At 64.7% G+C, this 51170-nt stretch carries 46 protein-coding genes, 1 other RNA gene and 1 pseudogene (1 of these 48 running past the window's edge); 24 read left to right on the top strand and 24 right to left on the bottom strand.

All coding sequences use genetic code 11. The features are described from left to right. From ASF34_RS15135 to ASF34_RS15160, 6 genes are all read left to right on the top strand, one after another. Nucleotides 1-99 carry the final stretch of a molecular chaperone TorD family protein gene (locus ASF34_RS15135; RefSeq protein WP_018044803.1) on the top strand. 549 nt of this gene lie to the left of the window's left edge, so the window shows 99 of its 648 coding nt (coding positions 550-648); its start codon lies beyond the left edge, outside the window; it ends in the stop codon at nt 97-99. Between the two features lie 43 nt (nt 100-142). Beyond that, the gene (locus ASF34_RS15140) at nt 143-367 is read left to right on the top strand and encodes a hypothetical protein (protein WP_018044802.1); all 225 of its coding nucleotides are present in this window, start codon (nt 143-145) and stop codon (nt 365-367) included. A gap of 7 nt (nt 368-374) precedes the next feature. Beyond that, nucleotides 375-3317 carry a formate dehydrogenase subunit alpha gene (locus tag ASF34_RS15145; RefSeq protein WP_056161957.1) on the top strand — a complete coding sequence of 981 codons (2943 nt, stop codon included), beginning with the start codon at nt 375-377 and terminating at the stop codon, nt 3315-3317. Between the two features lie 12 nt (nt 3318-3329). Beyond that, nucleotides 3330-3926 (top strand): formate dehydrogenase FDH3 subunit beta, encoded by a 597-nt coding sequence (gene fdh3B, locus ASF34_RS15150; RefSeq protein WP_056161958.1) that lies wholly within the window; start codon nt 3330-3332, stop codon nt 3924-3926. A 47-nt stretch (nt 3927-3973) separates the two neighbouring features. Beyond that, a complete protein-coding gene (locus ASF34_RS15155; RefSeq protein ID WP_056161960.1) occupies nt 3974-5005 on the top strand; it encodes a formate dehydrogenase subunit gamma in 1032 nt (343 codons plus the stop codon). A gap of 63 nt (nt 5006-5068) precedes the next feature. Next, nucleotides 5069-5272: a hypothetical protein gene (locus tag ASF34_RS15160; protein WP_056161962.1), complete on the top strand. Its 204-nt coding sequence runs from the start codon at nt 5069-5071 to the stop codon at nt 5270-5272. 3 nt (nt 5273-5275) lie between these two features. On the opposite strand, the gene ASF34_RS15165 is transcribed toward ASF34_RS15160, so the two are convergent. Further along, nucleotides 5276-6052, bottom strand: coding sequence for a HesA/MoeB/ThiF family protein (locus ASF34_RS15165; RefSeq protein WP_056161964.1), 777 nt, complete (start codon nt 6050-6052; stop codon nt 5276-5278). A 112-nt stretch (nt 6053-6164) separates the two neighbouring features. On the opposite strand from ASF34_RS15165, the gene dapE reads away from it, so the two are divergent. Next, nucleotides 6165-7367, top strand: a complete 1203-nt coding sequence (gene dapE, locus ASF34_RS15170) for a succinyl-diaminopimelate desuccinylase (protein ID WP_056162137.1) — start codon at nt 6165-6167, stop codon at nt 7365-7367. Here dapE and truA read toward each other — a convergent pair. The 4 genes from truA to recR all read right to left on the bottom strand — a co-directional run bounded on the left by truA (nt 7334) and on the right by recR (nt 10339). Next, nucleotides 7334-8110: a tRNA pseudouridine(38-40) synthase TruA gene (truA, locus tag ASF34_RS15175; RefSeq protein WP_056161966.1), complete on the bottom strand. Its 777-nt coding sequence runs from the start codon at nt 8108-8110 to the stop codon at nt 7334-7336. The two genes, dapE and truA, sit on opposite strands and share 34 nt — an antisense overlap. A 25-nt stretch (nt 8111-8135) precedes the next feature. Beyond that, nucleotides 8136-9065, bottom strand: a complete 930-nt coding sequence (fmt, locus tag ASF34_RS15180) for a methionyl-tRNA formyltransferase (RefSeq protein ID WP_056161968.1) — start codon at nt 9063-9065, stop codon at nt 8136-8138. Nucleotides 9066-9093: 28 nt separating this feature from the next. Beyond that, complete coding sequence (locus ASF34_RS15185; protein ID WP_056161971.1) at nt 9094-9612, bottom strand: peptide deformylase; 519 nt, start codon at nt 9610-9612, stop codon at nt 9094-9096. 121 nt (nt 9613-9733) lie between these two features. Continuing rightward, nucleotides 9734-10339, bottom strand: coding sequence for a recombination mediator RecR (recR, locus tag ASF34_RS15190; protein WP_018044792.1), 606 nt, complete (start codon nt 10337-10339; stop codon nt 9734-9736). 336 nt (nt 10340-10675) lie between these two features. Between recR and ASF34_RS15195 the strand changes: the two genes are divergently transcribed. Next, nucleotides 10676-12292 (top strand): phosphoenolpyruvate carboxykinase, encoded by a 1617-nt coding sequence (locus ASF34_RS15195; RefSeq protein ID WP_056161973.1) that lies wholly within the window; start codon nt 10676-10678, stop codon nt 12290-12292. A 64-nt stretch (nt 12293-12356) separates the two neighbouring features. On the opposite strand, the gene ASF34_RS15200 is transcribed toward ASF34_RS15195, so the two are convergent. The 4 genes from ASF34_RS15200 to ASF34_RS15210 all read right to left on the bottom strand — a co-directional run bounded on the left by ASF34_RS15200 (nt 12357) and on the right by ASF34_RS15210 (nt 15107). Then, nucleotides 12357-12677, bottom strand: coding sequence for a YbaB/EbfC family nucleoid-associated protein (locus tag ASF34_RS15200; protein ID WP_056161975.1), 321 nt, complete (start codon nt 12675-12677; stop codon nt 12357-12359). A gap of 60 nt (nt 12678-12737) precedes the next feature. Then, nucleotides 12738-14603 (bottom strand): DNA polymerase III subunit gamma/tau, encoded by a 1866-nt coding sequence (locus ASF34_RS15205; protein WP_056161976.1) that lies wholly within the window; start codon nt 14601-14603, stop codon nt 12738-12740. A gap of 87 nt (nt 14604-14690) precedes the next feature. Continuing rightward, nucleotides 14691-14787, bottom strand: an RNA gene (ffs, locus tag ASF34_RS22365) — signal recognition particle sRNA small type. Between the two features lie 56 nt (nt 14788-14843). Then, on the bottom strand, nt 14844-15107 hold the full coding sequence (locus ASF34_RS15210) for a PepSY domain-containing protein (RefSeq protein ID WP_027172369.1): 264 nt from the start codon (nt 15105-15107) through the stop codon (nt 14844-14846). Nucleotides 15108-15252: 145 nt separating this feature from the next. On the opposite strand from ASF34_RS15210, the gene ASF34_RS15215 reads away from it, so the two are divergent. Beyond that, nucleotides 15253-16788, top strand: coding sequence for a YifB family Mg chelatase-like AAA ATPase (locus tag ASF34_RS15215; protein WP_056161978.1), 1536 nt, complete (start codon nt 15253-15255; stop codon nt 16786-16788). A gap of 15 nt (nt 16789-16803) precedes the next feature. Here ASF34_RS15215 and ASF34_RS15220 read toward each other — a convergent pair whose 3' ends face one another. From ASF34_RS15220 to ASF34_RS15230, 3 genes are all read right to left on the bottom strand, one after another. Beyond that, complete coding sequence (locus tag ASF34_RS15220) at nt 16804-18237, bottom strand: mannose-1-phosphate guanylyltransferase/mannose-6-phosphate isomerase (protein WP_056161979.1); 1434 nt, start codon at nt 18235-18237, stop codon at nt 16804-16806. Between the two features lie 176 nt (nt 18238-18413). Next, on the bottom strand, nt 18414-20579 hold the full coding sequence (scpA, locus tag ASF34_RS15225; RefSeq protein WP_056148835.1) for a methylmalonyl-CoA mutase: 2166 nt from the start codon (nt 20577-20579) through the stop codon (nt 18414-18416). A 139-nt stretch (nt 20580-20718) separates the two neighbouring features. Then, nucleotides 20719-21141: a hypothetical protein gene (locus ASF34_RS15230; protein ID WP_244479006.1), complete on the bottom strand. Its 423-nt coding sequence runs from the start codon at nt 21139-21141 to the stop codon at nt 20719-20721. A gap of 113 nt (nt 21142-21254) precedes the next feature. Here ASF34_RS15230 and ASF34_RS15235 point away from each other — a divergent pair, with 113 nt between their 5' ends. Both ASF34_RS15235 and ASF34_RS15240 read left to right on the top strand, forming a co-directional pair. Continuing rightward, nucleotides 21255-22163: a DUF817 domain-containing protein gene (locus ASF34_RS15235; RefSeq protein ID WP_056161983.1), complete on the top strand. Its 909-nt coding sequence runs from the start codon at nt 21255-21257 to the stop codon at nt 22161-22163. Nucleotides 22164-22234: 71 nt separating this feature from the next. After that, complete coding sequence (locus ASF34_RS15240; protein WP_027172373.1) at nt 22235-22435, top strand: hypothetical protein; 201 nt, start codon at nt 22235-22237, stop codon at nt 22433-22435. A 219-nt stretch (nt 22436-22654) separates the two neighbouring features. Here ASF34_RS15240 and ASF34_RS15245 read toward each other — a convergent pair whose 3' ends face one another. Beyond that, nucleotides 22655-22870 (bottom strand): hypothetical protein, encoded by a 216-nt coding sequence (locus ASF34_RS15245; protein ID WP_018044781.1) that lies wholly within the window; start codon nt 22868-22870, stop codon nt 22655-22657. Between the two features lie 424 nt (nt 22871-23294). Between ASF34_RS15245 and ASF34_RS15250 the strand changes: the two genes are divergently transcribed. The 3 genes from ASF34_RS15250 to ASF34_RS15260 all read left to right on the top strand — a co-directional run bounded on the left by ASF34_RS15250 (nt 23295) and on the right by ASF34_RS15260 (nt 25483). Continuing rightward, nucleotides 23295-24428, top strand: a complete 1134-nt coding sequence (locus ASF34_RS15250) for a S1C family serine protease (protein WP_056161985.1) — start codon at nt 23295-23297, stop codon at nt 24426-24428. Nucleotides 24429-24515: 87 nt separating this feature from the next. Next, nucleotides 24516-24773 (top strand): hypothetical protein, encoded by a 258-nt coding sequence (locus tag ASF34_RS15255; RefSeq protein WP_056161987.1) that lies wholly within the window; start codon nt 24516-24518, stop codon nt 24771-24773. Next, on the top strand, nt 24770-25483 hold the full coding sequence (locus ASF34_RS15260; protein ID WP_056161989.1) for a J domain-containing protein: 714 nt from the start codon (nt 24770-24772) through the stop codon (nt 25481-25483). The genes ASF34_RS15255 and ASF34_RS15260 overlap by 4 nt, the downstream gene beginning before the upstream one ends. 146 nt (nt 25484-25629) lie before the next feature. On the opposite strand, the gene ASF34_RS15265 is transcribed toward ASF34_RS15260, so the two are convergent. After that, the gene (locus ASF34_RS15265) at nt 25630-27120 is read right to left on the bottom strand and encodes an SPOR domain-containing protein (protein WP_018044777.1); all 1491 of its coding nucleotides are present in this window, start codon (nt 27118-27120) and stop codon (nt 25630-25632) included. Between the two features lie 300 nt (nt 27121-27420). On the opposite strand from ASF34_RS15265, the gene ASF34_RS15270 reads away from it, so the two are divergent. The 4 genes from ASF34_RS15270 to ASF34_RS15285 all read left to right on the top strand — a co-directional run bounded on the left by ASF34_RS15270 (nt 27421) and on the right by ASF34_RS15285 (nt 31581). Next, a complete protein-coding gene (locus ASF34_RS15270; RefSeq protein WP_051074421.1) occupies nt 27421-27765 on the top strand; it encodes a phasin family protein in 345 nt (114 codons plus the stop codon). A 312-nt stretch (nt 27766-28077) separates the two neighbouring features. Then, complete coding sequence (clpS, locus tag ASF34_RS15275; protein ID WP_018044775.1) at nt 28078-28524, top strand: ATP-dependent Clp protease adapter ClpS; 447 nt, start codon at nt 28078-28080, stop codon at nt 28522-28524. A gap of 23 nt (nt 28525-28547) precedes the next feature. Beyond that, the gene (clpA, locus tag ASF34_RS15280) at nt 28548-31025 is read left to right on the top strand and encodes an ATP-dependent Clp protease ATP-binding subunit ClpA (protein WP_056161991.1); all 2478 of its coding nucleotides are present in this window, start codon (nt 28548-28550) and stop codon (nt 31023-31025) included. A gap of 280 nt (nt 31026-31305) precedes the next feature. After that, the gene (locus ASF34_RS15285) at nt 31306-31581 is read left to right on the top strand and encodes a hypothetical protein (protein ID WP_018044773.1); all 276 of its coding nucleotides are present in this window, start codon (nt 31306-31308) and stop codon (nt 31579-31581) included. A 3-nt stretch (nt 31582-31584) separates the two neighbouring features. Here ASF34_RS15285 and egtD read toward each other — a convergent pair whose 3' ends face one another. Together egtD and egtB are read right to left on the bottom strand one after the other, a co-directional pair. After that, on the bottom strand, nt 31585-32556 hold the full coding sequence (egtD, locus tag ASF34_RS15290) for an L-histidine N(alpha)-methyltransferase (RefSeq protein WP_056161994.1): 972 nt from the start codon (nt 32554-32556) through the stop codon (nt 31585-31587). Between the two features lie 59 nt (nt 32557-32615). After that, entirely contained in the window at nt 32616-33890 is a 1275-nt protein-coding gene (gene egtB / locus ASF34_RS15295) for an ergothioneine biosynthesis protein EgtB (protein WP_056162142.1), read from the bottom strand. Between the two features lie 195 nt (nt 33891-34085). Here egtB and murI point away from each other — a divergent pair, with 195 nt between their 5' ends. Then, nucleotides 34086-34964: a glutamate racemase gene (gene murI, locus ASF34_RS15300; RefSeq protein ID WP_056161996.1), complete on the top strand. Its 879-nt coding sequence runs from the start codon at nt 34086-34088 to the stop codon at nt 34962-34964. A 204-nt stretch (nt 34965-35168) separates the two neighbouring features. Then, nucleotides 35169-35786, top strand: a complete 618-nt coding sequence (rpsD, locus tag ASF34_RS15305; RefSeq protein WP_018044769.1) for a 30S ribosomal protein S4 — start codon at nt 35169-35171, stop codon at nt 35784-35786. Nucleotides 35787-36039: 253 nt separating this feature from the next. Here the strand turns inward: rpsD and gltA are convergent, their stop codons facing one another. Then, complete coding sequence (gene gltA, locus ASF34_RS15310) at nt 36040-37329, bottom strand: citrate synthase (protein ID WP_027172387.1); 1290 nt, start codon at nt 37327-37329, stop codon at nt 36040-36042. A 229-nt stretch (nt 37330-37558) separates the two neighbouring features. Then, a complete protein-coding gene (gene gltX / locus ASF34_RS15315) occupies nt 37559-38986 on the bottom strand; it encodes a glutamate--tRNA ligase (RefSeq protein WP_056161998.1) in 1428 nt (475 codons plus the stop codon). A 178-nt stretch (nt 38987-39164) separates the two neighbouring features. Here gltX and ASF34_RS15320 point away from each other — a divergent pair, with 178 nt between their 5' ends. After that, nucleotides 39165-41426, top strand: coding sequence for a ComEC/Rec2 family competence protein (locus ASF34_RS15320; RefSeq protein WP_056161999.1), 2262 nt, complete (start codon nt 39165-39167; stop codon nt 41424-41426). Here the strand turns inward: ASF34_RS15320 and lexA are convergent. Continuing rightward, nucleotides 41420-42157: a transcriptional repressor LexA gene (gene lexA, locus ASF34_RS15325; RefSeq protein WP_056162001.1), complete on the bottom strand. Its 738-nt coding sequence runs from the start codon at nt 42155-42157 to the stop codon at nt 41420-41422. The genes ASF34_RS15320 and lexA overlap by 7 nt on opposite strands. A 416-nt stretch (nt 42158-42573) precedes the next feature. Further along, a complete protein-coding gene (locus ASF34_RS15330; protein ID WP_026176100.1) occupies nt 42574-43266 on the bottom strand; it encodes a GntR family transcriptional regulator in 693 nt (230 codons plus the stop codon). A 659-nt stretch (nt 43267-43925) separates the two neighbouring features. Between ASF34_RS15330 and oxc the strand changes: the two genes are divergently transcribed. Both oxc and frc read left to right on the top strand, forming a co-directional pair. Continuing rightward, the gene (gene oxc / locus ASF34_RS15335; protein ID WP_056162003.1) at nt 43926-45665 is read left to right on the top strand and encodes an oxalyl-CoA decarboxylase; all 1740 of its coding nucleotides are present in this window, start codon (nt 43926-43928) and stop codon (nt 45663-45665) included. A 91-nt stretch (nt 45666-45756) separates the two neighbouring features. Further along, nucleotides 45757-47031: a formyl-CoA transferase gene (gene frc, locus ASF34_RS15340; RefSeq protein WP_056162005.1), complete on the top strand. Its 1275-nt coding sequence runs from the start codon at nt 45757-45759 to the stop codon at nt 47029-47031. Nucleotides 47032-47163: 132 nt separating this feature from the next. On the opposite strand, the gene ASF34_RS23155 is transcribed toward frc, so the two are convergent. From ASF34_RS23155 to ASF34_RS15355, 4 genes are all read right to left on the bottom strand, one after another. Then, a complete protein-coding gene (locus ASF34_RS23155; protein WP_018044761.1) occupies nt 47164-47325 on the bottom strand; it encodes a hypothetical protein in 162 nt (53 codons plus the stop codon). Between the two features lie 194 nt (nt 47326-47519). Then, nucleotides 47520-49346, bottom strand: a complete 1827-nt coding sequence (locus ASF34_RS15345; RefSeq protein ID WP_056162007.1) for a hypothetical protein — start codon at nt 49344-49346, stop codon at nt 47520-47522. Between the two features lie 74 nt (nt 49347-49420). Beyond that, the gene (locus ASF34_RS23490) at nt 49421-49576 is read right to left on the bottom strand and encodes a hypothetical protein (protein ID WP_244474580.1); all 156 of its coding nucleotides are present in this window, start codon (nt 49574-49576) and stop codon (nt 49421-49423) included. 446 nt (nt 49577-50022) lie between these two features. Then, complete coding sequence (locus ASF34_RS15355) at nt 50023-50445, bottom strand: CBS domain-containing protein (protein WP_056162009.1); 423 nt, start codon at nt 50443-50445, stop codon at nt 50023-50025. Nucleotides 50446-51026: 581 nt separating this feature from the next. On the opposite strand from ASF34_RS15355, the pseudogene ASF34_RS23495 reads away from it, so the two are divergent. Continuing rightward, nucleotides 51027-51170, top strand: a pseudogene (locus ASF34_RS23495) (oxalate/formate MFS antiporter); the annotation flags it as partial.

Raw genomic sequence — 51170 nt, forward strand, 5'->3', positions numbered from 1 at the left:
GTGGCCGCAAATCCCCGTTCGTCTTTCTACCGCGCCGCGGGCGACCTCGGCCGGACATTCATCGATATCGAGGCCCAGGCCTACGCGCTCGACGCGTGAGGCGGGGACCATGAGACATCGGTCGCATTCAGGAGTGACGAGCATGCGGGACGATCGAAAGGACGAGATGGGACGGCGCCATTTCTTCCGCGCCCTCGGCGGCGGATCGGTGGCGGCCGCCGCCGCGATTACGGCCCAGCCAATGATCGCGACGCCCGCGCAGGCCTACGATCCCGGCGAGGATGAGACGAAGGCCCGCTATCGCGAGTCTGACCACGTGAAAGCGTTCTACCGGACCAACGGCTACGAGACCCTGAAGAAGAATTGAGGGCGCCATGCTGATCAAGCGCAAGACCGGCGGCCCGGGCCGCACCTTCCATCCGGCCGTGGCCATCGGCGACACGCCAAGGGCCATCGACCGTCGCGCCTTCCTGCGCAATTCCGGCCTCGTCGCCGGAGGGCTCGCGGCCGCCGGCTCGATCCAACTCGGCTCCGTACGTAAGGCGCAGGCGGCGGGGTCGTCCGCGATCGGTCCCGACGTGACGATCAAGAAGAACATCTGCACCCACTGCTCGGTGGGCTGCACAGTGACGGCCGAGGTCGTGAACGGCGTTTGGGTCGGCCAGGAGCCGTCCTTCAGTAGCCCAATTAACCGGGGTACGCATTGCGCCAAGGGCGCTGCGATCCGCGAACTCGTCTCCAGCGACCGCCGCCTGAAATACCCGATGAAGATGGTCGACGGGCAATGGACCCGCATCTCATGGGACCAGGCGATCGACGAGATCGGCGACAAGATTACCGGCCTCCGCGATAAGTACGGCCCGGATTCCGTATACTGGCTCGGCTCGGCCAAGTTCACCAACGAGGCGGCCTACATCTTCCGCAAGTTCGGCGCCTTCTGGGGCACCAACTCGGTCGATCATCAGGCGCGCATCTGTCATTCCACCACGGTGGCCGGCGTCGCCAACACCTGGGGCTACGGCGCACAGACCAATTCCTACAACGACATCCGGAATGCCAAGACCATGATCATTCTCGGCGGCAACCCTGCCGAGGCGCATCCGGTCTCCCTCCAGCATCTGCTCTCCGGCAAGGAGATCAACCGCGCGAACATGATCGTCATCGATCCGCGCTTCACGCGGACGGCGGCCCACGCGACGGAATATGTCCGAATCCGCTCCGGCACCGATATCCCGGTGGTCTGGGGCATTCTCTGGCACATCTTCCAGAATGGCTGGGAGGACAAGGAGTTCATCAGCCAGCGCGTCTACGCCATGGACGACGTCCGCAAGGAAGTCGCCAAGTGGAACCCGGAGGAGGTCGAGCGCGTCTCGGGCGTGCCCGGCGAGCAATTGCGGCGCGTGGCCGAGACCTTCGCCAAGGAGAAGCCCGCGACCCTGATCTGGTGCATGGGGGCGACGCAGCACACCGTGGGCACCGCCAACGTTCGCGCGCTCTGCATCCTGTGTCTGGCAACCGGCAATGTCGGCAAGCCGGGCACGGGCGCCAACATCTTCCGCGGCCATACCAACGTGCAGGGGGCCACAGATATGGGCCTCGATGTAACGTCGTTGCCGCTCTATTACGGCCTCGTCGAAGGGGCCTGGAAGCATTGGGCTCGCGTCTGGGACGTGGAGTACGACTGGCTGCAGTCGCGCTTCGACGAGGTGCCGGCCAAGGCCGGCCGCAAGGCCCGCACGCGCAAGGAGAGCATGGAATCGCCAGGCATCACCTCGACGCGGTGGTTCGATGGCGTGAACCTTCCAGAGGAGCAGGTCGACCAGCGCACGGGCATCAAGGCGATGATGGTGTTCGGGCATGGCGGCAACACCGTCACCCGGCTGCCCGAGGCGGTGAAGGGGCTGACCAAGCTCGACCTGCTCGTGGTCGCCGACCCGCACCCCACCACCTTCGCCGCTCTCGATGCGCGGCGCGACAACACCTATCTCCTGCCAATCTGCACCTCCCTGGAGATGGACGGCAGCCGCACGGCCTCGAACCGTTCGCTGCAATGGGGTGAGCAGATCGTGAAGCCGGCCTTCGAGTCGAAGAACGATTACGAGGTGGTCTACCGCCTCGCCGCCAAGCTCGGCCTTGCCGACAAGATGTTTAAGAACATCAAGGTCGTGAACAGTGTCCCCGAGGCCGAGGACATCCTGCGGGAAATCAACCGCGGCGGCTGGTCAACGGGCTATTGCGGCCAGAGCCCGGAGCGCCTGAAGGCGCATATGCGCAACCAGGCGAAGTTCGATCTGGTGACGCTGCGGGCGCCAAAGGACGACCCTGAAGTAGGCGGCGATTACTATGGCCTGCCCTGGCCATGCTGGGGCAAGCCCGAGCTCAAGCACCCGGGAACGCACATCCTTTACAACACCAACCTCCACATCAAGGAGGGCGGCGGCACGTTCCGGGCGCGGTTCGGCACCGAGCGCAACGGCGTAACCCTGCTCGCCGAGGATTCCTTCGCCAAGGGTTCGGAACTGACCGACGGCTACCCCGAATTCACCATGGCGGTTTTCAAGAAGCTGGGCTGGGACAAGGACCTCACGGCCGACGAAATGGCGAGCATCACCAAGACCGGTGGGGCCAACATCGATGCGGTGAGCTGGGCGACCGACCTGTCGGGCGGCATCCAGCGCGTCTGCCTCGACCGTGGCGTCACGCCCTACGGCAACGGCAAGGCCCGGGCGAATGCCTGGAACCTGCCCGACCCGGTTCCGGTGCACCGCGAGCCGATCTACACGCCGCGTCCCGACCTAGTGGCGAAATACCCGACGCGCCCCGACGAGCGTCAGTTGCGCATGCCCAACATCGGCTTCTCGGTGCAGAAGGCGGCGGTGGATCGCGGCATCGCCAAGGATTTCCCGATCATCCTCACGTCCGGCCGTCTCGTGGAATACGAGGGCGGCGGCGAGGAAACGCGGTCGAACCCGTGGCTTGCCGAGCTGCAGCAGGACATGTTTGTCGAGATCAACACCGGTGACGCCACCGACCGGGGCATCAAGGACGGTCAGTTCGTCTGGGTCTCCGGCCCTGAGAACAATGCAAAGGCCAAGGTGAAGGCGCTGGTGACGGACCGGGTCGGCAAGGGCGTCGCGTTCATGCCGTTCCACTTCTCAGGCTGGTACCAGGGCGACGACATGCGGAAATTCTATCCGCACGGCACCGACCCCGTCGTACTGGGCGAGAGCTCCAACAATACGACCACCTACGGCTTCGATCCTGTGACGGGCATGCAGGAGACGAAGTGCACCCTGTGTCAGATCCGGGCCGTTTGAGGAACAATCGCCATGGCTCGCATGAAATTCCTCTGCGACGCGGACCGCTGCATCGAGTGCAACGCCTGCGTCACCGCCTGCAAGAACGAACACGAGGTGCCGTGGGGCATCAACCGCCGGCGCGTTGTCACGCTCAATGACGGCAAGCCTGGCGAGCGCTCGGTTTCCATGGCCTGCATGCACTGCACCGATGCTCCCTGCGCGGCGGTGTGCCCGGTGAACTGCTTCTACACCACGGTCGACGCGGTAGTGTTGCATTCCAAGGACATCTGCATCGGCTGCGGCTACTGCTTCTACGCCTGTCCCTTCGGCGCGCCGCAATATCCGAAGGTCGGCAATTTCGGCTCGCGCGGCAAGATGGACAAGTGCACCTACTGCGCGGGTGGCCCCGAATCTGATTTCTCCACCATCGAATACGAGAAATACGGTTCGAACCGTCTCGCCGAAGGCAAGCTGCCGCTCTGCGCCGAGATGTGCTCCACCAAGGCGTTGCTGGCGGGCGACGGTGAGATGATCGCTCAGATCTACAAGCAGCGCGTCATCAAGCGTGGCTACGGCTCCGGCGCCTGGGGCTGGAAGACCGCCTATCGCGAAACCGTCGCCATCTAGGCGGCGGACTGGACTGCCGGGGCCGAGACTTCAGGAAGGAAACGCCGATGCGGCGGACACTGACGACTTTCAGGACGCTGGTCGCAGCGACCATCCTCACGGCGGCTGTCGGGGCCTCGTCGACCTCCTTCGCGCAGCAGACGCGCGACGGACTGAACCCGACCGGGCAGAACCCGACAGCGGAATCCGTCAACGAGGAGTTCCTGTTCAAGCAGGACCCGAAGATCACCGGCCGCATCAGCATCCCGGATGGCAAGGCGGCGCATCTGATTCAGCCCGCCGGCCGCGACTATCGCGATTTCCGGGAACGTTGGCTGCCCTGGCTCAGTGCGCTGGCCGTCCTCGGCGCCGTCGCGCTTCTCGGCCTGTTCTACTTCTTTCGGGGTCGTATCTTGATGGAGCGCGGGCCCGATACCGGCCGCAAGATCCTGCGCTTCAACGGGTTCGAGCGCTTCGCGCATTGGATGACGTCGAGCTGCTTCATCATCCTGGCCCTGTCCGGTCTCAACTACATCTTCGGCAAGCGCCTACTAATGCCGCTCATAGGCGCGGACGCGTTCGGTGTCGTGGCGCAATACGCGAAGTTCAGCCATATCTACCTGGCTTGGCCATTCATGATCGGCGTCGCCCTGATGCTGGTGCTCTGGCTGAAGGACAACATCCCGAACAAGATCGATATCGACTGGATCAAGGCCTTCGGCGGTTTCGTCGGCGACAAGCATCCCAGCGCCGGCCGCTTCAACGCAGGCCAGAAGATGGTGTTCTGGATGGTGATCGGCTTCGGCTCGGCCATGAGCGTCACCGGCCTGATGATGATCTTCCCCTTCGCCCTCACCGACATCACCGGAATGCAGCTGATGCAGGTGATTCACGCTCTCATCGGCATCGCGTTCATCGCCGGCATCCTTGCCCATATCTACATCGGTACCCTCGGCATGGAGGGTGCTTACGACGCCATGGGCAGTGGCAAGGTCGATCTCGGCTGGGCCAAAGTCCACCATGATCTCTGGGTCGAGGAAGAACAGGCCAAGACCGCGAGCGGCCCGCAGCTCGGGCGCCATCAGGTGCCTGCCGAGTAACCTATTGAACCTATACAGGCGTTCGGCGAACGGAGCCGGCATGTCGAGGATCGGACAACGTCCATGAAAGCCTTCATCATCGCTCTCGTCGTCGCCGTCGCCCTCGGCACGCTGGCCGCCATGCTCCTCAACCAGCAGCAGCGCTTCGCGTATCAGGCTTTCTCGACTTCCGGCGCGCGGGTCTCCGACCCGGCGGGCCACAGCAACCTCGTCGGACCGAACTGGAACGGGATCACGCCCGATCCGGAGAAGCCTTCGAAATCCTGAACCTTACGTCGCCGATCCACTCAACGGATTGCCCTCGTCCCAGCCATAGCCGAGCGTCTCGAACCGCATGGATCGGGCATCGACCATGAGCAACCGACCAACCAGCGGCTCGCCGAAATCCGCCACCGCGCGGATCACCTCCATCGCCATCAGAGATCCCATCACCCCGGCAAGGGCACCCAGCACGCCGGCTTCCGCACAGGCGGGTACGCTGCCGGGCGGTGGTGGGTTCGGAAACAAGCAGCGATAGGTCGGATTGGGGCGGCCGTCCGACCTAGTCTCATGGGCACGGATCGTCGTCAGTGTGCCATCGAATTGCCCCAGGGCGGCCGTGACGAGAGGACGCCTCGCGTGGAAACAGGCATCGGAGACGGCGTAGCGGGTCGCGAAATTGTCCGACCCGTCGGCGACGACGTCGTACTCGCGAATGAGGTCGACGGCATTGTCCCGGTCGATCCGCATGTGATGCGGTTCGATCCGCACATACGGGTTGAGACGCGCCACGGCGTCGGTTGCGCTGTCGATTTTCGTGCGGCCGATATCGGGGGTGCCGTGGATCACCTGCCGCTGCAGGTTCGAGAGCGAGACCGTGTCGTCGTCGGCGATGCCGATCGTGCCGATGCCGGCCGCTGCCAGATACTGGATCAGTGGCGCGCCGAGCCCGCCGGCGCCGATGACGAGCACCCGCGCCGCCTGCAAACGCGCTTGTCCCGGTCCTCCGACCTCGCGCAGGACGAGGTGGCGGGCGTAGCGTTCGACTTCGTCGCTGGAGAAGGCCATCCCGGTGAGATAACCCCTGCGGCGAGGCGCTGAAAGGCCATCGGGACGGTATTTGCGTCTCGGTACCGTGCCGCTTATTCGCGACAGCGGAATGTCCCATCTCGACGAGACGATGCCCGTGTCCTCTCCCGTTATCGCCGATCACTCGCCGCTGGCCCTCGCCCAGGCCCTCATCCGCTGCCCGTCGGTGACGCCGGAGGAGGGCGGTGCCCTGCAATGGCTCGGCCACGTCTTGGAGGAGGCGGGTTTCACCGTCGAGCGCCCGCGCTTCTCGGAACCGGGAACGCCCGACATCGACAATCTCTACGCGCGGATCGGGACAGGCAGCCCCTATCTCCTTTTCGCGGGCCATACCGACGTCGTCCCGCCCGGTGCCGTTGATGCGTGGCGCCACGGGCCGTTCGACGGCGCGGTATCGGACGGCATGCTCTACGGCCGCGGCGCGGTCGACATGAAGGGCGGCATCGCCTGCATGCTCTCGGCAGCGCTCGCTTTCGTCGCCGAGCGGGGAGGGGCGTTCAACGGCTCCATCGGGTTCCTCATCACCGGCGACGAGGAGGGGCCAGCCATCAACGGCACGGTGAAGCTCCTCGAATGGGCGAAGGCGCGGGGCGAGCGTTTCGATCATTGCCTTCTCGGCGAGCCCACCAACCCGGCGCACCTCGGCGAGATGATCAAGATCGGTCGGCGCGGGTCTCTCACCGGCAAGCTCGTCGTCCATGGCCGCCAGGGCCACGTGGCCTATCCCCACAAGGCCGAAAACCCCATCCCCGGCCTGCTGCGTCTCGCCTCTGCCCTTCTCGCCGAGCCCCTCGATGGCGGCACCGCGCATTTCGATGCGTCGAACCTCGAATTCACCACCGTCGATGTGGGCAATCCAGCCACCAACGTCATCCCGGCCGATGCCCGCGCCACGTTCAACATTCGCTTCAACGAGGGTTGGACGGCGGAAACCCTGGGTGCCGAGATCCAACGGCGGCTGGAGGCGGCCGCCGGCAACACCGTCCGGTTCACCCTGGACCTTCAGCCTTCGAACTCGCCAGCCTTCCTCACCGCGCCGGACGCGTTCACGGACCTCGTGGTCGAAGCCATCGAGACCGAGACCGGGCTGCGGCCGGTCCTGTCCACCACCGGAGGCACGTCGGATGCCCGTTTCATCAAGGATGCCTGCCCGGTCATCGAGTTCGGCCTCGTGGGCGAGACCATGCACCAGACCGACGAATGCGTAGCTATCGCCGATCTCGATCGGCTGACCGCGATCTACAGGCGGGTGGTGTCGGCTTACTTTTCGGGGCGTTCGCCGTCAGGCCCGTAATCCACCCCCACGAAGGTCAGTCCCTTGGCGGGCGCCATGGGGCCGCAGCGGGCGCGGTCACGGCTCGCCAGGATGTCGGCGACCTCGGCGATGCCGAAACGGCCGCAGCCGGCCATCATCAGCGTTCCGACCATGGCGCGGACCTGATGGTGCAGGAACGAGCGCGCCGAGGTCGAGATCACGATCTCCTCGAACAGGCCCATCGTCACCGTAGCTACGTCGAGCTGTTCGAGGGTGCGGATCGGGCTGTTCGCCTGACATTCGGCGGCACGAAAGGCGGTGAAGTCGTGGCGACCGAGGAGACCTTGCGCGGCCCTGTGCATCACCTCGGCATCGAGTGGCCACGGCACGTGCCAGACATGGTCGCGCGTCATGGCGGGGGGGCTGCGCCGGTTGAAGATACGATAGCGGTAATGCCGGCGGATCGCGGACTGCCGCGCATCGAAACCCGCTCCGACCCGCTCGGCGCTGACGATGGCGACCGGAAGCGGTCGGAGATGGGCGTTCAGGGCGTCGCGCACCGTATCCGTGCGCCATTCCTTGCTCAGGTCGAGATGAGCGACTTGATGGATGGCGTGAACGCCGGCATCCGTCCGACCGGCGCAGGTCAGGCGCAGATCCTCCCCCGTGAAGCGTTTCACGGCATCCTCGATGGCGCCCTGAACGGTGACGTCTTCGGCCTGCCGCTGCCATCCGCAGAATGGAGCGCCGTCATACTCGATAACGAGTTTGTAGCGGGGCATCAGCGACGGCCCCCGGTCTCTGAGTTCACGGGAAGCGCGTTCCCGGCGCGAGATGCGCACCACGCACGAAGTCCGCACCCGTGACGATGCCGCCCTTGCCGGCCCGGCGCAACTCGGTGAGCTGTACCGCGTCCTTAGCGCAGGCAATGACTCCGGCTGCATCGAGCAGAGTGCCGGGCGCGCTCTGTCCCTCCGTTGGCATAGCGCGCAGTACCTTTACGCGTTCCGGCCCCTTGCCGAGATCGGCCTCGAAGAAGGCGCCGGGGAAGGGCGAGAGCCCGTTGATGTGGTTCGCCACCTCGCGCGCCGGCTTGGACCAGTCGATGCGCGCCTCCTCGTTGGTGATCTTGCGCGCGTAGACGAGCCCCTCTTCGGACTGGCGCGTGAGGGGGAGGGGCTCGTGTTCCAGTTGGCTGAGGGCTCGGCTCATGAGCGCCGCGCCAATGGGCATCAGCGCATCGTGCAGGTCTCCCGCGCTCATACCGGGGGCGATGGCGACCCGCTCTTCCAGGGCTACGGGGCCGGTGTCGAGGCCCGCCTCCATGCGCATGATGCCCACGCCACTCTCCGTATCCCCCGCCATGATAGCGCGCTGGATCGGTGCAGCCCCACGCCAGCGTGGCAGCAGGGAGGCGTGAAGGTTCAGGCACCCGTGGCGCGGCACGTCGAGGATCGCCTGCGGCAGCAGCATCCCATAGGCGACCACGACGGCGACATCGCATCCGTGTGACCGGAAGAGCGTGAGCGCGTCCGGCGATTTCAGGGTGGCGGGGGTGTGAACCGGCAGGCCGAGCCCGTCCGCCAGCGCATGGACGGGGGACGGTCGTAACGCCATGCCTCGCCCGGACCTTGCCGGCGCGCGGGTATAGACTGCGGCGATATCGTGACCGTCTTCCGCCAGGCGCGCCAGGGTCGCCACGGCGAAATCGGGCGTCCCCATGAAGACGAGCTTCATCGCGCGCGCTCTCTGCTGAAGGATGGGATCAGACGTCCTCGCCGCGCTTGGCCGCCTTAACGAACTTCTTGATGACGCGGTCGCGCTTCAGCTTCGACAGGTGATCGATGAAGAGCACGCCGTCGAGATGATCGATCTCGTGCTGGATGCAGGTGGCAAGGAGCCCGTCCGCCTCGATCTCGCGGGATTCCCCCGAAAGGTCGCGAAAGCGCACGCGCACGCGGTCGGGCCGTTCCACTTCCCCGTAATATTCGGGGATCGACAGGCAGCCCTCGTCGTAGACGCGCTTCTCCTCCGAAGCCCAGACGATCTCCGGGTCGATGAAGATCTGCGGCTGCCGCGCGTTCTCGTCCTTAGAGGTGTCAATCGTGACGACACGCTTGGTCACGCCGACCTGGATGGCGGCGAGGCCGACGCCCGGGGCATCGTACATCGTCTCCAGCATGTCGGCGGCGAGGGTGCGGATCTCGTCGTCGATGGCACCGACGGGGGTCGACACCTGACGCAGGCGCACGTCTGGCAGGATGACGAGGGGGCGGATGGTCATGACTCGGCCGGATCTGTCGATGAGAAGCGCCCGGCTCCCCGTCTCCCGGGTCTGCCGTGCCGGACCCGCAGATAAGGTTTGGCGGATGGCCGGTCAAATCGACCGGGGGTAGCGATGCTGTTCAGAACGCCGTCCGGCTTCGTATGGCTGCCGAGAGTGTTCCCTCGTCGAGATAGTCGAGCTCACCCCCCACCGGCACGCCATGGGCGAGGCGGGTCACTTTCAGCCCGTGATGCGCCAGGGATTCGGTGACGTAATGCGCGGTGGTCTGGCCATCGACCGTGGCGTTCAGAGCCAGAATGATCTCCCGGACATCGCCATTCCCAGCCCGGTCCACCAGGCTCGCGAGATTGAGATGCTCCGGCCGGACGCCATCGAGGGCGGAGAGCACGCCGCCGAGAACGTGATAGCGCGCCGTCACCGCGCCCGAACGCTCCAGGGCCCAGAGATCGGACACATCCTCGACCACGACCAGGATGGAGGGATCGCGCGATGCGTCGCGGCAGATGGTGCATGGGTCGCTCGTATCGACGTTGCCGCATTCCTGGCACACGACGATGCGCTCGGAAGCAACTTTCATCGCGTCCGCCAGCGGAGCGAGCAGAGTGTCACGCTTTTTAATGAGATGAAGCGCCGCGCGCCGGGCCGAGCGCGGGCCGAGCCCCGGCATGCGGGCGAGGAGCTGGATGAGGCGTTCGATTTCGGGGCCGGCAACGGCTTGGGCCATACGGGTTCCGTCAGACGGCCGAGGCCGTACTCGTTGAATGGATTCGGATCTGATTGCTTTGTAGTCGGGATTTGACGCGGCCGCATGCGTTGCGACGCCGCTCCGGATCCTCCTTTGTTTCTCTGACAGATCCCTTCGTTCGTCGTTGAAACGAATGCCGGCTCAATTGACCGGTGCCCTTCGCGGACTAAGCAGGTCAGATCGATAGAGTGGCGAACCTGCGCGCGGCGGACCTGAACGACCGCGCGGACACTCCATCGGACAGTCCGGAAGACGAATGGGAGCTTCCGGCCAAGCCAGACCTCAAAGCGATCAGGTGTTCGAGGAGTAGCGGACGTGACATATTTCGGCGACTTCAACGCCAGCCATGGACCCGAGAAAATCGGCCTGCGCAATCTCAAGGCGGTTCATTGGAACCTCGAAGCCCCACGCCTTTATGAGGAATCCCTGAGCCGGGGTGAATCGCAGCTCGCCCATGGCGGCGCCCTGGTGGCGACGACGGGGAGCCATACCGGACGTTCGCCCAAGGACAAGTTCATCGTCCGCGACGCCGGCACCGAGGACGAGATCTGGTGGGAGAACAACGGTGCGATCACTTCCGAGCAGTTCGAGACTCTGTACCAAGATTTCCTCAGCCATGCCGAAGGGCGCGAACTCTTCGCCCAGGACCTCTATGGCGGCGCCGATCCCTCCCATCGTGTCCAGGCGCGGGTTTTCACCGAACTCGCCTGGCACTCGCTCTTCATTCGCAACCTGCTGATCCGGCCCGAGCGTTCGGCCCTTGCGGATTACGTCCCCGGTCTGACGATTATCGATCTTCCGAGCTTCCAGGCCGAACCGCACCGTCACGGCTGCCGCTCGAAGACCGTCATCGCCATCGACTTCACCCGGAAGATCGTCCTCATCGGCGGTAGCGCCTATGCCGGCGAGATGAAGAAGTCGGTCTTCACCTATCTGAACTACGTTCTGCCCGGCGCAGGCGTGATGCCGATGCATTGCTCGGCCAATGCGGCGCTCGACGCCGAAGGCGACTCTGCTCTGTTCTTCGGCCTATCCGGAACCGGGAAGACCACCCTGTCCAACGATTCCTCCCGGCAGTTGCTCGGCGATGACGAGCATGGCTGGAGCAAAGACGGCATCTTCAACTTCGAGGGCGGCTGCTACGCAAAAACCATCCGTCTCTCGCGCAATGCCGAGCCGGAGATCTACGCCACCACCGAACGCTTCGGCACGGTGATGGAGAACGTGGTGATCGACCCGCTGTCGCGGCGCCCCGATTTCGACGATGCGTCGCTCACCGAGAACACCCGCTGCGCCTACCCGCTCGACTTCATCGCCAATGCCAGCGCGACGGGCCGGGCCGCGCACCCGAAGAACATCGTTATGCTCACCTGCGATGCCTTCGGGGTGATGCCGCCCATCGCCAAGCTGACGGGCGCTGAGGCGATGTACCATTTCCTCTCCGGTTACACCGCCAAGGTCGCCGGCACGGAGCGCGGCCTGACCGCGCCGGAAGCGACGTTTTCGACCTGCTTCGGTGCACCGTTCATGCCGCGCCATCCGAGCGTCTACGGCAACCTGCTGCGCGACCTCATCGCCCATCACGACGTCGATTGCTGGCTCGTGAACACTGGCTGGACCGGAGGCGGCGTAGGCACCGGACGTCGCATGCCGATCCGGGTGACACGGCGACTGCTTGCTGCCGCCTTGGATGGATCGCTGTCGAAGGCGGAGTTCCGCCGCGATCCGTATTTCGGCTTCGCCGTCCCGGCTTTCGTTCCGGGAGTCGAGCCGCATATCCTTCAGCCGGTGAAGACCTGGGTCAACAAAGTCGCTTTCGCCGACACGGCGACACGATTGGTGACGATGTTCAAGGACAACTTCAAGCGCTTCGAAGACCACGTTGATGCAGACGTGCGTGCCGCCGAGCCCGTGCAGGTCATCGCCGCCTGACGGCAGATCATCGCCCGATCCCGGCTCGCGTCGGGATCGGGACCTTTCGCAGCCGAAGGAAGCTTCAGAAAAGCTTCATACCGGGCGGGATCGGTAGCCCCTTGGTCAACTCGGCCATGCGCTCGGCCGCAACGCCTTCGGCCTTGCCGCGCGCATCGTTGACTGCGGCCACAATCAAATCTTCGAGGATTTCGCGCTCGTCGGGAATCAACAGGCTCGGGTCGATAGTGACGCCCTTGACGAGCCCTTTCGCCGTCATCGTCACCGTAACGGCCCCGCCGCCGGAGGCGCCCTTCACCTCGACAAGGTCGAGCTCATTTTGAAGGCTCGCCATCTTCTCCTGCATGGCCTGGGCCTGCTTCATGATTCCCATGAGGTCGCGCATGGCGTGAGATGTCCGAAAGAGTTGCGGGGAACGTGATCTGGGGTGGCGCCTGAAGGAACGCTACGCTTCGTCGTCCGGTTCGTCGCCGACTGAGATTTCCGGACCGGCGAGGTCGACGCTTTCGGCGATCTCGACGGGAGGGGCCTTGTCCCGAACATCGACGATCTGAGCGCCCGGAAAGCGTGCCAGAACCTCCCGCACCAGGGGGTGGGCTGCGGCATTCTCATGGCGTGATTCGAGAGCGGCGCGGGCCTTGTAGGCGAGGGTCGGCTCGCCCACCTCCTTCGAGAGGGCGACGATCCAGCGCTGCCCCGTCCAGGCGTCCAGGGACCGGGCGAGATCGTTGGCGAGACTCTGGCGACCGCCGTCGGCGAGACGGAATTCGATCCGGCCCTCCTCGAAACGGACGAGATGGACCTCCCGTTCGAGGGCCATCTTGAGGCCGATATCGCGTCGCTCGTCGGCCATCGCCACGACATCCTCGAACCGAGCAAGACGCGGCCCGGCCGAAACGGCGGGAACTTGCGGAACTGGTGACGGTACGAGGGCCGCCCGCAAGCCGCCGCTAGCGGCCAGGGTCAGAGCCGGTCGTGGCGGCGGCTCCACCGATGCCGGGGGCGAGGGCTGGGGCGGAGGGGGGGCGCTGATGGGAGCGGGCGGGGAGGCGGAGGGTGCCGCTTGCGTCTGAGGCGATGCCAGAGCCTCGGTCCTCAGTTGCCTCAGCGCCTCGTCCGGCGTCGGGAGATCGGCGGCATAGGCGAGGCGTACGAGCGCCATCTCTGTGGCGGCCAGCGGTCTTGCAGCGACTTGTACCTCGGGGATGGCCTTCAGAAGTATCTGCCACGCCCGTGACAGGGCGCGCACCGAGAGCTTGGCCGCGAATGCGCCGCCCCGGCCGCGCTCGTCGGCGCTGAGCGTTGGGTCCGCGGCGGCGGCCTCGGGCACAAGCTTCAGACGAGTGACGAGATGTGTGAAGCTCGCGAGATCCGACAGGATCACCGCCGGGTCGGCACCGGCCTCGTACTGGCCACGCACTTCCGCGAAGCTCGCCGGAACGTCGCCGCGCATCACCGCCTCGAAGAGGTCGACGATCCGCCCCCTGTCGGCGAGGCCGAGCATGTCGCGCACGTTCGCCCCGGTCACGAGACCAGCCCCATGGGCAATGGCCTGATCGAGGAGAGAGAGAGCATCGCGCACGGAGCCTTCGGCGGCGCGGGTGATCGCCGCCAGGGCTTCCGGCTCTGCCTCGACATTCTCGGCCGCACAGATCCGGGCGAGATGCGCGACCATGGTGTCGGCCTCGACCCGGCGCAGATCGAAGCGCTGGCAGCGTGACAGGATCGTCACCGGGACCTTGCGGATCTCGGTGGTGGCGAAGACGAACTTGGCGTGGGGCGGCGGCTCTTCCAGGGTCTTCAGGAAGGCGTTGAACGCCTTCTCCGAGAGCATATGCACCTCGTCGACGATGTAGACCTTGTAGCGGGCCGAGACCGGCGAGTAACGAATGCCGTCGATGATGCCGCGCACGTCGTCGATGCCGGTATGCGAGGCGGCATCCATCTCCAGCACGTCCATGTGCCGGGATTCCATGATCGCCTGACAATGCCGGCCGAGCTCCGGCATGGCGATGGTAGGGCCGGTATCGGGATGGCCGTCGCGGACATAGTTGAGGCCCCGTGCGAGAATGCGGGCCGTCGTCGTCTTCCCGACGCCGCGTACGCCGGTGAGCATCCACGCCTGTGGAATGCGGTTGGCCGCGAACGCATTGGCCAATGTGCGCACCATGGCGCCCTGGCCGATCAGGTCGTCGAAATTCTGCGGGCGGTACTTGCGGGCGAGCACCCGATAGGGCGTCACCGCCGGCACGGGCTCGGGCAAGCCCGGCAGGCCAGGAAGATCGCTCGGTGTGCCGGAAGTCGCGTCCATGCCGCCTTGCGTGGTTCGAACGGCCCCGGGTCGGGGGAATGCCGCCACGCGGGGCCTCGGACAGGTCGATCGGTGAGGATCGACGAAGGTGGGAGGCTGGACGAAGACCCGCTCGGTCTCGTTAGGGCTGCTTCCTTCCGGACCTGACCCGGTTGGCGAGTGAAACGTCCCTCGCCAACCTCCCGAGCGCTATATGGCCGGCGCTTCGGCGTAACGCAAGCGCCTCACGAGGCCGGACCTCTATTCGGCTTCGCGGGTGGTGATGGCGAAGGTCTTGGGGTCGAGCTCGAGGTCGAACTGCTTGCCATTGGCATCGATGGCATCGTCCACGTCGATCTCATGATCCTCGACCTCGATCTTCTTCCACTTCACGAAGCCTTCCTTCTTCAGGGTCGCCTCGATCTTGGTGAGTTCCTCGGGCGTCGGTGCCCTGTCGGCGAAGGCGGTACCGGTCAGGGCGAAACCGAGGGCAATGGCTGCGAGGCCGGCGGTCTTGATCGACATGGACATCTCCTTGGGTGGAAATCAGACGGTTGCGAACGGTACAGCCCTGCCGGAGTTCCATGACAATTCCGCAAGGGCGCACGCGCTGGTTGTCACGGGCGCCGGCTCGCCATAACCTTGGCCTTAACCTCAGAGGCTCGAAACCATGGTCACCCGCGTCGCCACCGTTGCCTTCGAGGGAATCGAGGCGCGTGCCGTCGACGTGCAGGTGCAGATCGCTCCCGGCGCCGTAGTTTTCATGGTGGTTGGTCTGGCCGACAAGGCCGTGGCGGAATCGCGGGAGCGCGTCCGCTCGGCCCTGATCGCATCGGGACTTGCGCTTCCGGCAAAGCGCATCACCGTCAACCTCGCTCCGGCGGACTTGCCGAAGGAGGGATCGCATTACGATCTACCCATCGCGCTCGCGGTGATGGCCGCCATTGGCGCGATCCCGCCCGATGCGCTCGCCGGATATTGCGTCCTCGGCGAGCTGGCCCTGGACGGCACGATCACAGCGGTGAACGGCGTCTTGCCCGCCGCCATGGCGGCGAATTCGCGGGGGCTCGGTCTGATCTGCCCGGCCGCGACGGGGCCCGAAGCGGCATGGGCCGGTGGCGACATGGACGTTCTGGCCCCGCGCTCACTGATCCAGCTCGCGAACCATTTCAAGGGCAGTCAGGTCATGGCACGCCCGGAGCCGGCCGTGGCCACGACCACGGGACGGCTGCCGGACCTTCGCGACATCAAGGGCCAGGAGGGAGCCAAACGTGCCCTGGAGATCGCCGCCGCCGGAGGCCACAATCTTCTGATGAATGGCCCGCCCGGTGCGGGTAAATCGATGCTCGCGGCCCGGCTTCCCTCCATCCTGCCGCCGCTCGGGCCCCGCGAGCTCCTCGAAGTCTCGATGATCCAGTCGGTGGCCGGTGAGTTGAAAGGCGGAGCTCTGTCGAACCGTCGGCCGTTCCGGCAACCTCACCATTCGGCGTCGATGGCTGCCCTCGTAGGGGGTGGTATCAATGCCCGCCCCGGCGAGGCCTCACTGGCGCATGGCGGCGTGCTGTTCCTCGACGAGCTTCCCGAGTTCACACCGCAGGTGCTCGATTCCCTGCGCCAGCCGATGGAAACCGGCGAGGTCATGATAGCCCGCGCCAATCACCGGGTGACGTACCCCGCGCGGTTCCAGCTGATTGCCGCCATGAATCCCTGCCGGTGCGGTCAGGCCCTGGAGCCGGGCTATGCCTGCCGGCGCGGACCCAACGACCGCTGCGTCGCCCAATATGGCGCGCGGATCTCAGGGCCACTCCTCGATCGCATCGACTTGCGGATCGAAGTCGGTGCCGTCACGGCGGCCGATCTGATCTTGCCTCCTCCAGCCGAAGGCTCGGCGGAGACAGCGGCACGCGTCGCCTCGGCAAGGGCGCTGCAGGCCGCACGTTTCGCGGCGCACGGCCTGACCGGCGTCGTCACGAACGCGACCTGTCCGGTGCCGCTGATTGAGGAGATGGCGGCGCCTGATGCAGACGGTACGGCTCTGATCCGCAACGCGGCGGAGACGATGCGTCTCTCGGCACGAGGCTTCCACCGCGTATTGCGCGTGGCACGAACCTTGGCGGATCTCGACGGCGAAGAGCAGGTGCGCCGCCTCCACCTCGCCGAGGCCCTGTCCTATCGCGGCCGGGTCGAGCGACCCGTAGCCGCTTGAGCCCGACCGTCGCGCCTATCGTCCGTAGATGTCCTCGACGCGGATGATGTCGTCCTCACCGGTATAGGATCCGACTTGGACCTCGATGAGTTCGAGGGGGATCTTGCCCGGATTGGTGAGACGATGCATCGAACCGATGGGCAGGTACACGGCCTCGTTCTCGTGAACCAGCACGACGCGATCGTCCACGGTGACCTCGGCGGTCCCGCGAACCACGACCCAATGCTCGGCCCGGTGGAAATGCTTCTGCAGCGAGAGCCGCCCGCCCGGCGTCACCATGATGCGCTTCACTTGGAAGCGCTCGCCGATATCGATGCGCTGGTACCAACCCCAGGGGCGGAACATCCGACGATGCGCATCCGCCTCGGGATGGGCCTTTTCGCGCAACTGCGTGACCAGTTCCTTCACGAGGCCGGCTTTCGCCTTCGAGGTCACGAGGACGGCGTCCGGGGTCGAGACCACGACGACATCGTCGAGACCCACCACGGCAGTGAGATGCTCGCCTTCGCTATGCACGAGGCTACCGCGGGTCTCGACGAGTTCCACGCGACCGCGCACGGCGTTACCCAACGCATCACGGGGCAACACGTCCCAGACCGCGTCCCAGGTGCCGACATCGGACCAGGGGAAGGACACCGGCAAGACTCCGGCTCGATCGGTCCGCTCCATCACGGCATAATCGATCGAAGTCTTCGGCGCGCTTGCGAAGGCGGTAGCATCCAGGCGCAGGAAATCGAGATCGGTCGTCGCCCCGTCGAGAGCGGCGCGGGTGGCGGCCAGGATTTCCGGAGCATAGGTCTCCAACTCGGCCAGCATGACGTCGGCCCGGAAAAGGAAATAGCCGCTGTTCCACAGGGCACCGTCGGCGATCAGGCTTTCCGCTCCGTGACGGTTGGGCTTCTCCACGAAGCGACCGATCTCATACGCGCCTTCGACCCCGTCGATCGATGCGCCCTTGCGGATATAGCCATAGGCAGTGGACGGTGCGGTGGGCTCGATCCCCAGCGTCATGATCCGACCGGCCTGCGCGCCAACAGCGGCGGCGCGCGCAGCATCCACGAAGGCAGCCGTGTCGCCGATGACGTGATCGGCGGCCAGGATGAGCACTACCGCTTCCGGGTCGCGCCGGGCGGCATGGAGGGCGGCGACCGCGACGGCCGCGGCTGAGTCGCGCCGCTCGGGCTCGAGGACAATGTCCGCCTGGACTTCGGCCTGAAGCAGCTGTTCGGCTACGATGAAGCGGGCGTCGCTGCTGGTGATGATCGTCGGCCGCGAGAAGGCGGTTCCATCCGCGACGCGACGGGCCGTGTCCTGGAAGGTCGAACTATCGGCATTCACGAGCGGCGTGAACTGCTTCGGCATGCTCTCGCGGGAGGCGGGCCACAATCGCGTACCGGAGCCACCGCATAGGATGACCGGATGGATGAGGGCGGAAAATCCTGAGGCCATCGGCGTCAACTCACAATTTCAGGTTCAGTACGATGCCGGGAAATACGACCTTGCTGCGCCGCAACCAACCCGTTGCGGGGCAAAATATGCGACGGACGCGATTAGGGCAGAAGGTGAGCGTCCGGCAATGGCCTCGAAGTTATCTTCATGAATTTCGATGCAGCAATACGGTCATCCTATTCCGCGGCCTGCCGCGCGTTGTAGCCAAGCCTGCCGCTCAATTCCTCGATCAGCTTCACGGCTGCTTCAGCAATGACCGTGCCGGGCGGAAAGATCGCTGATGCGCCAGCGGCATAGAGCGCCGGATAGTCACCCGGGGGGATCACGCCGCCGATGACGATCATCACGTCGCCGCGTCCCTGTTCAGTCAGCGCCGCCTTCAATTCGGGCACCAGCGTCAGGTGGCCGGCGGCGAGAGACGAAACGCCGACGATGTGGACGTCGTTCTCCACAGCTTGTCTTGCGGCTTCGGCCGGAGTGGCGAAGAGTGGGCCGATATCGACGTCGAAGCCGAGATCGGCGAAGGCCGACGCAATGACCTTCTGGCCACGGTCGTGCCCGTCCTGGCCCATCTTGGCGACGAGGATGCGCGGGCGCCGCCCGTCATTCTCCTCGAAGGTCTCCACGAGCTGACGAACGGTCTCGACCACCGGCGACATGCCACCTACCTCTCGCTTGTAGACACCCGAGATCGAGCGGATCTCGGCGCGATGCCGGCCCCAGGCCTTCTCCAGGGCGTCGGAAATCTCTCCCACCGTGGCCTTCGCGCGGGCAGCCTCGACACCTAGCGCCAGGAGATTGCCCTCTCCCTGGGCGGCTGCGGTCAGTGCCGCCAGCGCGGCATCGACATCGGCCTGATTGCGCTCGGCGCGCAGCCGCTTGAGCTTGTCGATCTGCAGCATACGGACATTGCCGTTGTCGACGCGCATCAACTCGATGGCGCGATCGTCCTCGGGCTTGAATTTGTTGACACCGACGATGGTCTGACGGCCGGAATCGATCCGCGCCTGGGCGCGGGCCGCCGCTTCCTCGATGCGCAGTTTGGGGATGCCGGCCTCGATGGCCTTTGCCATACCGCCCAATTCCTCGACTTCGCGCAGGTGCTCCCAGGCGCGGGCGACGATGTCCTGGGTGAGCTTCTCCACATAGTAGGAGCCGCCCCACGGGTCGACGATGCGCGTCGTGCCGCTCTCCTGCTGCAGGAAAAGCTGGGTGTTGCGGGCGATGCGAGCCGAGAAGTCGGTGGGGAGCGCGAGTGCTTCGTCGAGGGCGTTGGTGTGAAGCGACTGGGTGCCGCCCTGCGTCGCGGCCATCGCCTCGATGCACGTGCGGGTGACGTTGTTGAACACGTCCTGTGCGGTCAGAGACCAGCCCGATGTCTGGCTGTGGGTGCGCAGGGGGAGGGATTTATCGGTCTTCGGCTCGAACTCCTTCACGAGCTTGGCCCAGATCAGGCGCGCCGCCCGCATCTTGGCGATCTCCATGAAGAAGTTCGTCGAGATCGCCCAGAAGAACGACAGTCGCGGGGCAAACTTGTCGATGGTGAGCCCGGCGGCGAGACCCGCCTTGATGTACTCGACGCCGTCGGCGAGCGTGTAGGCGAGTTCGAGGTCGTTGGTCGCCCCGGCTTCCTGCATGTGGTAGCCGGAGATCGAGATCGAATTGAACTTCGGCATATGGGCAGAGGTGTAGGCGAAGATATCGCCGATGATCCGCATCGAGCCCGCCGGCGGGTAGATGTACGTGTTGCGGACCATGAACTCCTTGAGGATGTCGTTCTGGATCGTGCCCGCGAGTTTCTCGGGCGGCACGCCCTGCTCTTCGGCCGCCACGATGTAGAGGGCGAGGATCGGCAGCACCGCGCCGTTCATCGTCATCGACACGGTCATCTCGTCCAGCGGGATGCCCGAGAAGAGCGTCCGCATGTCGTAGATCGAATCGATCGCCACGCCGGCCATGCCGACATCGCCCGAGACACGCGGGTGATCGGAATCGTAGCCGCGGTGGGTAGCGAGATCGAAGGCGACCGACAGGCCCTTCTGTCCGGCGGCGAGGTTGCGCCGATAGAATGCGTTCGAATCCTCGGCCGTGGAGAAGCCGGCATATTGCCGGATCGTCCAGGGCTGGGTCACGTACATGGTCGGGTAGGGGCCGCGCAGGTAGGGCGCCACACCCGGATAGGTATGGAGAAACTCGATCCCCTCGCGATCCTCCGGCCCGTATACGCCCTTCACCGGGATGCCCTCGGGCGTCATCCATGGCTCGCCCGCCGGCGGCACGGGCGCCGTGAAGGCATCTGCCGCGTATGGGACGTTCGCGAAATCGGGGATACGGGACGTCATGTGATCGAACTCGTGCGGCGGCGTTTGGCGAAGCATTATAGTGAAGCACCGGCTTCGGGCTATCCCTCTCAAATCCATTTTGAGAAACAGTGACGTCATCGGACCCGTCGGTCCGTGTTCAACGAGCGGGACAATCTCGTCACGGTCGGCGATATCGCGGTGCCGGGCCGGTGCGGCTTTCGAGCCATCCGAGACGCTCGTCGATCATCTCGCGCAGCCTGTCGCGTCGCCTCGAGGCGCTCCAGCAGGTATCGGGACAACTCGGCGCCTCGCCCTCGAAGGCACCCACCACGGCGAGAACGACGAGGACGAGCGCGAGGAGGAGACCGGCCACGACAGGCCAGGCGAAACAGAGCCCGACGAGCAGGGCTAGCCCGCCCTTGAGCAAGAGGGAGCCGGCGAGCTTCAGCTTCACCAAGGCGGCGAAGCTGGCGCCGCCGCCGAGAGCCCCACGGACACCGCGCATGGCCACGGCGCGCACGCGGCGGCGTTCGAGCAGAATCTGAAGCCGGGCGAGGTTCCGCCGCACGCGGCGCGTTTCGGGATCGGTTTCGTCGGACAACGTGTGGATCGTCAAACGGTCGGTCCCTCGCGCGATCGATAAGGCCGAGCCTCGATGTGGGCCTGGTCTCCATTCGGGTAAAGGGAGACCGCAAAAGCTTTGGGACAGCCACCGTGACAGACATTCCGACCGCCAGCGCGGCCCGCCTATGGCGCCCCATTGCCCGGTTCGTCGCCATCGAGGCGCAGGTCGGCGCCTGGGCTCTGGCACGTGGACCTCTGGTGGCCGGGGTCTACGAATTCCTGCGTTTCGGCATCAAGCAGGGATGGGCCTGCCTGTTCGGCGGATTGCTGTGCGCCCTCCTGATCGGCAGCTACCTGTTCTATCCCGCCCAGGTCACGCTGAGCCGATACGACATGCTGACCCTCTCGGCCGTGATGATCCAGGTCGCCCTTCTCGCCCTGCGCATGGAGACCTGGGAGGAGGCGAAGGTGATCGCGCTCTTCCATGTGGTCGGCACGGTGATGGAGATCTTCAAGTCCGCCGTTGGGTCATGGATCTACCCGGAGGCCAGCCTGCTCCGCATCGCCGGCGTGCCGCTCTTCACGGGCTTCATGTATGCGAGCATCGGCTCCTACATCGCCCGGGTGTGGCGCCTGTTCGATTTCCGCTTCACCCACCATCCCGGCACCGGTGCGACGCTTCTGCTGGCCACGGCGATCTACCTTAACTTTTTCACGCTCCACTACGTAACGGACATCCGCCTCGGGTTGTTCGCGGCGACGGCCCTGCTGTTCGGCCGAACCTGGGTGCATTTCAAGGTCTGGCGGGTACACCGGCGGATGCCGCTTCTCCTGGGCTTCCTGCTCGTCGCCCTGTTCATCTGGCTCGCCGAGAACATCGGCACCGGAACGCGGGTCTGGCTCTATCCGAACCAGGTATCGACCTGGGCGATGGTTTCCTGGCCGAAGCTGGGTTCCTGGTACCTGCTGATGATCGTTTCCTACGTTCTGGTCTCCCTCGTGAACAAGCCGGAGGTTTATCGGCACGGCGAGATCGAACGGGGAAATTACAAACAATAGCGACTGGCTTTCTTCAGTGTTTGGCAAGATCGAGCGGGCTAAGCCCGTCTGAGCCATGAGGAACCCCGTTCATGAGTGATTCCATCGCCGGCCTCGCGCAGTCGATCGTCTCGAACCAGAGCGCTGCGACGCGCGAGTCGATGCAGACGACCTTCATACGCAAGCAAGGTGAGAGTGATCGGGCCATCGCCCAGCTCTTGCAGCAATCCGCCGATCAACAGAAGGCCGTTCTTCCCGAAGGCCAAGGCGCAGTCGTGGACCGGCAGGTCTGAGCCCCGGTTACCATCGGTGGGAGAGGCCGGATGAGCGCCCGCATTGGGGCAGGTCATCCGGCAGGATGAGTCGTGCGTGTCGCCAGGGGCCGAAAACGTAACGGACAGCCCGGCTCGGTTCACGACAGATCGGGACGTCCGCCGTGCGGCGCGGTCGGTTCCGCGCCGGCGGCTGGGTCTTCCTGGCCTCGTCAGGAGGCCGCGAGAGGCCGCATCACCTCAGTTGAGATAGGTGCGGATCCAGTTCGGCGAGAGGATTTCGCCTTCCTCGGTGATGATCCACGGCTGCTTTGCCGGGTCGGTCAGGGCGCCTGCGGCGGCCTCGATCGCCTCGCGAAGGGTGCCGTAGCGCGCGGGCTGGGCCAGCGGCGCCGGGACGGGGGTGGTCCGCCAGATCGTTAGATCGGCGGGACGTTCGAGGGCTTCGGTTTCCATAGCGATGTTTTCCTTGAACCTGAGAGGGTCGTTCCCCGCGGGTCTGTGCTGCTGGGCCAGCATTCGGTGCAGCCAGCGCGGGACGTGTTTCCGTGAGAATGGAAGCATCTCTAGGGCAGCTTTGCGATCAATTTGGGCATTGCCATGATGAGTATGGCAGACCCGATCCTTTATCCCCCGCCTTAAACATCATGTTTTGAACACAAAGCTTGAAGCGGCTGCCCTGGGACGCCCTCTTTTTATGAAGAAGAGTTGAGGGTGACAGTGCTGATTGAACTTGTAGCTTGAACCTTGGGACGGAACCGTGTGCCCGCGCACCCGGATCGTGCCGCCCGTGAAAACAGTTGAACGGAGATGGGTGACCGACCAGTTAATGCGACGGACGCAGTCCAGAATTTTTCCAAAGCTGTGAAAGGGATGTGACATGTCGGATCGCTTTGGCCGCATGGCGATCACGGCGGCCCTGGTGCTCATGGCGCTCTACGTCGGACAGCCCTATGTGGCGGCGCTCCTGTTCTCGGCTGAAACTCCTCGGGCGATCACGGCCCGGGGGGATCTGGCCCCATCCGAAACGTCCACCGCGACCTTGTTCGAGCGCGCGAGCCCGTCGGTCGTGCATGTCTTCGCCCAGGCAGCTGCCCAGGGGCGTTCCCTGATGAACCCCGATTCCGAGGAGGGCGAAGGGGGCAACGGCGCGCAGACGGGCACGGGCTTCGTCTGGGATGCCGCCGGGCACGTGGTCACCAACAATCACGTGGTGGCGGGCGCGGCCCAGCGGGGTGGCTCGGTGTCCGTCCGCCTATCCTCGGGGGAGGTCCGCCCGGCGACGATCGTCGGGACCGCGCCGAGCTACGACCTCGCCGTGCTTCGCCTCGGCGGCACCGGTGTCGTTCCGCCGCCCTTGGCCATCGGTACCTCGGCGGATCTCAAGGTCGGGCAAGCGGCCTTCGCCATCGGCAACCCGTTCGGCCTCGACCATACTCTCACGACGGGCGTCATCAGCGCTCTTCGTCGCCGCCTCCCGACGGGGGAGGGGAGGGAGTTTTCCGGCGTGATCCAGACCGACGCCGCGATCAATCCCGGCAATTCCGGGGGGCCGCTCCTCGATTCCGCGGGGCGACTCGTGGGCGTCAACACGGCGATCTATTCTCCCTCGGGTGCCAGCGCCGGCATCGGCTTCGCGATCCCCGTGGACGTGGTGAACCGGGTCGTGCCCGAACTCATCCGCAACGGCCGCACCCGCAATCCGGGCATCGGCATCATCGCCGGTCAGGAAGCGACCGCCGCGCGTCTCGGGATCGACGGCGTCGTGGTCCTGCGGGTCCTGCGCGGATCGCCGGCCGCCGAGGCAGGATTGCGCGGTGTCGATGTCCAGACCGGTACGATCGGCGATGTCATCGTCGGAGCCGGCGGTCAGCCGGTGCACCGCCTCGCCGATCTCACCGCCGCGATGGAGGCGGCGGGCATCGGCAAGGCCGTCGATCTCGCCGTCGAGCGGGACGGCCGCATCCGCAAGGTGAAGGCCATCACGGCGGATGTGGCCGAGCCGCGGCAATAAGGCTTTCCCAGGCCGGGCTGTCACAGAGGCCGTTTCCGGTGCAGTAGGGTTGAAACCGCGCCGAACGACAACACGCAAGACACCGCAATGACGACGAAGGCCCGCCTGTTCCGATCCCTCGTCTGCGTCGCGCTCGTGCTCGGCGTGATGCCGGCCGGAGCGAGGGACGCGTCGCGGCGCCTATGCCCCGACGATGCTCCCGAGGGGGTTCGCCTCCCGCCGCGCGACACGTGTCCGGATCGCAGCGCCGAGCAGGTGGGAACGCAGGGCGGCTTCCACCGGATCGGCGATGTCCAGGTCAGGATCGGCGGACGGGTCACGCTCGACCACGACATGCGCCGATGACCATCCTTGCCGCCCTCGCGGCCCTGTTCGTCCTGTGGTGGTACGCCAAGACCGCCAAGCCCCACCTCGTCCGGCGCCTGGGTCGGCTGATCACGCCGCGACTGGCGAGACGGATCGGCGGCTACGTCTTGCTCGCCCTGGCCGGCGTGGCTGCGGTTCGTGGTCGGATCGAACTAGCGATTCTGTTCGGGGGCGTCGCGTTCTGGTTCCTCGACGGTGTCGACGCCGTGGTCGCCCGGCTTCGCGGCCTGTTCAGGCGCGCATCCGTCTCGCGGCCCACGATCGTGCTGTTCGAGGTGATGCCCGATGGGCGGACCGCTGACGGGATCGTCCAGATCGGTCCCTATGCCGGGCGGCGCCTGTCGCAGCTTCCTGAAGCGGCGCTGATGCAGATCCTCGCCGTCTGCCGCAAGGCTGACCGCATCGCCGGGCGCCGTTTACAGACGTATCTCGACGGCAGAACGGCCGCCGGGCGTGAAGACGCTGAGAGAGATTCCGACGCGCGGTCGCGCCGTCCGCCGGATCCAGGGGCGATGACGCAAGAGGAGGCCCACCAGATCCTGGGGCTTCAGAGCGGGGCGACCCTGCAGCAGATCCGCACGGCTCATCGCACGCTGATGAAACGGTGGCATCCCGACCAGGGCGGAACGGTCGAGGGGGCTTCGCGCATCAACGCGGCCCGAGACAGGCTTGTGAGCCGACATCGCTGATACTCCACGCGCGTTGCCAGAAAAATGCTCGATCGGACCCGGCCGGCGAACAGCCGACTGGGTTCGGCGAGGACGCAAATGGCGTCGTCACCGATGTCAGGAGGGCTTCCAGCTTCTGAAAAGCTAAGCCGTCGCGATGGCGGGTTTCAGCTTCGCGTGGCGAAGCAGTTGAAGCCGTTGCGCTTCAGGGTCGAGCAGGCGTCCTGCGCGGCTTCCTGTTCGCTGAAGCCCGAGAACCGGGCCCGGTAGAGGGTGGCGCCGCCATGATCGACCCTCACCGTGTAGGGCGAGGCCTTGGACAGGGCGCTTCCGGCCCGGCTGCGCGCCTCGGAAAGCATCGACTTAGCCTTGTCTTCGTCGTCCATGGCGCCGAGCTGGATCACCCAGGCGGTAGGCGTGACGCGGCTCGTGGACGCTGACTTCGGGGCGGGCTCGGGCCGGGCGCCATCGACCGATGCGAGACGTGCATCCGACTTGCCGCTGGGCGAAGCCTTGGTTCCAGGGAAAGCGGCGGGTGCGCTGCTCGGTGCATAGGCCTGAGCCGAGGCCGGGAGGGCGCCGCTCCGCCACTTGGCACCGGCACTTCCAGGGGTCGTGGTCTGGCGCGGGCTGATGTCGAGAGGTTGGGTCGAGGCGGTGGTCTCCACCTCGATCTCCTCGTCGTCGGCCGAGGCGACCTGAGTGCGCGTCCGCGACGTGGCGTCCGCCACCACGGCCGGGCGGCCACGCTCGGCGACTTCCGTCACCGCCGGTGCCTGGCGGTTGCCGGCATAGGCGCGCGGCAGGTTCGCCCGGACGAGATCGGCCATGATGCGGTCGCGGCTGGCACCGGACTTTCCGCCGAGCACGATCGCCACGATCTGGCGGTCGTCGGACTTGGCGGCGGTCATCAGGTTGAAGCCGGAATCGCGGGTGTAGCCGGTCTTGATGCCGTCCACGCCTTCGACATTGCCCAGGAGCCGGTTGTGGTTGCCGATGACCCGGCCGCGGAAGGCGAAGGAGCGGGTCTGGAAGTACTTGTAGTAGCGCGGAAACCGGTCCTGGATCGCCCGGGCGAGGATGGTCAGGTCGCGCGCCGTGGTGATCTGGTCCGCATCGGGCAGGCCCGAGGCGTTGGCGTAGTTGGTCCGGGACATTCCCAGGGCCTGTGCCTTGCGGGTCATCATCTCGGCGAATTTCGGCTCCGAGCCGGCAATGTTCTCGCCGATGGCGCAGGCCACGTCATTGGCGGATTTCGTCACGATCGCCTTGATCGCGTCCTCCACCTCAATCGTCGAGCCGGGCCGGAGACCGAGCTTGGACGGCGGCCGGGCGGCGGCGAATGCCGAGATGGTCAGGGGCGAGTCGAGGTTGAAACGGCCACGCTCGAGCTGTTCGAACAGCATGTAGAGCGTCATCACCTTCGTGATCGACGCCGGGTGGCGGAGGGAATCCTCGTTGACCGCATGCAGGGTGCGGCCCGTCTTCACATCGACCACCATGGCGGCGTAGGGCGGGTTGTAGCCCCCGCCACCGCCCCGGTGATGGTGCCCACGACGCGCATCGGCGGGCGAGGCGATGGCCGTGAGAACGGCTGCGGCCGTAATCAGGGCCGGCAGTCCATGGGTCGTCCGGGAGCGACTCGGAACGCTACGCATCGCGACGGGGTGTCCTCGACAACCAACCCTGAGGTCGGCTTGCACTGCATCATCACTGCAAGGCCGGCGAACGTGCCGCCGTGCCCTCGCAACATCTGTCAATCAGGCTAGGTCGACGCGGTTACGGCCCGGTTAATGCCACGGCATCAATTTGCTCGCTTTCGCTGCGGTGCAATATAAATCTTGACGACCCATGGTGCATTGCACATAAAGAAGGCGTTGGTCGATTCCGCGGGTCGGGGAACCGGCCTTGTCGACATCCGGCCCCAGAGGAATGCCCGCAAGGGTATCTCGCATCCCATGACTTTCCAGCCCTTCGACAAGATCCCCGCTTTCGACAAGTCCGGCTTCGATTCGGCGATGAAGAGCGTGTCGCTCGTCGCCCGGACGAACCAGACCGTCGGCACCGAGATGGCGGACTTCACCAAGCAGTCCTTCGAGCATGGCACCGCCACGATGAAGAAGCTGTCTGAGGCGAAGACCCCTCAGAGCGCCATGGAAATCCAGGCCGAGTTCATGAAGGCGTCCTACGAGCGCATGGTCGCTCAAGCGAAGCTGGTCGGCGGCCTGTATGCCGAGCTCGCCAAGGAGATCGGCAAGCCGCTCGAGGGCCTGACCAAGATCAAGCTTCCCGCTACCAACTGAGCGTCCGTCCGGCGTTGGAGCCGGCGACGACAAGAATGATATGCCAAAGGGTGATCGAGCGACGGCTCGGTCGCCCTTTTTCGTGCGTCATCGCACCTTCCTGCGGCATTGCCGGGTAAAGTCCGCCCGGCGGCAGGCGTTCACCGCGCCACGTACCGGACAAGTGCGCGCAGGCGACTGGCGAAGTCGGGAAACGGCCTATAGATTGATGGTGAAGCAGGCGCGCGGCGCCAGCGTGCAGTCGGGAAGCCGGTGGGGTCTCACAATCCGCGTCCGGGCTTCTCTGCCACAAATGGGGTCGATGCTATTCCGATGTCCGACGACCCGATGCGTTGTCTGGTCTCCCTCAATACGGATCACAGCGGCGCCGCCACGACCGCTGGGCTTGATGGCGCGATCCCTGACGATCCTTCGACGCCGCGCGCAGCCGATCCCATTGGACCGGGCGGTAATGACGATGGTCGCTCGGGGACTGCGATCATCACTCGGACCAAACCCAAGACGAAACGGCCGAGCCTGTACCGCGTACTCCTTCTCAACGACGATTACACGCCGATGGAGTTCGTCGTGCACGTGGTCGAGAAATTTTTCAACAAATCACAGGCCGATGCCTACCAGATCATGATGCACGTGCATCAGAATGGCGTCGGCGAGTGCGGGATCTTTACCTATGAGGTGGCGGAGACCAAGGTGACGCAGGTCATGGACTTCGCGCGCAAACACCAACATCCTCTCCAGTGCGTCATGGAAAAAAAATAGGCACTTCACACGAGGACCCGCTTTTGCCCAGCTTCTCTCGCAGCCTAGAACAAGCTCTCCACCGCGCCCTGGCGCTCGCCGGCGAGCGTCGGCACGAATATGCGACGCTGGAGCATCTGCTCCTCGCCCTGGTGGACGACCAGGACGCCGCGGCCGTCATGCGCGCCTGCAACGTCGAGGTCGACATGCTGAAACGCAGCCTCGTCGAGTATGTGGACACCGAACTCGCCAACCTGATCGGCGATGGGCGCCAGGATGCCAAGCCGACGGCGGGTTTCCAGCGGGTGATCCAGCGTGCCGTCATCCACGTCCAGTCCTCCGGCCGGGAAGAGGTGACCGGGGCCAACGTGCTCGTGGCGATCTTCGCCGAGCGCGAGAGCCATGCCGCCTATTTCCTGCAGGAGCAGGACATGACCCGCTATGACGCGGTCAACTACATCAGCCATGGCATCGCCAAGCGTCCCGGCGCGTCCGAGCCGAAGCCCGTTCGTGGCGCGGAGGAGGAGCCTTCCACCGAGCGTCCGAGCGGCGAAGAGACGGAGAACCGCACCAAGAAGAAGGGCGACGCGCTCGAGGCTTACTGCGTCAATCTCAACAAGAAGGCCCGCGATGGCCGGATCGATCCGCTGATCGGTCGTGAGAGCGAGGTCCAGCGCACCATCCAGATCCTGTGCCGCCGTCAGAAGAACAATCCGCTGCTCGTGGGCGACCCGGGTGTCGGCAAGACCGCCATTGCCGAAGGACTGGCGCGCAAGATCATCAACAAGGAAGTGCCGGAAGTTCTCATCGACGCAACGGTGTTCTCCCTCGACATGGGCACCCTGCTCGCGGGCACGCGCTATCGTGGCGACTTCGAGGAGCGGCTCAAGCAGGTGATGAAGGAGATCGAGGCGCACCCGAACGCGGTGCTCTTCATCGACGAGATCCACACCGTCATCGGCGCCGGCGCGACTTCCGGCGGTGCGATGGACGCGTCGAACTTGCTCAAGCCCGCTTTGGCCAACGGCTCGCTCCGCTGCATCGGCTCGACCACCTACAAGGAGTACCGTCAGTACTTCGAAAAGGACCGCGCCCTGGTGCGCCGGTTTCAGAAGATCGACGTCAACGAGCCGTCGATCCCGGACGCCATCGAGATCGTGAAGGGTCTCAAGCCCTATTTCGAGGAGTTTCACAAACTCAAATACACGACCGAGGCCGTGAAAGCCGCCGTCGAGTTGTCTGCGCGCTACATCAACGACCGCAAGTTGCCGGACAAGGCGATCGACGTGATCGACGAGACCGGCGCGTCGCAGATGCTCGTGCCGGAAGCTCGCCGCAAGCGGACGATTGGGGTGAAGGAAATCGAAGCGACCATCGCGACGATGGCGCGTATCCCGGCAAAGACCGTCTCGAAGGACGATGCGGCGGTTCTCAAGAACCTCACCGAGAACCTGAAGCGCGTTGTCTACGGGCAGACGGATGCCATCGAGGCTCTCACCTCGGCGATCAAGTTGGCGCGCGCCGGCTTGCGCGATCCGGACAAGCCGATCGGCTCGTACCTGTTCGCCGGGCCCACCGGTGTCGGCAAGACGGAAGCGGCCAAGCAGCTCGCTTCGTCACTCGGCATCGAGATGATCCGTTTCGACATGTCGGAATACATGGAGCGCCACACGGTCAGCCGTCTCATCGGCGCTCCGCCCGGCTATGTCGGCTTCGATCAGGGCGGGTTGCTCACTGACGGGATCGACCAGCATCCGCATTGCGTGCTGCTGCTGGACGAGATCGAGAAGGCCCATCCCGACCTCTTCAACATCCTGTTGCAGGTGATGGACCACGGCAAGCTCACCGACCACAACGGCAAGCAGGTGGATTTCCGCAACGTCATCATCATCATGACGACGAATGCGGGCGCATCGGACATGGCGAAGTCGGCCTACGGCTTCACCCAGGCCAAGCGCACGGGAGACGACGTCGAGGCGATCAACAAGCTCTTCGCGCCGGAATTCCGGAACCGCCTCGACTCGATCATCTCGTTCGGACATCTGCCGAAGGACGTGGTGGCCAAGGTTGTCGACAAGTTCGTGCTCCAGCTCGAGGCGCAGCTGGCCGACCGCAACGTGACCATTGAACTCTCGGACGAGGCGCGCGAGTGGTTGACCGAGAACGGTTACGACGAGGCGATGGGTGCCCGGCCCATGGCACGCCTGATCCAGACCACGATCAAGACGCCGCTCGCCGATGAGGTCCTGTTCGGACGCCTCAAGGATGGCGGCGCGGTTCGGGTTTTGCTGAAGAAGGCCGAGGAAGGTGTGACGCTGGCGCAGAAAGACGCGCTGGCCTTCGAGTTCCCGGCCGGACCCGTGACACCGAAACCGGAGAAGGATGTGACCAATGCCGGCGGCAAGCGCAAGCGCAGCCGGGCCAAGGCCGCTCCGCGAAAGAAGGAAGAGGCGAAGAAGGACGACAAGGGTGGTTCGGGCGGTGTCCGCACGGTACCGAAAGTTCCTCTCGTCCGGGCCTGATCGCACCGAAGCTCTGCCGAACGGGGCGCGTCTTCCTTACGAGGGAGGCGCGCCCCGTTCGCGTTCGGGCTGAAAATGCGCGGTCCTGCTGTCGACATGCGCGGGCTCGGTCGCTAGCTAGCGCCTTTGAGTAAATGCATCAGCGCACGTTCGGCCGTGACACCTTCGAGGGGCTCGCCGAGCAACGTCACAGACTTCGATTTCCCGTCACGGCTCATGCCGGTGCGGGAAAGGTTGGAGTGGAATCGTTGAAGCCACTCGCGATGACAGGGGAGTATCCATGAGCGATCTGCAAGAGGGCCCCCTGACACCGCTCTCCAGCCAGGGCACGCATGTCGCGGCCCGCCCGCAGAAACTAACCCGGCGTGAAGAGCGACGTCGTCGTCGTGTACGGCGGCGCCGGGGCGAGGAAATCCTGGGTTGGATCCTCGTTCCGATCATCTGCTACGGAATTTATTGGGGGATCAGCGCCGGATTCGATGTGCTCGGAACGACTCCGGGCACGGTCTGGGACCAGTTGATGCAGGTCAAGCAGATGCTCGAGAAGAAGGCTTGACCCTTATCGGGTGAGAGCATGGACCGAGAACAGGCGCTCGGCATCGGTCCAACTCTTCGCAACCCTCCATCCTGCCTGAGCCGCAAGGGCGCGGAAGCCGTCGATTGTGTACTTGTAGCTGTTCTCGGTGTGGATCGTCTCTCCCCCCGCGAAGCTGAAGCGGCGGCCCGCGAGCGACACGTCCTGGGCGCGCAAGCTCACGAGATGCATCTCGATCCGCGACTCCTCGGGTGCGAAATAGGCCCGGTGGGCGAAGGCCGATCGGTCGAAATCCGCTCCGAGTTCGCGGTTGATCCGATCGAGCAGGTTGAGGTTGAACCTCGCCGTCACGCCGGCTGCATCGTCATAGGCCGCATCGAGCACCGCCTTGTCCTTCACGAGATCGACGCCGACAATCAGGGATGCCCCACGCCCCAGGACCCGCCCGAAATGGGCGAGGAGATGGGCAGCCTGAGGCGGCTCGAAATTGCCGATGGTCGAGCCTGGGAAGAACCCTGCCACGGCGCCATCGGAGAGCCCATCGGGCAGGGTGAAGGGCCGGGTGAAATCCGCCGCGACCGGCTGGATCGACAGGTGTGGGAAGTCCCGCGACAGGGTTTCGGCCTCGCTTCGTAGGAAGTTCTCCGAAACGTCAACCGGAACGTAAGCGGCCAAATCCGTGAGATGGACGAGAAGCCGCCGGACCTTCACCGTCGAGCCGCTACCGAATTCCACGAGGTTCGCTCGTGACGGAAGAAGCGATGCAATGTCCGGCCCCGACGCATCGAGGATACCGATCTCCGTGCGAGTCGGATAATATTCCGGCTGTCGGGTAATCGCCTCGAACAGATCGGAGCCGATCTCGTCGTAGAAATACTTCGCCGGAATGAATTTCTGCGCCGCCGAGAGCCCCACGAGGATGTCGTCGAGGAACTGCTGCTCCGGAGTGACGGAGGAGACGGGGGTGGCGTCCGTGAAGACGGGGTTGATGGTCACGGGCAAGTCTCCGAGGAACGCCGAAGGACGTAAGGTTTCGCGGGAGAGGGAAACGGAGATCAGTCGCGATAGTTCGACAGCCGCAGCCCCGTGAACTGCCAGCGCTGGTGCGGATAGAAGAAATTGCGATAGCCGATCCGGGAATGACCTTCGGAGGTGGCCACGGAAGAGCCGCGCAGGACGAACTGGTTCGACATGAACTTTCCGTTGTATTCGCCGAGCGCACCGGACACCGGCCTGTAGCCCGGGTAGGACAAATAGGCAGAACGGGTCCATTGCCAGACGAGGCCGAAGGCGTCGTCGAGCAGACCCTCCTTGGCGGCGATCTCCCATTCGAACTCGGTGGGCAGATCGCGCCCCGCCCATCGGGCAAAGGCATCCGCCTCGAAATAGCTCACGTGGGTGACGGGCAGGGCCGGGTCGATACTGGCCTGTCCGGCGAGGGTCATGCTCGACCATTGCCCGGCTTCATTGCGCTGCCAGTAGCCGGGGGACTCCCAGCCCTCCGCCTGCACCGCGAGCCAGCCATCCGAGAGCCAGAGTTCGGGCCGCGCGTAGCCGCCATCCTCGATGAAGGCGAGCCATTGCGCGTTGGTGACGAGGCCCCTGTCGATCCGACACGGCAGGATCAGCGTCTCATGGCGTGGGGATTCGTTATCGAACGAGAATCCGTCGCCCTGATGCCCGATCTTCTCGACCCTCCCATTCAACTCGGCGGTTCCGCCCCGCGATACAGGACGAGGAAAACGCCATCCGGCATCGTAGACGGGGCTCAGGGGGTTCTGCGCGAAGGCATGGAGGATGTCGGTGAGGAGCAACTCCTGATGCTGCTGCTCATGATAAAGGCCGATCTCCAGGATCGACAGCACCGTGTCGAGGGTCGCCTCGGTCGAATCCGCCAGGAGTCCCTCCACTGCACGGTCCACATGGGCGCGGTAACCGGCGACCTCGTGGGCGGTCGGCCGTGTGATGAGACCGCGCATGATTCTCGGCTGGCGGGGGCCTGCGGCGACGTAATAGGAGTTGAAGAGGTAGTGCAGCCGCTCGTCGTAGATGCGGTAGCCGGGCACGTGATCGCGCAGGAGGAACTGCTCGAAGAACCACGTGGTATGCGCCCGGTGCCACTTCGTCGGACTGGCATCGGCCATGGACTGGATCTGTTGGTCCTCCGGCGATAGCGGCGCGGCGCGGCGCTCTGTCTCGTCACGCACGGCGCGGAAGGCCCTGATCCAGGCCGCGCGATCCACCGGCCTTTCCGAGACGTTTGGCGGCGGGAATGCCGCGCTTTCCGTCTGACGATGCGAGGTCTCGCGGATTGCCGCCGTCGCTGTCATGTCGATCACTCCACTCGCATCCATGATGCGGAAATATGGCCCCGCCGCCATTCGGCAACGGCCGTTCGCCTGCGCCCATCGACGCGGCGCGCATGGACGAAAAATGCCGGGCCTTTTTCATGCCTCAGTGACACGGCCTTAACCCTGCCGGCCCGACACTCCTCCATCTACGCACAGTGTCCAGGCAAGGCTCGTATGCGGATCGATCTGATGGCAGGAGTGATGACGGCGGCCCTGGCGGCCGAAATCCGGCCGACCCCAACCATTCTCGTGTTCGATTCCGGTCTTGGCGGCCTCACCGTTCTCGAACAGGTGAGGCGCGCCCGGCCCGACGCGCGTTACGTCTATGCCGCCGATGACGCCGCCTTTCCCTACGGGCGTCTATCGGAATCCATCCTCGTCGCCCGCGTCCTGGCGGTGATGGAGAGGCTTCTCCTACGCCACGGCCCCGATCTCGTCGTGATCGCCTGCAACACGGCGTCGACCCTGGTGCTGCCTGCGCTCCGGGCGCGCTTTTCGACACCGTTCGTCGGCGTCGTGCCGCCGATCAAGCCGGCGGCGGAAGCGACACGCTCGCGCAGGATCAGCCTCCTGGCGACGCCTGGCACGGTGGCGCGGCCCTATACCCACGACCTCATCGAGACCTATGCGGGCGCCTGTGTGGTCACCCTCGTCGGATCGCCGAATCTGGCGGCCTATGCCGAGGCCGAACTCGCGGGCCACCCGGTCGACGACGCGTTGATCGCCGCCGAGATCGCCCCATGCTTCGTCGAGAGCGAGGACGCGCGACGTACGGACGTGGTCTGCCTCGCCTGTACCCATTATCCCCTGCTGCTCACGCGATTTCAGCGCCTCGCCCCCTGGGAGGTGACCTGGATCGATCCGGCCCCGGCTATCGCCCGCCGGGTCACGCAGCTTCTCGGTCCATCCCGGCGCAAGCCTCTGGACGACATCCCTCCGGGGCTGACGGCCTTCACCAGCGGTGCCGGCATCACGCCCTCCCTGCGTCGCTCTCTCGATGCCAGGGGCGTCGGCGATGTCGCCGTGGAGATGATGCCGCTCGCTCTGCAATAGATGCGTTGCCGCCTCGGCATTGACCTCCGGGCCTCTCTCGCCTATGCAGCGCTCAGTTACGGGGCTCCGAGAGGGGCCCCGCAGCTTTTTCAAGCGCACCCGTGAGCGGCAATGTCCGCTCTGTCGTTCCGCTTCGGCCCCGGGCCGCTTCGGAAAGAGGAGGGCGCGTTCCTCGACCAATCTCACTCGCTGAGAGGAACCGCGATGTCAAAACGTATTCAGGCGAAGCACAAGCTCGATCGCCGTATGGGCCAGAACATCTGGGGCCGCCCGAAGAGCCCCGTCAATCGCCGCGAGTACGGCCCCGGCCAGCATGGTCAGCGCCGCAAGGGCAAGATGTCCGACTTCGGCACGCAGCTGCGCGCCAAGCAGAAGCTCAAGGGCTACTACGCCAACATCACCGAGAAGCAGTTCCGCCGCTACTACGCCGAGGCGATCCGCCTGCGCGGCGACTCGAGCGAGAACCTGATCGGCCTGCTGGAGCGTCGCCTCGACGCCGTGGTGTACCGCGCCAAGTTCGTGCCGACCCCGTTCGCTGCCCGCCAGTTCGTGAACCACGGCCACGTCAAGGTGAATGGCCGTCGCGTGAACATCGCCAGCTTCCTCGTGAAGCCGGGCGACGTGATTGAGGTGAAGGATTCGTCGAAGCAGCTCGAGATCGTCGTCGTCGCCTCGCAGCTCGCCGAGCGTGACGTGCCGGACTACATCGAGGTGGATCACGCCAAGATGACCGCTCGCGTCACCCGCGTGCCGAGCCTCAGCGAAGTTCCCTACCCGGTCCAGATGGAACCGAACCTCGTGATCGAGTTCTATTCGCGCTGATCCCACCGGATCATCACCGAGACGAAAAAGGCCGCCCGAGAGGGCGGCCTTTTTGTTTTGCACGCTGCTTTCTGGAACGGGGGCAGGTTGCGCTCCGCTGGCGGCCTGCGGTGCGGGGAGAGCACAAGAAAGGCGGGGCAGCCTATCTGGCCACCCCGCCTTCGGTAACTCTTCTAACGGACGATCAACTCGCAGCCTGAAATTCGTTCTCGGAAACCAAGACCGGATACGACGGAGAGTCTGAACCCAAGTATCAGCCGCGCTGGCCGATGGGCACGTATTCGCGCTTGTCCGGGCCGATATAGAGCTGGCGCGGGCGGCCGATCTTCTGCGAGGGATCCTCGATCATCTCGGCCCATTGGGCGATCCAGCCCGTGGTGCGGGCGAGCGCGAACAGCACGGTGAACATCGAGGTCGGGAAGCCCATCGCCTTGAGGGTGATGCCGGAATAGAAATCGATGTTCGGGTAGAGCTTCTTTTCGATGAAGTATTCGTCCTTCAAGGCGATCTGCTCGAGCTGAACGGCGACTTCCAGCAGCGGATCGTCCTTGATGCCAAGCTGGCTGAGGACCTCATGCGTCGTCTTCTGCATGATGCGGGCGCGCGGATCGTAGTTCTTGTAGACGCGGTGACCGAAGCCCATCAGACGGAACGGGTCGTTCTTGTCCTTGGCCTTGGCGACGTATTTCGCCACGTTATCGGGCGTGCCGATCTCTTCCAGCATCTTGAGCGCCGCCTCGTTGGCGCCGCCATGCGCAGGCCCCCACAGGCAGGCGATGCCGGCGGCGATACAGGCGAAGGGGTTGGCGCCCGACGAGCCGGCCAGACGCACGGTGGAGGTCGAGGCGTTCTGCTCGTGATCGGCGTGGAGGATGAAGATCCGGTCCAGCGCGCGTGCGTAGATCGGGTTGACGACGAACTCCTCGCACGGCACCGCGAAGCACATCCGCAGAAAGTTCGAGGTGTAATCGAGGTCGTTCTTCGGGTAGACGAAGGGCTGACCGATGGAATACTTGTAAGCCATCGCCGCGAGCGTCGGCATCTTGGCGATCATGCGCAAGCTGGCGATCATGCGCTGCTTGTCGTCCGAGATGTCGGTCGAGTCGTGGTAGAAGGCCGACAGCGCGCCGACGCAGGCGACCATGATCGCCATCGGGTGGGCGTCGCGGCGGAATCCCTGGAAGAAGCGGTTCATCTGGTCGTGCACCATGGTGTGGCGCGTGACCCGGTAGTCGAAATCCGCCTTCTGGGCGGGCGTCGGCAATTCACCGAACAGCATCAGGTAGCACGTCTCGAGGAAGTCGCCCTGCTCGGCGATCTGCTCGATCGGGTAGCCGCGATACAGGAGGACGCCGGCGTCGCCGTCGATATAGGTGATCTTCGATTCGCAGGACGCGGTCGAGGTGAACCCGGGATCGAAGGTGAACATGCCGGTCTTGGCGTGGAGCTTGCCGATGTCGATGACGTCGGGTCCGATCGTACCGGTCTTGATCGGAAGATCGACTTGGTTGTCGCCCACGGAGATCGTGCTGGTGGCGCTCATGGAGACGTGGACCCTTTCTTGGCAGAAGGCAGACCTTGGCAGAGGGTAGCGCCGGCCCGCATGGCGACATCCGCCACTTCGGACCGGCGCGCACGAACAGGCTTTTGCTGCAGGTGCTCACACACCTATCGGGTTAGCGGATCGGCACACCGCCTACAACCGATCCCCCTCGCCACTCGGCCGCGCAAGCGAAAACCGGGCCGATCTGTCACCCGTCGAGCGTCTGTGATCAGGTCGAGGATGCCTGATCTCCGAGGCGCCCCAGACACTCCTCGCGTCCGAGCACGGCCATGACGTCGAAGACCGGCGGAGAGGTCGCGCGCCCCGTGAGCGCGGCCCGCAATGGCTGGGCGATCAGGCCGAGCTTGAGCGCGTTTTCCTCGGCAAAGCGGCGCACCGCGCCCTCCGTGCTGGCCGCGTTCCATTCCGGCAGGTCGGCGAGGGCCGGCAGGATCGCCGCGAGACGCTGGCGAGCTTCCTCGCTCAGGAGGGCCTTCGCCTTGTCGTCGAGGCCGAGGGGACGCGACGCAGTGAGGTAATAGGCGCTGTCGAGGAGGTCCACGAGGGTCTTGGCGCGCTCCTTGAGACCGGGCATCGCCGCGCCGAGCTTGGCACGAAGCTCGGGCGACAAAGCGGTGGGCAATCCGCGATCGGGAGCGAGGACCGGAAGGATCGTCTCTATCGCATCGATCAGCACGGCATCGTCCGCCCCGCGAATGTAGAGCCCGTTGAGATTCTCGAGCTTCGCGAAATCGAATCGGGCAGCCGAGCGGCCGATCGACTTCAGGTCGAAGGCGGCGATCATCTCCTCGGTCGAGAACACCTCCTGATCGCCATGGCTCCAGCCCAGGCGGACGAGGTAGTTGCGCAAGGCCGAGGGCAGGTAGCCGAGGTCGCGATAGGCGTCGACACCGAGTGCCCCGTGACGCTTCGATAGTTTGGCGCCGTCAGCCCCGTGGATCAGCGGGATATGCGCCATGATCGGCGCGGACCAGCCGAGCGCGTCGTAGATCTGTCCCTGCCGGGCGGCGTTGGTGAGGTGGTCGTCACCGCGAATCACGTGGGTCACGCCCATGTCGTGATCGTCGACGACGACGGCGAGCATGTAGGTGGGGTTACCGTCGGAGCGCAGCAGGACGAGATCGTCGAGATCCTTGTTGGCCCAGGTCACGCGGCCCTGGACCTGATCTTCCACCACCGTTTCGCCGTCGGACGGAGCGCGCAGGCGGATCACCGGCTTCACGCCGGCCGGTGCCTCGGTCGGATCGCGGTCGCGCCAGCGGCCATCGTAACGCATGGGGCGGCCTTCGGCGCGCGCGGCCTCGCGCATGGCGGTGAGCTCGTCCGGCGTCGCATAGCAGTGATAGGCGTTGCCCGAGGCGAGCAGGCTTTCCGCGACCTGGCGGTGCCGATCCGCGCGGGCGAACTGGTAGACGACGTCTCCGTCCCAATCCAGGCCGAGCCAGCGCAACCCTTCGAGGATCGCGTCGATGGCGCCCTGGGTGGAGCGCTCCCGGTCGGTATCCTCGATCCTCAGCAGCATGCGACCGCCGAAATGGCGGGCATAGAGCCAGTTGAAGAGCGCCGTGCGCGCTCCCCCGATATGCAGGTACCCCGTGGGGGAGGGGGCAAAACGCGTAACGACGGGTGACGACATCGGGCGGCTAAACTTGTGCGTGAAGGTGGGAGGGCGGATCGACCGGCCCGGATCGGCGCATGTAGCATGCGTTTGCGGTGACGTTAAGAAAACGTGGCGCCGAGTCGCGAGGCGGAGGCGGTGCCGCTCGTGCGGGCTCTCTCCAAAAGGGTGAGCCCTGAGGGAGACGCAGCGGCAGATGGCCCAGGCCAGCGCGCGAGCAAAGGGCGCGACGTTTGCGGGCCTGGCCCGTCCGCGATCCCCGTCGGCTATGGTAGAGGCGGCAAAACGCTGGTTCGCCGGCGGGCTCGCGGAGGAATCCGAACAGCGCCGCCTGTTTCCCTGGCTCGCCGTCGCATTCGGCCTCGGCATTCTCGTCTGTTTCACCGCCACCAACGGCGAGCCATCGCTGGCGGCACCGCTCCTCGTGGCGCTCGCCCTCTCGGCCGCCGTACCGTTCCTCGGTTCAAGGCCCGTCGCCCTCGCTCTGGTTCTCGGACTCGCCGCGTCCTTCCTCGGCTTCTCGGCCGCTGTGTTGCGCCTGCGGATCGTGGCGGCGCCCGTCCTGGCCCGGACGACCATCGCGCCGCTCACCGGCCTTGTGGAAGCCCTCGACGAGCGGGAGGTCGGTGCGCGGCTCATCGTCCTCGTGGAGAGTTTCGGCACCCTGACGCCGGATCGCCGGCCGACGCGGGTTCGCGTGTCCTACAAAAAGGCGCTCACCCTGAAGCCCGGCGATTACATCTCGGCGACGGCGCGGCTCCTGCCCCCGCCCGAGGCGGCCCGGCCCGGCGGATACGATTTCGCGCGCGATGCCTACTTTCGCGGGATCGGCGCCGTCGGCTCTCTCGTGGGCAAGATCGAGGTGAAGCCTCCGCCGAGACCCTTGCCCTGGCAGGTCTCGCTCGCCGCTGCCGTGGACGATGCGCGCAACGCGCTGACCCGGCGGATCACCGATGCCAATGGCGGGCAGGCCGGCGCGGTGGCCGCGGCCCTGGTGACGGGCAAGCGCGGCCTCATCAATGCCGAGACCAACGATGTCCTGCGCGCGGCGGGGATCTACCACGTGGTCTCGATTTCCGGGCTCCACATGGTACTCGCTGCCGGAGTGGTGTTCTGGCTCGTTCGCGCGCTCCTCGCCCTCGTCCCGGGCCTCGCCCTCATCTGGCCGATCAAGAAGATCGCCGCCGGTTTCGCCATGGTCGGCGTCACCGCCTATTGCGTCTTCTCGGGCTGGGACATCGCCGCCGAGCGATCGCTCATCATGACCCTCGTGATGCTGGGCGCGATCCTCGTAGATCGTCCCGCGCTCAGCATGCGCAACCTCGCCCTGGCCGCGCTGATCGCCCTCGCGCGCGAGCCGGACGGGCTACTCGGCCCGAGCTTCCAAATGTCCTTCGGCGCGGTGGCCGGCCTCATCGCCTGCGCGGGCACGCTCAATCGCTGGATGCCGCCACGCGAAGGCGCCAGCCTCTTGGCCCGCGCATGGCAGTTCCTCGCCGTCGCGGTCCTCGGCACCCTGGCGACGACCATGGTCGCCCAGATCGCGACGGCGCCGTTCGCGACCTATCATTTCCAGACCGTCCAGCCGTTCGGCATCGTCGGCAACGCGCTGACCTTGCCCCTCGTATCTCTGGCGGTGATGCCGGCGGCGGTGCTCGGGATCCTCGCCTACCCCTTTGCCCTCGATCAGCCGGTCTGGTGGGCGATGGGGCTCGCGGTACGGGGGATGCTCACGATCTCCGGGTGGATCAGCGGGTTTGGCCACGCCACCCTCGTCGTGCCGGCCTATGGCAGCACGGCCCTCTGCCTGCTGGCCCTCGCCCTGCTCCTGCTGACACTCCCCGTGTCGGGGCTGCGCTGGATCGGACTCGCTCCGGCCGCCCTCGGCATCGCCCTCGCCGCCACGCCACCGCGCTACGACCTCTATATCGACCGGGAGGGTGGGGGCGCGGCCCTGCGCGACCCTGACGGCCGGCTGGCAATCCTCGGAAACCCGCCCGCCTTCGTCCTCGAACAATGGCTCAAGGCGGACGGCGATTCTCGGAAGGCCGGTGCCGTATCCGCCTCCACGAAAGGCCGTTGCGATGCGGTCGGCTGCACCGCAGGGACGGAGACGCGGCGCATCGTGGCGCTTGTCAAGGACAAGCGGGCCTTTGCCGAGGATTGTGAGAGGGCAAGCATCATCATAGCCCGCCGCGACGCTCCCAAAGGATGCCGCGCCGGCCTCATCGTCGATCGGGCGTTCCTGGCGGAGCGAGGGGCGACGGCCGTTCGCTTCGGGCCGGATGGTCCTGTCGCGACATCGGCACGCGCGCCGAACGTCCGGCCTCCGTGGCGGCGGGTCATGGCCGATGCCTCGCCTGTGCCCTCGACACCGGCCGAGACCGCGAAACTACAGGATCCCGAGATCGACGAAGGCGACCCATTGCCGGACACGCCCTCGGACCGGCCTCAGTAGCGGCGGACGAGGCTGACCAGGCGACCCTGGATCTGTACGCGGTCGGGACCCAGCACCCTCGTCTCATAGGCGGGGTTGGCGGCCTCCAGGGCGATGGAGGAACCGCGACGACGCAGGCGTTTCAGAGTGGCTTCCTCATCATCGATGAGGGCCACGATGATGTCCCCCGTATTCGCGGTGTCCTGCTTCTTGATCACCACCAGATCGCCGTCGAGAATACCCGCTTCGATCATCGAATCGCCGCGCACCTCAAGGGCATAATGCTCGCCCCCCGACAGGAAGTCGGGAGACAACGTGACCGAGTGACTTTGGTTCTGGATCGCCGAGATCGGCGTACCGGCCGCGATCCGACCCATGACCGGGATGGTGATGGCCCGTCCGCTCTCGTCCTGACCCTGGGTCGTAGGCGGACGCATAGATGGCGTCGCCTTGGACCGTCCGCCTTCGACGACGCTGGGCGTAAAGCGGCGGACTTCGCCGGCGGGAGCCGGCCTCGGCGCGGGGGCGCCGGTCAGGCTTTCGGGCATCCGGATCACCTCGATCGCCCTGGCCCTATTCGGCAGGCGCCGCAGGAACCCACGCTCTTCGAGGGCCGTGATCAGCCGGTGAATGCCCGATTTCGACTTGAGATCGAGCGCGTCCTTCATCTCGTCGAACGAGGGCGGGACACCACTCTCCTGCATCCGTTGCTGAATGAATTGGAGAAGATCCAGCTGCTTACGCGTCAACATACAGATCACTCTTCCACTGAAGCCAATGGCCGCGACTAACGCCGCTGAAACAAAACACGAACACGGTAGACGTTCTGGAAGTGTTCTGCAAGGGTTCCGTTAACGCGGTGGTAGAGTTTGTTCCTGGGCGGACATTCGCTGGCATCCCGGCGCCGGAGCCCGGCTGGCGGTTCGCGCCTCGCAAGTCGGCTCCATCCCGACGACATCCCACCCCGCGAGCTGATCGCCTCGGCGTGGTCGTTCAATAGCGACGGTGCCACCGGTCGCTGGCTTCGCCGCAGAATCGGGGATTCGTTTCGATCACTGTGACGGATCGGCGAGCCGATACAGACGCTTCGATCCGACCGAAGCCGGCTGTCTCGTCTCGTTCGCCGACATTGGCGGTCGCAGCGACCGGAAACCGGCGACGATGCCGTTCAGTCGAGATAGTCGCCGTACTTCTCGACATGGCTGGCCAGGCCGAGGCCGTGCTCGCGCACCAGGCGTTCGGCAAGTTCCGCGTCGCGCGCCTCCAGCGCCTTGATGATCGCCACGTGTTCCTTGATCGAGTTGGCGGCACGGTCGCCCTGGCGCATGGCCGTGTTGCGGATGCCGCGAACGTGCATGAGCAGATTGCTGGTGATGTCCTTGATGACGTCGCACTGGCCCAGCGAAATGATCTTCTGGTGGAAGCGGATATTGGCTTCCGAATACTCGTCGAGATGATCCGACGGACGACCCTCGTAGAATTCCGGGAAATGCTCGCGCAGGCAGTGCAACTGCTCGTCTGTGGCTCGCTCGCAGGCGAGGCGAGCGGCCATGCTCTCCAGGGCCGACCAGGCCTGGATCATGCTGACGATCTCCTTCTTCGACTTCTTGATCACGAAGACGCCGCGCCGGGCCTCGAACCGTACGAAACCTTCCTGCTCGAGTACCGTCAGCGCTTCGCGCACCGGGGTGCGGCTCACTCCCAGGTTGAGAGACAGCTTCCTCTCGTCGAGCCTCACCTCCTCGCGCTGATTATAGATGTTCATATTCGTGATTGCTTCCTTGAGCGCGTCGTAAGCCAATGCACGCAAGCTCGAAGTCGCAACGATGGGCTTTACTTGAAACGTATCCGTCTTGACCATTTTCGACACCTAGAATGATTTCAACTCGCACACAGGGTCGAGCACACTTGGTGTGAAGCATGCCAAACCCGCGTTCGAAATACAAGGAACGCTTCGGGGCAAAGAAATCCTTCAACACAAGAATAGTGGCATCTCTTGTCCTAGCAATCCGGAGGACATGCATTCGGTCGTTGGAGCCGCGGCGATGCCGCACTCGCCATCGTCTCGTTCGTTTGAGTGCCGCGCAATCGCTGAAGCCCGACCAAACCGGCAAGATCATGCAAAATCGTTTGACAGTTGGTATTTGGTATGCCACCAGTTGTCGAGAGATGCGGAGGGTGATCCGACTGTAAGTCGGCCTGAGCGCGGTCGTGATGAGGCTTCGGCGGATTGGCGGTGGCATCCCAGCACGCTGTCGACGTAGGGACACGCATTATAACGCATTAGGTTCCGTAGCCCTTCGGTCGGGAGGTTTACGGACGGTCTTCAAGATAAGCATGAGCTTTCTGCTTGAGGAGGTCATAATTTTTTCGGTCTGACTTAAGAAAAATACGGTTCCGCCGAGACGCGCGGCCGTGGACGCCCCCGCCGCCCCACGATGGGGACGTCACCTCATCGGCTCGTCTGCCCAGCGGGTCGCAAATCATAACAAAACAGCAAAGAACCAGGGAGAGAACACGATGTCCGCTTTGGCCCAGAGAATCGCTGTCGACGTTTCGGCGGAGCCTGAGCTCACCGATGGCTTTCATCTCGTCATCGATGCGTTGAAGCTCAACGATATTCATACGATCTACGGTGTTCCCGGTATTCCGATCACCGATCTCGGTCGTCTTGCCCAGGCTGCGGGCATGCGTGTCATCTCCTTCCGCCATGAGCAGCATGCCGGCAATGCGGCCGCCATCGCGGGCTTCCTCACGAAGAAGCCCGGCATCTGCCTCACGGTTTCGGCCCCCGGCTTCCTCAACGGTCTGACGGCGCTCGCCAACGCCACCACCAATTGCTTCCCGATGATCCTCATCTCCGGCTCGTCCGAGCGCGAGATCGTCGACCTGCAACAGGGCGATTACGAAGAGATGGACCAGCTCGCCATCGCCAAGCCCCTCTGCAAAGCGGCCTTCCGCGTGCTTCATGCCGCCGATATCGGCATCGCCGTCGCCCGTGCCATCCGTGCGGCTGTGTCCGGCCGACCCGGCGGTGTCTATCTCGATCTGCCTGCCAAACTGTTCAGCCAGGTGATGGAGGCCGAGGCCGGCGCCAAATCCCTGGTCAAGGTCATCGATGCGGCCCCGGCCCAGCTGCCGGCCCCCTCTGCGATCAAGCGCGCACTCGATGTCCTGAAGAGCGCCAAACGCCCCCTCATCGTTCTCGGCAAGGGCGCGGCCTATGCGCAGGCCGATGACGAGGTCCGGGCTCTCGTGGAAACCAGTGGCATCCCCTACGTGCCCATGAGCATGGCCAAGGGCCTCCTTCCCGACACCCATCCACAATCGGCGGGTGCCGCTCGTTCGCTCGTCCTCAAGGAGGCCGATGTCGTCCTGCTGGTGGGCGCGCGCCTCAACTGGCTGCTCTCCCACGGCAAGGGCAAGACCTGGGGCGCCCCCGGCTCCAAGAAGTTCATCCAGATCGACATCGAGCCGAAAGAGATGGACTCCAATGTCGAGATCGTGGCCCCCATCGTCGGTGATATCGGCTCCTGCGTCTCAGCGCTCCTCGACGGCATGAAGGGAGACTGGCAGGCCCCGCCGACATCCTGGACCGATGCCATCTCCGCCAAGAAGGAGGAGAACCTCGGCAAGATGGCGTCGAAGCTGCGCAAGAACTCGACGCCGATGGACTTCCACGGCGCGCTCGGCGCACTGAAGACCATCATCGCCGAGCGGCCCGACGCAATCCTCGTCAACGAGGGCGCCAATACCCTCGATCTGGCGCGTGGCATCATCGACATGTACCAGCCGCGCAAGCGTCTCGATGTCGGCACCTGGGGCATCATGGGGATCGGCATGGGCTTCGCCATCGCCGCCGCCGTGGAAACGGGCAAGCCCGTCCTCGCCGTCGAGGGCGACAGCGCCTTCGGCTTCTCCGGCATGGAGGTGGAGACCATCTGCCGTTACAACCTGCCGGTCTGCATCGTCGTGTTCAACAACAACGGCATCTATCGCGGCACCGATACGGACCCGACCGGCCGCGACCCCGGCACGACCGTCTTCGTCCGGGATTCCCGTTACGACAAGATGATGGAAGCCTTCGGCGGCGTCGGCGTCAACGCGACGACACCGGACGAGCTGTCTCAGGCCGTCAACGCAGCCATGGATTCGGGTCGCCCGACGCTCATCAACGCAGTGATCGACCCCCAGGCCGGCACCGAGAGCGGCAATATCGGCAGCCTCAACCCGCAAAGCGCAGTGAAAAAGAAGAAGTAGGCCGTCGGTCCCTCCGGCCGCTCCCGCGTCAGCGATGCAGGAGCGGCCGGCGCCCATATCCGCCGAACGCCCTTCAACGCGGAAGAGTCCTATGAATGCCCTCGAAGGCGTGAAGATCCTCGACTTCACCCATGTCCAATCCGGCCCGACCTGTACCCAGCTCCTGGCCTGGTTCGGCGCGGACGTGATCAAGGTCGAGCGTCCGGGCGTTGGCGACGCGACACGCCAGCAGCTTCAGGATATTCCCGATGTGGACAGCCTCTATTTCACGATGCTGAACCACAACAAGCGGTCGATCACCCTCGACACCAAGAACCCGAAGGGGATCGAGGTGATGTGGCGTCTGGTGAAGGAGTGCGACGTTCTCGTGGAGAACTTCGCGCCCGGCGCTCTCGCCCGGATGGGCCTGACCTGGGAGGCGATCCACCAAGCCAACCCCCGCATGATCCTCGCCTCGGTCAAGGGGTTCGGACCGGGCGCCTACGAGAATTGCAAGGTCTACGAGAACGTCGCCCAATGCGTGGGAGGTGCGGCCTCCACCACGGGGTTCCGCACCGATATCCCGATGGTGTCCGGCGCTCAGATCGGAGATTCCGGCACCGGCCTTCATCTGGCCCTCGGCATCGTCACGGCGCTCTACCAACGGACCCATTCGGGCCTTGGACAGAAGGTCGATTGCGCCATGCAGGATGGCGTCCTCAACCTCTGCCGCGTCAAGCTTCGCGACCAGCAGCGACTGGAGCGCGGTCCGCTCGAGGAATACAGCCAGTACGGGGAGGGGATCGGTTTCGGCGATTCCGTGCCGCGCGCGGGCAACGATTCCGGTGGCGGGCAGCCGGGTCGCATCCTGAAGTGCAAGGGCTGGGAGACCGATCCCAACGCCTACATCTACTTCATCGCACAAGGCGCGGTCTGGGAGCCGATCTGCGACGTCATCGGCGAGCCGACCTGGAAGACCCATCCCGATTACGCGACGCCGAAAGCGCGCCTGCCGCATCTGAACGAAATCTTCACGCGGGTCGAAGCCTGGACGATGTCGAAGACCAAGTTCGAGGCGATGGAAACGCTCAACGCGCTGCACGTCCCCTGCGGCCCGATCCTTTCGATGAAGGAGATCGCGGAGGACGAGTCGCTGCGGAAGTCCGGCACGGTGGTCGAGGTCGACCATCCGGAGCGTGGGAAATACTTGACCGTGGGAAACCCGATCCGACTTTCGGCGAGTCAGGTCGAGGTCAAGCGCTCGCCCCTGCTGGGCGAGCATACCGACGAGATCCTGCGCGACGTCCTCGGCTATTCCGAGAACGATCGGCTCAAGATCTCGGAATCAGGGGCGATCGGCGCAGTCCAAAGGATCGCCGCCGAATGATCTGCTCCTGAACGAAGCGCGAGCCGATTGTCTCCACATCCAGGCTCGCGTGCACGACGTGAAACTCCTCCCGACTCAGCGCGGTGTCGGCCCCGGGTCCGATGCCGCGCTCTTTCGTTCACGGGCAGTCGATCAGGCGATGCCGGTGAAGCGTCCGGCCGAACCGCCCACGTAACCGCGGCTCTCGGAACCGGTCTTGTCGGGGCGCACCGACAGGAGATCGGCGGCTTTCACCACGAGAACGACCTGAAGAGCGATCATGCAGAGAACGGCGGCGAAGATGGTGACGAGCATGGTGGGCTCCCAATGGCGCGTTGCAGCATCGTGATGCCATGGTGCGGCGCAAACTGATATATCACATTCCTTCGACCAGGCATGTCTCTGATGCATGCTGAAGTTGGTTGCAGCCGGGAGCCGGCGTCGGGCGCATCCGCGAAAGGCACTTTCTCATGTGATCGCGGGACTGAGAGGCATTCGCCGGCCGACAGTCAGGACCTGGCCGCGTCGCCCCATCGGCCCAGCGTGTGGGTGTCCTCCGGTCGAAGCCATTCTCCTGGTTCCGCGATGGCCGGACACTGGTCCGCTACGCCCATAAGGGCCAAGGCCGCGTGCAGGTCAGGGTCCTCGGCCGCGCGTGAGACGGCGTCCGCGGAGAGATGGGACAGGCGGCTGCTTTCGAGCCGCGCATAGACCCGCCCCGTTCTGTGATCGGCGAATCGGATCGTCGTCATCCGGCGAACGCAATCGCGCAGGAAGCTCATGTTCTGTTGAGCTTCCATCGAGCCGGCGGCGGCATAGACCTCGTCGGCCGACCGCGCGGAGACCTCGATCTTGCGGTATCTATCGATGTCGAAGATGAATTTCAGGTCGAGAATGGTCATCGCGCCGTTGATGCCGAAGGCAACCGTTCTCGGCCGCTCACCCTCCGGCACGCTGTTGTCGAGGAACTCGAAATGGACCTGCTTGTCCGTTCTCAGCGCCCAGGTGAAAAACAGGCGCGGCATGCCGGTATAGGCTTCGACATTGTGGGCGAGCAGATCCTCCACCGCCTTGTAGCGGCCGAACTGCTCGCCGCGCTTCCAAGCCCGCTCGACCGTCGCCTCTGGCGGCGTGATCATGAACTGCATGTAGACGCTGTGACCGAAGCGGGTGAGGAGCTGGCTGCCGCTCTCGGCGCCGGCATCGACGGTGAAGCTGTCGAAACGAAACCGATCGATGAGGAGATGCGAAATGCGGCCTTCGGCGGCCTTTACCGCCATATGCCGGTCGAGCTTGCGATCGATGATCTCGACCTCTCGCCCTGTCAGGGTCCCGGCATAGCGCCGGGCCGGGCCGAGGCTGTCGTAATCGAGCAGGAACTTGCGCCAGACGTCGGGCGTGATCACCGCGAAATCCGATTCATCGAGCCCGAGCCGCCCGGCAAGCGCCCGCTGATAGGGCCGGATAGTGCTCTTACCCGATGCCGAGGCACCCTTGACGTTCATGACCACCGGCCGGATCTGGGCCTTCAACACATGGTAGCTTTGCCTGGCGACGACATCGCGAACCCATGGCTCGATCAGCTGTCCGATCCGCGTGCTGCCATGCTGGTTCGAAACGAGCGTGCAGGCGAGACGTGAGAGAAGCACCTTGTCGCGGATAAGGAAACCGCGCCGGCTGACGATACTCGTCACCACCTGACGCAATGCCGTGCAGGCCGCCGCCTCGATGGGTTCAGGCGCTGCCGCACATCGGGCTTGCCATGCGTCGAGATGCAGGAGTGCAGACTGCTCCGGTGTGAGAGTTTCCTCCCGGCACCCTGCGGGTTCGGGCGAGCCGAGGATCGTCTGCCACAAGGATGCCCGTGTCCTGACCCGTTTCTCCGGACCTTTCGACAGGAACATCGCGGAGAGTTCCCGCTCAAGGACCTGCGTCGCATCGCTTCGAATGCGGTCGAGCAGGTCGGAGATCTCATCCTCATGGGACGCTACCCCGTCGCGCAGGATGGTGCCGACCATGGCGCGGAAATTCACTCCGAGATCGCCATAGGTCCGGCCGACCGGAACCGACAGGTCGGCCATGACACGGATGAGAACTTCGTGGACGACGAGGCGCTCTGCCCGGAACCGGACCAGTTGCATCAGCGGAAGCCCGCTAACGTCCATCATCTCGCGAGCGTCCGCGAGGGTGGTCTCGACATTGTCGGGCCGGTAGATCGTCTCCAGGGCGAGGAACGCCCTGGGCAGGTTCGATTCGAGACCCGGATTCCAAGGGCCGTATTCTTCCCGTGGCCTCGGCTCAGCCAGATCCGCGATTCTGCTCTCCGGGATGGACATGACCGACCGCTCCGAGATTCAGCACCTTCGCTGGCGGCCGGGCATCGTCGTCAAGAAATCCAGCTCGCCTGAACTTAAGCGACAGCTGCCTCGTCAATGGCCTCGAGACGCAGCTGATAGCGGTCCCCCCAGAGGACTCCCGCCTTCTCGTACCAATCCGCGTCGAAGAACAGCTTGGCGCAGAACTCGCTCTGCCAGATACAGACGGCGATGACCCTGGAATCGATCACTTTTACATGTCGGCTGATAAGACCGCGTGTGATGCCAGCCGAGGGACACATGTCCATGCTGGTCATCCCATTGGGAGATTCACCACCGAAGATGACGGGACATTCAAGAATGGCCAAGTAACGCATCGCTGCTAACCCTGTTGTCCACGAGATGCGCAGGGCCGGTCTGTTGCCGACCGGCACGATCCCGTAGCGTCTCCCTGCCTCGATACCCAGTCTGAATCGCGCCTCGTTCGAAGGCCGAAATGCCTGGGCACCTTGGATAAATTTTGAATGCAAAACGGGTGTGGGTCAATGATCATGCGCAGGATATCTTGTCCTGCGGTTGCGATACGTTTGTTTTGCGCTGCGATACTACAATGCGAAGATCGATTGCGCATAACCTAGTCTGCGGCACCTGGGGCTACAATTGTGGGTTGGTTACGATCCCGGCACTGAATACGCGTTCATGCTCCGACCTCGGCCGGTCCACCGCCTGCGGACATCTCATCGACGCAGTTCCAGATGCTCTGGACCTCTGTGAGGACGAAACCATCCGTCACCGCGAGATGATCGGTTTTGTGGGCGCAGAACTGCTTCAGCCTGTCGGCACGGGACATTCCGACGTCGACGGAGGTGAAATCCTCTTTCGCCAGCATCCAAACGAGGTTGTCCAGCGCTTCGAGACCGCGCGCCGCCATGGCGCGGAAGATCTCACGCTCGGTGACGATCCCGATGATGGCTCCATCTGTCGGACGATCACCGTCGATCACGACGAGGGCCTCGACTCCAGGACTGCGCAGCAACTGCAATGCGTCCCTCGCCGACCGATCCATGCGGATATACTGGAGTCGGGCCGCGCCATTGCCGGTCCACTGGCTGGCTTCCATGGCGTCGCCTCCCTCAGGGATCGCTTGTTGGAGGACGACTCTGGTATGCAGAATACCTATTGTCAACGGAAGAAATAGAACTATGGTGCCGGTGCCTGGACCGGGAAGAGCGCCACCCTCGATTCCACCGATGGGTGTCGCCTGAGAACCGTGGCGTGGGGAATCCCCAGGGGCAGGATCCAGGCGTGCGGACGGACCCACCGCACGGATCGTCGTTTCCAGCTAATGCCGTGCCTGCCTATCTCCGATTTGAGATCCGGGCGGTTTCCGTTCGCGTGTAACGTAATATGCACGAACCAGCATGGCGAATTGGCGTTCGACCATTAGTGTTGTTTCTATTGCATGGCTCACATAGAACTTTGTTCGATTTGATGACATCTTGAAAATAATCCCTGTTTGCTGCGTTGCGGAATCGATTTTTCTGTATCTCGCTCTTGACGAGCCGACACGTCCGAGTGAGGCTGGTATTCCAAATACCAGAATGTCGGCAGCGCCAATCGCCGGCTTTCTCTTGGATCGGATGCCGGTCAACCGGCTACAATGCCTCGAATGATGCACAATAGAACAACGTGGAGGACGCGATGACGAGGGCGGAAACAACGACCGGGCGAGTATCCGATGGATACCGCTGGGGTCAGCTGGTGATCGGCGTGATCTGCATGGTGATGATCGCCAACCTGCAATACGGCTGGACGTTCTTCGTCCCCGACATCCAGAAGAAGTTC

Origin of the sequence: Methylobacterium sp. Leaf106 (assembly GCF_001422895.1) — a bacterium.
In the GTDB taxonomy this organism is placed as follows: domain Bacteria; phylum Pseudomonadota; class Alphaproteobacteria; order Rhizobiales; family Beijerinckiaceae; genus Methylobacterium; species Methylobacterium bullatum.

What these genes read in the sequence shown, in the direction of transcription:
- ASF34_RS15140 (WP_018044802.1), top strand. Translation starts at nt 143, where the DNA reads ATGCGGGACGATCGAAAGGACGAGATGGGACGGCGCCATTTCTTCCGC.
- ASF34_RS15260 (WP_056161989.1), top strand. Translation starts at nt 24,770, where the DNA reads ATGACCATCCTTGCCGCCCTCGCGGCCCTGTTCGTCCTGTGGTGGTAC.
- ASF34_RS23155 (WP_018044761.1), bottom strand. Translation starts at nt 47,325, where the DNA reads ATGCTCGTCACCATCTTCGCCGCCGTTCTCTGCATGATCGCTCTTCAG.
- gltA (WP_027172387.1), bottom strand. Translation starts at nt 37,329, where the DNA reads ATGAGCGCCACCAGCACGATCTCCGTGGGCGACAACCAAGTCGATCTT.
- clpS (WP_018044775.1), top strand. Translation starts at nt 28,078, where the DNA reads ATGTCCGACGACCCGATGCGTTGTCTGGTCTCCCTCAATACGGATCAC.
- rpsD (WP_018044769.1), top strand. Translation starts at nt 35,169, where the DNA reads ATGTCAAAACGTATTCAGGCGAAGCACAAGCTCGATCGCCGTATGGGC.
- ASF34_RS15145 (WP_056161957.1), top strand. Translation starts at nt 375, where the DNA reads ATGCTGATCAAGCGCAAGACCGGCGGCCCGGGCCGCACCTTCCATCCG.
- ASF34_RS15320 (WP_056161999.1), top strand. Translation starts at nt 39,165, where the DNA reads ATGGCCCAGGCCAGCGCGCGAGCAAAGGGCGCGACGTTTGCGGGCCTG.
- ASF34_RS15270 (WP_051074421.1), top strand. Translation starts at nt 27,421, where the DNA reads ATGACTTTCCAGCCCTTCGACAAGATCCCCGCTTTCGACAAGTCCGGC.
- lexA (WP_056162001.1), bottom strand. Translation starts at nt 42,157, where the DNA reads ATGTTGACGCGTAAGCAGCTGGATCTTCTCCAATTCATTCAGCAACGG.
- scpA (WP_056148835.1), bottom strand. Translation starts at nt 20,579, where the DNA reads ATGACGTCCCGTATCCCCGATTTCGCGAACGTCCCATACGCGGCAGAT.
- recR (WP_018044792.1), bottom strand. Translation starts at nt 10,339, where the DNA reads ATGGCCCAAGCCGTTGCCGGCCCCGAAATCGAACGCCTCATCCAGCTC.
- truA (WP_056161966.1), bottom strand. Translation starts at nt 8,110, where the DNA reads ATGCCCCGCTACAAACTCGTTATCGAGTATGACGGCGCTCCATTCTGC.
- ASF34_RS15205 (WP_056161976.1), bottom strand. Translation starts at nt 14,603, where the DNA reads ATGGACGCGACTTCCGGCACACCGAGCGATCTTCCTGGCCTGCCGGGC.
- ASF34_RS15250 (WP_056161985.1), top strand. Translation starts at nt 23,295, where the DNA reads ATGTCGGATCGCTTTGGCCGCATGGCGATCACGGCGGCCCTGGTGCTC.
- ASF34_RS15210 (WP_027172369.1), bottom strand. Translation starts at nt 15,107, where the DNA reads ATGTCGATCAAGACCGCCGGCCTCGCAGCCATTGCCCTCGGTTTCGCC.
- ASF34_RS15345 (WP_056162007.1), bottom strand. Translation starts at nt 49,346, where the DNA reads ATGTCCATCCCGGAGAGCAGAATCGCGGATCTGGCTGAGCCGAGGCCA.
- ASF34_RS15265 (WP_018044777.1), bottom strand. Translation starts at nt 27,120, where the DNA reads ATGCGTAGCGTTCCGAGTCGCTCCCGGACGACCCATGGACTGCCGGCC.
- gltX (WP_056161998.1), bottom strand. Translation starts at nt 38,986, where the DNA reads ATGTCGTCACCCGTCGTTACGCGTTTTGCCCCCTCCCCCACGGGGTAC.
- dapE (WP_056162137.1), top strand. Translation starts at nt 6,165, where the DNA reads ATGCCCGTGTCCTCTCCCGTTATCGCCGATCACTCGCCGCTGGCCCTC.
- ASF34_RS15185 (WP_056161971.1), bottom strand. Translation starts at nt 9,612, where the DNA reads ATGACCATCCGCCCCCTCGTCATCCTGCCAGACGTGCGCCTGCGTCAG.
- oxc (WP_056162003.1), top strand. Translation starts at nt 43,926, where the DNA reads ATGTCCGCTTTGGCCCAGAGAATCGCTGTCGACGTTTCGGCGGAGCCT.
- ASF34_RS15240 (WP_027172373.1), top strand. Translation starts at nt 22,235, where the DNA reads ATGAGTGATTCCATCGCCGGCCTCGCGCAGTCGATCGTCTCGAACCAG.
- ASF34_RS15330 (WP_026176100.1), bottom strand. Translation starts at nt 43,266, where the DNA reads ATGGTCAAGACGGATACGTTTCAAGTAAAGCCCATCGTTGCGACTTCG.
- ASF34_RS15160 (WP_056161962.1), top strand. Translation starts at nt 5,069, where the DNA reads ATGAAAGCCTTCATCATCGCTCTCGTCGTCGCCGTCGCCCTCGGCACG.
- ASF34_RS15355 (WP_056162009.1), bottom strand. Translation starts at nt 50,445, where the DNA reads ATGGAAGCCAGCCAGTGGACCGGCAATGGCGCGGCCCGACTCCAGTAT.
- ASF34_RS15165 (WP_056161964.1), bottom strand. Translation starts at nt 6,052, where the DNA reads ATGGCCTTCTCCAGCGACGAAGTCGAACGCTACGCCCGCCACCTCGTC.
- fmt (WP_056161968.1), bottom strand. Translation starts at nt 9,065, where the DNA reads ATGAAGCTCGTCTTCATGGGGACGCCCGATTTCGCCGTGGCGACCCTG.
- frc (WP_056162005.1), top strand. Translation starts at nt 45,757, where the DNA reads ATGAATGCCCTCGAAGGCGTGAAGATCCTCGACTTCACCCATGTCCAA.
- fdh3B (WP_056161958.1), top strand. Translation starts at nt 3,330, where the DNA reads ATGGCTCGCATGAAATTCCTCTGCGACGCGGACCGCTGCATCGAGTGC.
- ASF34_RS15255 (WP_056161987.1), top strand. Translation starts at nt 24,516, where the DNA reads ATGACGACGAAGGCCCGCCTGTTCCGATCCCTCGTCTGCGTCGCGCTC.
- ASF34_RS15285 (WP_018044773.1), top strand. Translation starts at nt 31,306, where the DNA reads ATGAGCGATCTGCAAGAGGGCCCCCTGACACCGCTCTCCAGCCAGGGC.
- ASF34_RS15245 (WP_018044781.1), bottom strand. Translation starts at nt 22,870, where the DNA reads ATGGAAACCGAAGCCCTCGAACGTCCCGCCGATCTAACGATCTGGCGG.
- ASF34_RS15155 (WP_056161960.1), top strand. Translation starts at nt 3,974, where the DNA reads ATGCGGCGGACACTGACGACTTTCAGGACGCTGGTCGCAGCGACCATC.
- egtB (WP_056162142.1), bottom strand. Translation starts at nt 33,890, where the DNA reads ATGACAGCGACGGCGGCAATCCGCGAGACCTCGCATCGTCAGACGGAA.
- ASF34_RS15200 (WP_056161975.1), bottom strand. Translation starts at nt 12,677, where the DNA reads ATGCGCGACCTCATGGGAATCATGAAGCAGGCCCAGGCCATGCAGGAG.
- murI (WP_056161996.1), top strand. Translation starts at nt 34,086, where the DNA reads ATGCGGATCGATCTGATGGCAGGAGTGATGACGGCGGCCCTGGCGGCC.
- ASF34_RS15220 (WP_056161979.1), bottom strand. Translation starts at nt 18,237, where the DNA reads ATGGCCTCAGGATTTTCCGCCCTCATCCATCCGGTCATCCTATGCGGT.
- ASF34_RS15215 (WP_056161978.1), top strand. Translation starts at nt 15,253, where the DNA reads ATGGTCACCCGCGTCGCCACCGTTGCCTTCGAGGGAATCGAGGCGCGT.